This window comes from Croceitalea sp. P059 (assembly GCF_031846365.1).
GTDB lineage: Bacteria > Bacteroidota > Bacteroidia > Flavobacteriales > Flavobacteriaceae > Croceitalea > Croceitalea vernalis.
Genome location: NZ_JAVRHW010000001.1, coordinates 634,385 through 692,055 on the forward strand (window position 1 = coordinate 634,385; position 57,671 = coordinate 692,055).

A 57,671-nucleotide genomic window follows, 5' to 3' on the forward strand; every position below is an offset into this window, starting at 1 on the left:
GATAGTTTAAGAACAGAACGAAATTTTGCTAACTATCAATTAGGTCTGATTTATAAAGAAAAGTTTAAAGAGAACCTTTTAGCAGCAGGTAAATTAGAAAGTGTTTTGGCTTCTAACCCTGAAGAAAGATTAGTATTACCTTCTAAGTATAATTTATATAAAATTTATGAAGAATCGGGTAGTCCATTAGCTTTAGAAATGAAGCAAAACATTATCAATAATCATGCTAATACCCGTTATGCTGAAATTTTATTAAACCCTCAAGCAGTATTGGCTAATGAAGCTAATAGTCCTGATAAAAAATACGCCGACCTCTATAAGCTTTATCAAGACCAACAGTTTTTAAAAGTGATTACACTATCTGAAGAAAACATCAATAAATATACCGGCGACCCTATAGTGCCAAAATTTGAAATGCTCAAAGCGAATGCTATAGGCAGATTACAAGGCTTTGAACCTTTTAAAGAGGCACTGAATTATGTTGCACTGACTTATCCTAACAATCCGGAAGGAAAAAAAGCGGAGCAAATGGTTGCTGAGCAATTACCAAAACTAGCTTCAAAAGAATTTTCACCTGAAACCGGTTCTGAGGGAGCTGGAAATTGGAAGGTTGTTTTTCCTTTCAAAAACCGAGACAACGAAAAAGCTTTAAAGCTCTTAAAACGTATGCAAGAGGTTGTTAAAGATTTAAAATACAAGAATTTGGTTTCAAAAGATATTTACACATTGGAAGACCAATTTGTTGTCGTCCATGGGTTCAAATCAAAAGATTTTGCTTTAGGCTATGCTGAACTTATAAAAAACAACAAAGACTACAGAATTAAGGATGAGAATTTTGTAGTTTTATCATCCAACTATAAAACGATTCTTGTACATAAGAACATTGAAGATTATAAAACGCAAATTTTAACCCCAAAAACCTCGAACTAATGTTTTCAGATAAACAAAAACCTATGGATGGTTTTGGCGGCCAGCCAAACCGAATTGAAAAGAACACAGTAATAAAAGGTGATATTACCTCCCAAGCTGATTTCAGGATTGATGGAAAGCTTGAGGGTAATGTAAAGACCTCAGGAAAAGTAGTTATTGGAAAAGATGGCTTAATTAAAGGAAAAGTTGAATGCGTAAATGCTGATATTGAAGGTAACTTTAATGGAGAACTTTATGTATCTGAACTATTAGCTCTTAAAAGTTCAGCTAAAATAGAGGGGACTGTGAATGTATCTAAGTTGGCAGTAGAGCCAGGGGCAACATTTAACGCTTCTTGTACAATGGGTAAAGGCACTCCTTCTTCTGGCGCAACACATAAATTACAGTCGAATAAGGTTAATGAGCCAGCAAAAGTCTCCTAAAAAAAATAATTTTAAGAACGCTGCCTTGCTTTCAGGCATTGCATTCGAAATGGGAGCAATCATTTTTCTTGCTGTAAAAGGAGGAAACTGGTTAGATGAGAATTATGAGATGGAAAAGCCCATTTTTACTTTGATTTTAACACTTTTTGGTGTCGCTATAGCCATATATGTGGTGCTCCAACACCTAAAAAGAATTGAACAGTGATTACTAGAATTCCCACTATTTTCCAGTTCATTACTCTTATTTGCTTTTTTTTAGCGTCTTCGTTTTTTGTCCATATTTTATTACTTGATTTCAATGGTTTTCTGAGATTTGATAATCTCATTATAAGATCTTATTTGGTAAATGGGTTATTGGCATCATTAATTTTTATCATATTATTTCTTTTAAAAGAAAAACTTAAAAACCAAATAGGATTTCTGTTTATTGCAGGAAGTCTTTTAAAATTTGCCGTCTTTTTTATTTTTTTCTACCCAATTTACAGACAAGACGGGGTTATAGAAAAGGTGGAGTTTTATGCTTTTTTCGTTCCGTACTTAATCGCCTTGTTTATAGAGACATTCTACATCTTTAAAATGCTTAAAAAGTTAGATTAAATTGAAGGTGTTTGCTTCAACCGAAATCACCTTTAAAATAAAGATCAATTTGCTTTTTTCTTTATTGTAGAAAGACTTACATTTGCACGGATTTTTAAGACATCAATATCTGTTTGATATGCCAAGAAAATTTTCATTAAAAAAATTAACTTTTTTACTTTTTTTAGTTTCAGCTATTTCTTTTGCCCAAAATCACGAACTAGGCGAGTCCACCAGCCATGTGACTTCGAAAGAAGAAATAAAGAAGGAAATTAAAGCTGATATTGAACATCACATTCAAGACTCCCATTCATTCACGCTTTTTTCTGACAAGGAAAATCACAAGCATTATGGCTTTCCATTACCGGTAATTTTATGGGATAATGGTTTACAAGTATTTTCATCTTCAAAGTTTCATCATGGTGAAACAATAGCAGAGAGTAATGGTAATTACTATAAATTATATCATAGTAAAATCTATAAAACTGATGCAAAAGGTACTGTTGAATACGATGAAGACCATCATGTTACTAATTCTAAGCCTTTAGATTTTAGTATAACTAAAAACGTTTTCATGATTTTTATTGTGGGAATATTGATGTTTTTACTTTTTGGAGGTTTGGCAAAATCATTTGGTAAAGGACCAATAGCAACGGGTGCAGGTAGATTTTTTGAGCCAATAGTACTTTACATAAGAGATGATATTGCTAGACCCAATATTGGTGAAACTAAGTATAAGAAATTCATGCCTTATTTATTAACGGTCTTTTTCTTTGTTTGGTTTTTAAATTTATTTGGATTGACTCCACTTGGGATTAATGTGACAGGTAACATAGCCATTACTTTTGCACTAGCACTTTTTACTTTTATAATTACACAATTTTCAGGAAACAAGAATTACTGGAAACACATTTTCTGGATGCCAGGAGTTCCTGTTCCAATGAAGTTTATTTTAGCTCCTATAGAATTATTGGGAGTTTTTATTAAGCCATTTGCACTAATGATTCGTTTGTATGCAAATATTATGGCCGGTCACGTTGTACTAATGAGCATTATTGCTTTGGTATTTATTTTTAAAAATTGGTTCGGCGGTGGCTTATCATTGTTTTTAGCCTTTTTCCTATCAATCATAGAGCTTTTGGTGGCAGCACTTCAAGCTTACATATTTACATTATTATCAGCCTTATATTTTGGTTTCGCTGTTGAGGAACACGATCATGATGAGGCACATTAAAAAGAATGTTTAATTTTTAATTTATATATATTATGGAAATTCCAACTATAGTAGGAGCAGGTTTAATCGTTATTGGTGTTGGTATCGGTATTGGTAGAATTGGTGGTTCTGCAATGGAGGCTATTGCACGTCAACCAGAAGCTACTGGTAAAATCCAAACAGCGATGTTGATTGCAGCAGCACTTATTGAAGGTATTGGATTTGCTGCGTTATTCGTAGGATAATAATACTGAACAACAGCTATGACGGTTGGTCATAGTTGTTGTTACTATAAATTGAAATAAGTAAGATATTATGGATAAGTTAGTTAACGATTTTTCTTTCGGACTTTTCTTCTGGCAAATACTATTGTTCGGATTGCTTTTACTTTTGTTAAGAAGGTATGCATGGAAACCAATTCTTAAGGCAGTTAATGATCGTGAAGACGGCATTAAAGATGCCTTAGCGGCTGCTGAAGATGCCAAAAAAGAAATGCAAAATGTTACTGCAGATAGTGAAAAGCTTTTGAAGGAGGCTAGAGCTGAACGAGAAGCGATGTTGAAAGAAGCACGTGAAATAAAAGAAAAGGTTATTTCTGAGGCTAAAGAACAAGCATTAGCTGAGGGAGATAAAATGCTTAAGCAAGCTCAAGCGGCAATTGAAAGTGAAAAGAAAGCAGCGGTGGCTGACATTAAAGCACAAGTTGCCAACCTTTCGGTTGATATAGCTGAAAAAGTAATCAAAGAAGAACTATCTGACAAAAAGAAGCAACTCAAGTTAGTTGAAGATATGTTAGGTGATATCAAATTGAACTAAGCAATGAACGAAGCTAGAGCAGCCATACGATATGCAAAAGCAACTTTAGATTTTGCTGCTGAAAAGAAAGCAGCTGACAAAGTTGAAAAAGACATGCGTACTATTGCAACTGTAATTTCTGAAAATTCAGAGTTACAGAGTGTATTGTCTAGTCCTGTTGTAAAAAGTGAGGTAAAAAAGAATTCACTGAATGCTATATTCAAAGGAAGTCATGAAATTACTTTGGGACTAATTGATACCCTTACAAGTAATAAACGTATTGAAATGCTTCAAGAGGCCGCTTACAAATACATTATTCTTTTTGAGAAAATGAAGGGCGAAGATGTGGCTTTTGTAACATCAGCAGTTCCTTTGACGGCGGATATAGAGAAAAAAATACTGGCACAGATTACTAAAATGACGGGTAATAAAGTGACCATTGAAAATAAAGTTGATGAAAGTATTGTTGGAGGTTTCATTCTAAGAGTGGGCGATTTGCAATATGATGCCAGTGTGGCAAACAAACTGAACGGATTAAAACGAGAATTTACAAATAGTCTATAAAAATGGCAGGAGTAAAAGCAGCTGAGGTTTCAGCAATATTAAAGCAACAATTATCAGGTTTTGAAGCAACTGCTTCATTGGATGAGGTAGGTACTGTACTACAAGTAGGTGATGGTATTGCCAGAGTGTATGGTTTAGCGAACGCTCAATACGGTGAATTAGTAGAATTTGACGGCGGTATTGAAGGTATTGTATTAAACTTAGAAGAAGATAATGTTGGTGTGGTACTATTAGGCCCATCTAGAGAGATTGCAGAAGGTGATACTGTAAAACGTACACAGCGTATTGCGTCTATCAATGTTGGAGAAGGCATTGTTGGTCGTGTGGTAAATACCTTAGGGACACCAATCGATGGAAAAGGACCAATATCTGGAGATACATTCGAAATGCCACTAGAGCGTAAAGCGCCAGGGGTTATTTATCGTCAACCAGTAAACGAACCATTACAAACTGGTATCAAGGCTATTGATGCGATGATTCCTGTTGGTAGAGGTCAACGTGAATTAGTAATTGGTGACCGTCAAACTGGTAAAACCACAGTTTGTATCGATACCATTCTAAATCAAAAAGAATTTTATGATGCTGGTGAACCAGTATATTGTATATATGTTGCGATTGGTCAAAAGGCATCTACAGTTGCTGCTATTGCAAAAACCTTAGAAGATAAGGGCGCATTGGCTTATACAACTATTGTTGCGGCTAACGCATCAGACCCTGCACCAATGCAGGTATATGCTCCTTTTGCTGGAGCGGCTGTAGGGGAATATTTTAGAGATACAGGTAGACCAGCATTAATTATTTATGATGATTTATCTAAGCAGGCAGTTGCTTACCGTGAGGTTTCTCTTTTATTAAGAAGACCACCGGGGCGTGAAGCATATCCTGGTGATGTTTTCTATTTGCACTCAAGATTATTAGAACGTTCGGCTAAAGTAATTGCCGATGATGGTATTGCAAAAAATATGAATGATTTGCCAGATTCATTGAAACCAATCGTAAAAGGTGGAGGTTCATTAACTGCATTACCAATTATAGAAACACAAGCAGGTGATGTTTCTGCCTATATTCCAACAAACGTAATTTCCATTACGGATGGACAAATCTTCTTAGAGCAAGATTTATTTAACCAAGGGGTGCGTCCTGCAATTAATGTTGGTATTTCAGTATCTCGTGTTGGGGGTTCTGCTCAAATAAAATCAATGAAAAAAGTTGCAGGTACATTAAAATTGGATCAAGCGCAGTTCCGTGAATTGGAAGCCTTTGCAAAGTTTGGTTCTGATTTAGATGCAGCTACTTTAAATGTTATTGAAAAAGGACGTCGTAACGTTGAGATTTTAAAGCAAGCTCAAAACGATCCATTTACTGTTGAAGATCAAGTAGCAATTATTTTTGCTGGGTCGAAAAACTTGTTAAGAGATGTTCCTGTAGATAAGGTAAAAGAATTTGAAAGAGATTTCATTGAATTCTTGAACGCTAAGCACAGAGGTATTTTAGACACTTTAAAGGCTGGTAAATTAACAGACGAGGTAACGGAAACGTTAACGTCAGTTTGTAAAGACCTTTCAGGAAAATATAGAGCATAAGTTTCATCCTTTTTAAATTGATTAATGGCTAATCTTAAGGAAATACGAAATAGAATAGCATCAGTTTCTTCAACTATGCAGATTACAAGTGCCATGAAAATGGTATCTGCTGCAAAATTGAAAAAAGCGCAAGATGCTATTACTGCAATGCGACCATATTCAGATAAACTAACAGAGCTTTTACAAAGTTTAAGTGCGAGTCTAGATGGTGATGCAGGGAGTAAGTATGCTGATAATCGCGAAGTCAATAAGGTTTTAGTTGTTGCTATTACTTCGAATAGAGGTTTGTGTGGTGCTTTTAATACCAATATTTTGAAGCAATGTGCTGTTTTAAAAGAGACCTATAGCGAAAAGCAAATTGATTTTGTTGCTATTGGAAAAAAAGCAAACGATGCCTTAGGTAAGAAGGACACCGTTCTTACTAATCATAGCAACGTTTATGATGATTTAACTTTTGACAATGTTGCTGAGATTGCTGAGAGCTTAATGCAACGTTTTGTTGAAGGTGATTATGATAAGATTGAATTAGTTTATAACAAGTTCAAAAACGCCGCCACTCAAATTGTAATGTCCGAGCAGTTTCTTCCGATTGTACCAATGGAAGGTGATACTTCAGGAGCTTCTGATTATATCTTTGAGCCTTCAAAGCCAGAGATAGTAGCGCAATTGATTCCTAAATCTTTGAAGACACAGTTATATAAAGCAATAAGAGACTCTTTCGCAAGTGAGCATGGAGCCCGTATGACGGCGATGCATAAGGCAACTGATAATGCGACAGAGTTGAGAGATCAATTGAAGTTGACCTACAATAAGGCAAGACAAGCTGCTATTACAAATGAAATTTTAGAAATTGTTGGTGGCGCAGAGGCATTGAACAATTAGACGTAGCCTGAGCGAAGTCAATTTTTCAAGTTCAGAGGCATTGAACAATTAGACGTAGCCTGAGCGAAGTCAATTTTTCAAGTTCAGAGGCATTGAACAATTAACGTTATTGCGAGCAAAGAGAAACTATGCCTCTATTGCTAGACTAAAAAATAAATATAGCCCCGCTTTTACGCGGGGCTTTGTTTTTTATACGATTTTTGCGCAGCAATGAAATCAAAAAAGACCGCTTTATTTTTCATTTTCATCACGGTATTAGTTGATGTAATAGGAATAGGGATTATACTGCCTATAATTCCTGACTTTATAATGGAGCTTACCGGAGAGGGAACAGCCAAAGCCGTAATTTATGGAATGTGGCTAACTACAGCTTTTGCGGGTATGCAATTTCTATTTTCACCGGTTTTGGGTGAAATTTCAGACCAATATGGAAGAAAACCCATCTTATTGATTTCATTATTAGGCTTAAGTATTGATTATCTAGTTCATGCCTGGGCTCCAACAATTGTTTGGCTTTTTATAGGTCGATTCTTGGCCGGAATTACTGGAGCAAGTTTCACAGTTGCTACCGCTTATATTGCAGATATAAGCTCAGATGAAGAAAAGGCTAAAAATTTTGGTCTCATTGGAGCTGCCTTTGGTTTAGGTTTTATTATAGGCCCTGGTATTGGTGGCTATTTCGGTGAAATTGATATTAGACTACCTTTTTATATTGCTGCTGGTCTGACCTTCGCTAACTTCTTATTTGGGTGGTTTGTGGTGCCAGAATCCTTGACCAAAGAGAATAGAAGAAAGATTGAATTTAAAAAAATGATACCGGGGGTATCTTTGTTTGCGCTTCGAAATTATAAAGGGGTTCTTTTATTAATTCTTGCTTTTTTCTTGGCAAACTTAGCTGGACAGGCATTGCCTTCAGTTTGGTCATATTTTACTATTGAACAGTTTGATTGGAATCCGAAACAAATAGGTTTTTCACTAATGGTAGTTGGAGTGCTTGTGGCTATTGTACAAGGCTTTTTAGTGGGTAAAGTGGTTCAATGGTTCGGAAAACGTAAAGTAGTGACTTTTGGCTTTTTATTATGGACTATTGGTATGTTCTTGTTTTCACAGGCTTCTGAACCATGGATGTTATATGCATTTCTAATTCCGTATGCACTAGGTGGAGTAGCTGGACCCACCGTACAAGGAATAATTTCTAATCAAGTTTCTCAAAAGGAACAGGGTATTCTTCAAGGATCCATAACTGGCTTGGTAAGTGTGACTGCTATTTTAGGTCAACTAGTATTTGCACCTGTATTTTACTATTTTATAAAACCTGAGACTATTTACTATTTTCCAGGAGCTGCATATGCGCTTGCTGCAGTTTTCTTATTAATAGCTTTTGGCTGTGCTTTTGTCGCTATGAAAAGACTAGAATTAAAATAATTTTTAATTTCCATGTAACATTTTTTAAGTCTTGAATCAAAGAGTAAAATTGATTTAAAACTTATAGAGATGAAAAATTTAAGAAGTATTTTTTTAGTAGTATTGACTGCTATGTTTGTCTGGAACTTAAGTTCGCAAAACAAAGCGTTTGAAGTAAAGGTCGTTGGTCAAGGAGAGCCTCTTTTATTTTTCCCTGGTTTTACGTGCACCGATAAGGTATGGGAAGAACAAGTCGCTGAACTTTCAAAAGAATATCAATGTCACCTATTCACCTTTGCTGGATTCGGAGCCGTTACACCAATCGAATTTCCTTGGTATCCTAAAATTGAAAAAGAAGTTTTAGATTATATAAAAGAAAATAGTCTAGAGAAAGCTACGGCAATTGGCCATAGTTTAGGCGGTACACTAGCCTTGTCATTAGCGGCTAAGGAACCTTTATTTGAAAAATTGATTATTGTAGACGCGTTAACAGCAAGCGGAGCCTTAATGTTTCCGGATTATAAAAGTGAAAATTTGGTTTACGAAAGTCCATATAATAACCAAGTACTAGCAATGAATGCGGCTGATTTTAAGAGTATGGCAATACAGATGGCTTTAGGGATGACATCAAATCAAGACAAGAGAAATCAAATCATTGAATGGATGGAAATGGCAGATAGAGAAACTTATGTTTATGGATATATAGATTATTTAAAAGTTGATTTAAGAGAAAAAGTTTCTGCAATTCAAATACCTGTAACCATTTTGGCAGCAACTCAACCTTTTGGTGAACAAATAGCAAGAAAAACATACGAAGAGCAGTATAAGAACCTGACAAATTATGAACTCATTTTTGCAGAGGGAGCATCTCATTTTATCATGTATGATAAACCTGATTGGTTTTTAAATACATTAAAATCAAAAATTTAATCAGAATAATTGTGTCTGAAACGGAGTTCAAGCAAATTTATAATGACAACTATGCCAGAATACTGCGCCTATGTATGGGGTATGTTTCAGGAGATACGGATCTGGCTAAGGACCTAACCCAAGAAGTGTTTATTAAAGTTTGGAACAACATAAAGACCTTTAGAAAAGAAAGTAATATTTCAACTTGGATTTATAGAATAGCAATTAATACTTGTTTAATTAGTCTAAGGAATAAAAAGTCCAAACGATTTTCAGATACATTGCTCACTGAAGATATTCTCCAAAAAGAAGAGGCAACTCAAATAAAAGAAAAGCAATATCAAGACATGTATCGTTGCATTAATAAGTTGAGTGCAACAAACAAAGGAATAATTCTTATGGAACTTGAAGGACTAGCGCAAAAAGAGATAGCCGCTATTATGGGTTTAAAACACGAAGCTGTTAGAACTAGAATTCATCGAATTAAAAATCAACTCACAAAATGTGTAAATCATGAATGATTTCGAAAGAATAAAAAGCAATTGGAAAGAGCAGGCTGATCAGGTTCCAACTGAAGCAAATTTCTCTGAATTAAAAAATGGAATTAAGAATCTAGCCAAGAAGCAAAGAATTGGAAATCTAGTTTTGTTAAGCACAATTGGCGTTCTTGTGTTTTTCTTTATCTATATCAAAGCGATAGAATATAGACATGTTGCTATTGCCTTAGGAGTTATGATAGCAGCACTATTTTTGCGAGTATTAGTTGAAATTTTTAGTATGAACCATCTAAGAAATTTATCAATTGCAATTGACACTCAAAATTTTAAAGCAAAGCTTGAAAACTATTATAAGAGTAGAATGTATATACATGGAATTTTGACTCCAGTTTTATTAGCCATTTATAGCTATGCATTTTGGACCTTGTTACCTGATTTTAAAATGTCCTTATCAAAGGGCTTTTATAACTATATAGTGTGGTCTTCATTAGTTTTGTTAGTTTTCTTTTGCTTTTTTTTATTTTTTCAAATCCGAAAAGAACTAAGAGCACTAAAAGAACTAGAATAATTGCAAACGACGATCTTTTTTAAGAGCTTTTTCTTTTCAATGGAGAATCAATACTATTCTCTAAATGAATATTAATATATTTTTGATTGAGTTCATCAGAGTCTCCATAATGATTTCTTAAATCATCTAACTTTAGTTTTAAAGACTTTACAACTTCGGAATAAGCCGGGTCGTTATAAACATTGTTTATTTCATAAGGGTCATTTTTACGATCATACAGTTCCCATTCATTAACATCATAATAAAAATGAGCTAATTTAAATGCTGTAGTTACAATGCCATAATGCCTTTTAACTTGATGTACGGCTGGATATTCGTAATAATGATAATATACCGCATCTCTTGTCCATTCAGCTTCATTAGAAGTTAATAAAGGCATTAGGCTTTCTCCTTGCATGTCATCAGGTGATGGAATTTGTGCTGCTTCTAAAAGTGTTTGGGCAAAATCAAGGTTTTGCACCATTTCTTCACTACTGATTCCTGCTTTTATTTCATTAGGCCATCGTACAAGTAATGGCGTTTTAAAAGATTCATTGTAAATAAAACGTTTATCAAACCAGCCATGTTCACCTAAATAAAATCCTTGGTCAGAAGTATAGATAACAAGAGTATTCTTAGTTAATTTATGACTGTCTAAATAGTCTAGAACACGACCTACATTATCATCAACTGATGATATACAGGCTAAATAATCTTGCATGTAGCGCTGGTATTTCCAACGCATTTTTTCTTCATTGGTCATTTTGGGCCAATTTTCTTCAAAATCAGCATTTATTTTATCTAATATAGGCTCATACAGGGCTTTTTGTGCTGCAGTAGCACGATTACTATAAGGATTATCAAAACCGCCCTTGTATTCTGGAACGGCAGGCTGTGGCTTCATTTTCTCCGTTAGTTCAGGTCTAATTTTGCTATCATGATTGTACATCATATCAGTTAGCAAATTCATTTGAGCAGTTTTTGCGGCTGTACCCCTATTTTCATAGGAATCGAAAAGTGTTTCCGGTTCAGGAAAGGTTTTGCTTAAAAACGCTTCGAATTTATCGGGTCTTGGCCACCAGGGGCGATGAGGGGCTTTATGTAAATACATTAACATAAAAGGTTTTAAGGTGTCACGCTTTTTATCTAACCAATCTAAAGTAACATCCGTAATGACATCGGTTACATAACCTTCTTTTCTAATAGTATCTCCGGTTTTGACAATAAAATCGGGGTTGATATAATTTCCTTGTCCTGGTAGAATCATAAAATCATCTACCCCTTTTGGGTTGTTTCCAAAATGAAGTTTACCAAACATTGCGGTGTTGTAACCTGCTTTTTGAAATAATTCAGGGAAAGTGACTTGGGTAGTATCAAAAGGTCTTTGATTATCAGTTTTACCATTGATATGAGTATGCTTGCCTGTCAGTATGGTCGCTCTTGAAGGAGCACAGATAGAATTCGTCACACAAGCATTGTTAAATGTTATTCCTTCTCTCGCAATTCTATCAATATGAGGAGTCTTAATCAGATTACTACCATAAGCACCTATTGCTTGATAAGCGTGATCATCTGACATTATGAAAATGATATTTGGCCGTTCTTTTGGTAGACTTTCTTTTTCTTGTTGACAAGAAAGAATTAAGGAGAGAATTAGAACGAATGATTTATAGAAAATAAAATTTTTGATTTGCATTTTCGCTGTTGGTTTTTTCATTCCAATAAGATAATAAGAATCAAACAAATGAAGTAAATCTTTTTATTTGGCACTAATTTTGGTTTCATATCTTTATAACAATCAAAATACACACAAATGAAAGTATTTACTTATAGCATATTAGCACTGGTTTTTTCTTTATCAGCATGTTCTTCGCAAAAGAAATTGGTTGAGAATCCTCCTTTTGAATTAGGACAAGCAACTTGTCAAACTTGGCAAGGCGGTCGAGCTGAAACAGGTTCTGGAATTAATTTAGAAATACCTTTATTAAGCGATAATATGGATGAAATGAAAATGCAACAAGCTTATTTTAGAGGTATGATAGCTGACGTGTCTTTAGTTTCTTCTGAAGGAAAGTGGATGGCGAAAGCAAGCTTTAAAAATGAAAGCTCTGAAAAAATGGATATGGTCATGCATGCTGATTCAAAACAAGAAGTGGGCAATCAACCCCCAACTAAAAAAGAAAAATTTCCTTTTGAACTGGGAACGGACCAATGTGTCGTTAGTTATATGGATGGTGAGAAAATAAAGTATTATAAGATTGAAGGCATCAAAGAACAGAAACCTTTAATTTATAAGTAAGTGACGTTCTGTCTTTTTAAGGATGGTAGATATTGCCTACTTTTATAAAACATATGGCCCCGAAGTATATCTTCGGGGTTTCTTTTAAAAGCAAATTTACTATTGAACCCGCTTAAGAAGCTTTTTAAACAAACAGCAATTTACGGCTTGGCGACGGTCTTGCCTAGGATGTTCTCTTTTTTGCTGGTACCACTATATACCTCAGTAATGCCTCCTGGCATGTACGGAGAGGTGCAATTAATATTTATGTGGTTTGTGGTTTTCAATGTTTTTTTAGCCTATGGAATGGAGACAGCTTTTTTTCGTTTTTATAGGGAAACAGATCAACGAGATAAGGTAGTAACTACTTCTTTAGTCTCATTATTGGTGAGCTCAACATTGTTCTTTTTTGTAGGGTATTTATTTAAGGAAAATCTTGGTAGAGTTTTGAACTTTGATAGCTCTTACGTAATGTATGTCTTACTCATACTTTTTCTTGACACCTTGGTTATTGTGCCCTTTGCATGGTTACGAGCAAATGAGAAACCTTTACGATATGCTATCATTAAAATCATTAATGTAGCGGTTAACTTAGGGCTAAACCTTTTCTTTATTTTATTATTACCGAAAATATTCAGTGAGAATCCAGATTCATTTTTGGGAAAGCTATTTATACCTGAAAATGAAATAAACTATATATTGATTTCGAATGTTGCTGCTAGTGCATTAACGTTTATTTTGATGGCTAAAATATATTTTAGAAGGTCTTATTCTTTTGATACTGAACTTTGGAAAAAGATGATTGTTTACGCTGTCCCTGTGATGATAGCAGGTATCGCTTTTAGTATTAATGAGGTTTTTAATCGTTTTTTGTTGACGGAATTATTACCAGAGGATATTGCTAAATCAGAAATGGGAAAGTATGCGGCTTGTATAAAGCTCGCACTATTTATGACTCTTTTTGCAACAGCATTTCGATTAGGGATTGAACCTTTTTTCTTCAGTCATTCAAAAACCAAAAATCCTCAAAAGGCATATGCTCAAATAACAAATTATTTTGTCATTTTAGGAAGCGCGATTTTGCTCACTGTGGTTGTTTTTGCAGATATTTTGAAGCTAATAATGGTGCGTAATGAAGCTTACTGGGATGCGATGTCCGCCGTACCTATAATACTATTAGCTAGCTTTTGTTTAGGCGTTTATCATAATCTTTCTGTTTGGTACAAGATAACAGATAGAACAAAATACGGCGCTTACATCTCATCAATTGGTGCTATTTTGACTTTAGTTATCAATTTTGCTTTAATTCCGAAAATTGGGTATATGGCTTCTGCTTGGGGAACGTTAATAGCCTATGGCACCATGATGTCCTTGTCTTATTATTTCGGAAGAAAGCATTATCCAATTCCATATAACATGCGTAAAATCTGTTTTTATGCCGGAATATCTGTTCTTTTTTCTGTTTTATCATTCTATGTATTTGAACGAAACTTAATAGCTGGAAGCATACTGCTTTTAGTATTTTTGGGACTTATTTATAAACTAGAAGGGGACAAACTAAAATCTATATTCTTAAAACGTGCAAATTAACATCATTAACAAATCGGAACATCCATTACCTCACTATGAAACAATAGCTTCAGCGGGAATGGATTTAAGAGCCAATATTTCAGAATCCATAACGTTAAAACCTTTAGAAAGAACCATTGTAAAAACAGGATTATTTATTGAATTACCTATTGGTTTTGAAGCTCAAGTAAGACCACGTAGTGGTTTGGCGGCTAAAAAAGGAATAACTGTTTTGAATGCTCCTGGTACTGTGGATGCCGATTATCGAGGTGAGATAGGGGTTATTTTGGTAAACTTATCAAATGAAGATTTTACCATTGAAAATGGGGAACGTGTAGCGCAAATGGTTATAGCAAAACACGAACGTGCCGAATGGAATATAGTAAATGAACTTTCAGAGACTACACGAGGAGCTGGCGGATTTGGTAGCACGGGTGTAAAGTGAAATTATAACTAAATGTTTTACTTATTGAGATAACTAAAGATTTCAAAAAATAACTGTCTTTCTTTAACGTTTACAATATCATAAAACTAATAATTACTAAACTTCTTTCATGAAAATAATTGTCCCAATGGCCGGCAGAGGCTCAAGATTACGTCCGCATAGTTTAACTGTACCAAAACCATTGATTCCTGTTGCAGGGAAACCTATCGTGCATCGCTTGGTGAGTGACATTGCAAAGGTACTTGGCGAACCTATAGAAGAAGTTGCTTTTATCCTAGGAGATCCAGCATTTTTTGGTGAAGAAGTTGTCGCTAGTTTAAAAGATTTAGCTGAAGGTTTAGGTGCGAAAGCTTCAATTTACAGACAAGATGAGCCTTTGGGCACTGGACATGCTATTATGAGCGCTAAACCCTCTTTAAGTGGCCCAGCGGTAATTGCTTATGCCGATACTTTAATTCGAGCTGAATTTAATCTAGATAAAGATGCAGATAGTGTTATTTGGGTAAAACAAGTTGCCGAACCAGAAGCTTTTGGCGTTGTTAAATTAAATGAAGCTAACGAGATTGTTGAATTGGTAGAAAAACCCGAAGAATTTGTTTCTGATTTAGCCGTAATAGGAATCTATTACTTTAAAGATGTTGGTGCATTAAAAAAAGAACTGCAGTACGTTTTGGATAATAATGTAATTAATGGCGGAGAATACCAAATTAATGATGGTATTAAGCGAATGATGTTAGAAGGCAAGAAATTTGTAACTGGTCAGGTTGATGAATGGATGGACTGCGGGAATAAAAAAGTAACAGTAGAGACTAATCAGCGCATGTTAGGCTTTTTAGAGAAAGATGGTGAAAGTATGATTTCGACTTCAGTTAAAAAGGAGAATGCGAATATCATTGAACCTTGTTTTATCGGTGAAAATGTAGTCTTAAAAAACACTACGGTTGGTCCTTTTGTTTCGATAGGTGCAGATACAGTAATTGAAGACTCAACAGTTAAAAATAGTATAATTCAAAGCCATACCAGTATCAAAAACGCTAATTTGGACAATGCTATGATAGGTAATCATGTAAAGTACGATGGTAATTTTGAGACGATTAGTATTGGGGATTATTCGGTTTTGGAATGATTATTGATTTTAATTTTTTTAATCAATTCGTTTCATGGTAAGTTTCAGAGTTATTTTGTATTTAATTTTTCTTATTGGTTTTAACAATTATGGCCAGATACACAAAAACCTTAACGTGAAAGCTCTTTATAATGATTGGTATTTTTCCAAAAAAGAATCAAACGGCGCTCAAAAGGTTTATCGTATTTTAAATAATTTTAATGAATCAGAATATTCTAGCAGCGAACCGTCTTTTGCATTTAAAGAAGGCTCTACTATTTTTAGGCTAAAGTTTGATGATGGCAATGTTTATAAAAGGTGTGGAAACGATAATCGAAAAAATAGAATTCCAAGCTGGAGTAAAGGAATTTGGTCATTTAATTATGAGACTACTATGCCAATATTGACTTTGTCATATTATAAGGCCGAAAAAGGTAAAAAATACACCTTGATGGAGGAGAAGTCTTTTTACATCACGCACTTGGATTATGAGAAAATGATAATTCGTAGGCTATAAATATAAGTATATGGCTAAGAAAGTTATACTGGTCAGTCTTTTTGTTCTTTTGGGTATTCCAAGAGAGGTTTATAGTCAAGAATGTCTTCAATTAAAAATGATTTACGGTGATTGGTACATTTCTTCAAAATCTTCAAATGATAGTATCTTAATATTTCACTCAAAACGGTCTGATTACGGTAAAGATAATGATACAAACGAGCAGGTAACGTTTGTAAAAAACGAAAAAGGAGTCTTATCTCAAATAAAGTATGGCAACTTTGCACATTGTGTCTCACCGAGATTAATTTCTTTTCTAGGTTCTGAAAAATGGATTCTTAACAAAGACAAAAAAGGGATTCAGCAGATTTTTTATGATGGTAAATACGAATGGTTGTATGTGAGGCACTATAATATTGTAGATTTAAATAAAAAGAAAATGGAACTCCGTTTGAAAAAAGAAGCTTTTAATGAGTATTGGGTTGAATAGAAGGGAAATATTATTGAGTTTGTTTTTGGTCTTTTTTACCATGATAAGTTATTCCTTTGCCCAAGAAACCCCAAAAGTTATTCAAGAAGAAGAAAGTGCTGAGGTATTTCTTGAGGAATATACCGATGAGTTTCAAGAAGCTTTTTTTGAGGCCATAAAACAAAAGGGTATTCAAAATTATGATAGGGCAGCCAATCTTTTTTTAGAATGTAAGCGCCTCGACCCAGAATTGAATGTTATCAATCACGAACTTGCCAAAACCCATTTATTAGATAAAAATTATGTGGAGGCAGAGCGCTATGCAATCGAATCCATAATTACTGATGAAACCAATTATTGGTATTTAGATACTTTGATTGCGATACTTGAAAAACAATCTAACACTATCGAATCCATAAAAAATACCATTCCGTATGAAAATGAAGGTCTTCAAAAGAATTTAGCCTTGATCTATTACAAGCGCCGGAAGTATAATGATGCCCTCTCGGTTTTGAAGGGACTTTCCAAATCAGACATTAAGGAAGAATTGACCCTTAAAATTCAAGATACCCTGTCCAAGGCTAAGCCCCAAAGCACGACCAAAACTATCCAGCCCGTGGTCGTCAACAATGACCCCGTTAAAAGTTTAAAACTGAATTTAGAGCAACAAATTCAACTTGGGCAGTTTCAAATAGTGGAAAGCCGCGCCAAAGAAGCGGTTGAATTGTATCCCTTACAACCTTATTTTTATTATGCTTACGGATTGGCTTTACATAAAAACAATAAAGACAGTCAAGCGATTGATGTTTTAAAATCTTCTTTGGATTATCTTTTTGATAATCAAAAACTAGCTAATAGAGTTTACCAAACTATGTCTGATGCCTATACTAAGACTAATAATTTTTCTAAGGCAAATGAGTACCTTCGTAAGATAAAACCAGGATTTTAATATGATTTTAAGCCCCAATATTAAGAACTGTATTGCTGTTTTGTCGCTAACAATACTTTTTGCTTCTTGCAAATCAACTAAGTCCATAGCGGCTGGGGAATTGGATAATTCGCTTTCTGCCAAAAAAATAATTCAAAATCATTACCAAAACGAACTTGATTTTGAAACATTAAGCGGAAAAGTAAAAATAGATTACTCTGACGGAGAGAGTAGTCAGGGTTTTAGTGTAAGTCTGCGTATGAAGAAGGATGAGGTTATTTGGATAAGTGCCCCATTAGGAATGGTCAAGGCGCATATAACGCCTGAAAAGGTTTCTTTTTATAACCGCTTACAAAATGAATATTTTGACGGTGATTATGCATATTTGAGTAATATTCTTGGGACTGAAGTTGATTTTCAAATAGTGCAGAATTTATTAATTGGTAATGCTGTTCTTGATTTAAGAGATGATAAATATGCGATATCAATCGCCGATGGAAAGTATAATTTAAAACCAAGAAAACAGCAAGAGTTATATAAAATATTATTCTTTTTAGAACCAACTAATTTTAAAATTTCACAACAACAAATTTCACAACCATCTGAGAATAGGTTTCTAAAAATGGAGTATTCGTATGCAGAAGTGACCAACAAGGTGGTGCCTAATACTGTTGATATTGAAGCTATTAGTGATGACAGCACGAATACTATTGAACTGGAATATAAAGGTTTTGAATTTGACCGAAAACTGAACTTCCCTTATAAAATACCGAAAGGTTATAAACAAATTGTTTTGAATTAATATGGCATTGGCTCACAAAAACCATATCATTTTTTTCTTTTTGGCATTTTGTGTGAGCCTTAATTGTTTTTCTCAATCAAGCGAGCAAAAGGCCTTGGAGGCTAAAAGGGCACGCTTGCAAAAAGAGATTAAGGAAATGAACAGATTGCTTTTTGCAGAAAAAAAGGAAAAGGGCAATGTGTTAGAGCAAATGGATGATTTAGATAGAAAAATAAATATCAAACAGGAGCTTATCCGAGTAACCAACCAGCAGTCTAATTTATTAAACAGACAAATCAATGCCAATGTTCGTAGTATTGGTAAATTAAGAGAAGATTTAGAATTACTCAAAAGTGAGTACGCTGAGTTAATACGGAAATCTTATCAAAACAAATCTCAAGAGAATAGACTGATGTTCCTTTTATCTTCCCAAAACTTTTTTCAAGCATTTAAAAGACTCCAATATATGGAGCAGTATACTAAGTTTAGAAAAAAGCAAGGTGAAGACATTATTGATAAGACAAAAAAACTAGCTAACTTAAATAGTGATCTTGTTGAGCAACGAAAAGTCAAAGACCGATTATTGTCTGAAAATAGAAAAGTCAAAAAAGACCTCTATAAGGAAATTACTTCGCAGAAAGACCTCTTAAAAAGCATACGACAAAATGAGAGTAAGTATACCAGCGCTATTGATAATAAAAAGAAAGAAGCACGGAGAATTAATCGTGAAATAGATGCATTGATTAGAGCAGCTATAGCAAGCTCTAATAAAGGGTCAGGAAGCGCAAGCTCTGCTAAGTTTGCTTTAACCCCAGAGGCAAAATTAATAGCGACTAATTTTTCTTCCAATAAAGGGAAACTAATTTGGCCGGTAGAAAAAGGAATTAAAAGTCAGGGCTTTGGAAAGTATAAGGATAAGATTTACCCGGGAATTACTCGTGAGAATAATGGAGTGACAATCGCTACAGATAAAGGCGCACAAGCAAGAGCTATTTTTGAAGGAGAGGTCATTACTATTCAGACCAACAAAATGGGTGTTAAGGGAGTTTATTTGCGCCATGGTAACTACATAAGCATGTATTACAATCTTGCTAAAGTTTATGTGCAAAAAGGTGACATAGTTAGTGCAAAAGAGCCTTTAGGTGAAATATATACCAATCGGTTTAATAATGCTACAAGCCTAAAATTCTACCTTTATCAAGATACCCAAAAGCTTAATCCAGAAAATTGGATTTTTCAATTATAGGTTTTGTTAACCTAAATTTTACATCATTTAGAGCAACCATTAATTAAGACTAGTACCTTAATAAATATGAAAAAAATACTTGTTTGCGCTCTTGCGCTTTTACTTGTTGCTTTTGATTGCGAAGATGAAATTGAGTTTCAAGACAATCAACGTTTGTTATTAAAAGCTAGACTTGTTAATTCTGATGGTAATTTATTTCAGAATACACCAGTAGAGGTTTTTGCTAGTAGAGAGTATGGTTATCAATTAGAAGGTCAATTAAATTATAATTTCGGTGAATTAATCGGGAGAGGATCGAGTGATAATAATGGCGATGTTGCAATCACTGCATTAAAGCCACTTAATGCTTCGAATATTTACACTCTTTTTAATTTTGAGGGCTCTCAGGCATTTCAAACAGAATACGCTCCACTGATAATCAATTTCATAAATCGAGAAAAAACAGATAATAACACTTATGACTTGGGCGAGGTAGTTATTGACAAGGCTTTGGAATTTGAACTCAAGGCATCTAGAACTATGAATCTTACTGATACTCTAAGATATAGTTGGCAGTACAACAGAGGAGTAAAGATTATAGGTAATAATCCAGTATCCGATTATTATTTTATAGATGACGGAAGAGATAGCGGATTTAATGAACTATTACCGACAGAATTCACCAAAGAAAACACTTTTAAGGTCATAGAAAGTGACACCATACTTATTGATTATCAATTAATTAATAATGGTATAACAGCTTCTGAACAACTACAAATTATTGTCAATGAACAATCAGGCTCTTTTGAATTTGAATTTTAGAAAGCTTAATATTTTCTTCTTTTCTCTTTTGTCTTTCGCTTTGTTTGCCCAGGAAGCACAGGTAAGTAAAGATAAAGCGGATTATTATTATGATATCCTTGGGCAAGGTAAGGTAGGTTTTTTAAGCCCTTTGGCTTATGGAAGTAATTTCATTGCTGATGGATATGATACCTGGAACGGAGTAAATATTGAGGCACAGATTAAGCTCAATCATAAGTTATTGATAGGATTACAATTGCAGGCTTTTAAAGGAAGAGTAATTGACCAAGAATTAGTAGGGCCCATTGATGCTAGTGGTATGACACATTTTTTTGTTACCACTGGGTATTCTCTGTTAGATAAAAAAAAGGACATTCAGTTGGAAGCCTCCATTGGTTTAGGTAGTGTTACTTTAAGAAATGAAAGAGATTTTCGACGTTTTAATGATAGCGGTTTCGCCTTAATGGCAAACTTAAATTTCTCTTATCGTTTGAATTATTGGTTAGGTTTTTACGTAGGGCTTCAGAATAATTGGGATTTTTGGTCTATTAAGCGCCCTTCTGAGCTCGACGATGTGTTTGGCAATACCTCAATTTTTGCGCCATCTTTCGGGTTAAAATTTTATGTGCTTTAACCCATAAAAAGAGCCCTAAGCTCAGTGGCATCAGTTGGTTTCATTTTGCCTGCGAGCACTAAACTCAATTGTTTTCGTCTAAGTGCTGCTTCAAAACGTTCTTTTTCCAAGGTTGTCTCAGGTGCTAAAGCTGGCACTTCGGTTGGAACTCCTGTTTCATCGACAGCTACAAAAGTGTAAATAGCTTCATTAGCCTTTGTTTTTTCTCCAGTGAAGCGATCTTCCATCCAAACATCAATATAAATCTCCATAGAGGTTCTAAAAGCCCTTGAGACGGCTGCTTCAACCGTTACTACACTGCCTAAAGGCACGGCTCGATTAAAAGCTACATGATTTACCGAGGCAGTCACCGTCACACGTCGGCTGTGTCTGCGAGCAGCAATGCTTGCCGCACGATCCATACGAGCTAACAGTTCACCACCAAAGAGATTGTTCAAAGGGTTGGTTTCACTTGGCAAAACCATATCAGTCATGACAGTTCTCGATTCACTAGGATTTTTTGCACGCATCATTGAAATTTTGCGCAAAGATAAGGGTCAAATATCGATATTAATCGATAATTCTATTCTTTTGAAATTATGAAGTTGATTTAAAGAAGTGTCCTTTTTAAGGGCAAGGTGCTTTTATTAATCAGAAAGAATCCAAACGTCAGGTGAAGTACTGCGCTTAATTTTGCGATATAATTTTAATGCTTCTTTATTATTACTAAAACTAGCATAAGATACTTGATGTAAGCCATATCTATTAGCACCAATATATCTTGCATTGTACCCCAATTGTTTTAATTGAGTTACTTTTTTATCAGCATTTCCTTTTATTCTAAAGGCACCAGCCACAACATGGTGCAATGGCCCCTCTTCAATATCTTTTTTAGTCACTGCTAAATTCAACGAAGGCAATTCCATTGGAGAATTGTCAAAGAAAGTAGCTTCTTGAATATGTCTTTCTACTTGTTCTTTAGCTTCGCTATCCACTAATTGTTGTTGGAGATTATTTTGATTATAAAATTGATAGCTAGAAACACCTAAAGACAACAACAAGAGTGCAATAGCAGCATATTTCATTAGTGGTCTAAACGAACCTTCTTTTCTTTGTTCAGGGGTAATTATAAAAGGAATACGCTCTTCAATTGCTTCAACTTCTTCTTTCAATTTTTCACGAAGAATTGGTTTAGATGCGAAAGAGGATAATCCAAACGAAGAGGTCAAATAATTAATTTTGTTCTCCGGCTTAAATTGTATTTTACCTTCAAGATTTAATTTTAGTTTGCCAACACCAAAAAGGTCTATGACTTCACCTTGTAATAGTTTTTGTTTCCATTCTTTTGAGGTTTCATTGACCTCTTCAAGAATATCTTCATAAGAAAGTTTTTTGGCCTTAGAAATGTGTGAAACAAGAAGTCCGTCGTTTTTAGCTAATTGCTCATTAAAAGAAATGACCTTTGTAGGAGGATATAAGGTATTTGTGCTAGCATCAACCCTTGCAGAGGAAGAATGAGCAAGAAAAGCACCAAATTCAGGCATTACAACACAGTTGTAACGATACAGTAATTCTTTGATGTAATGTTCTACGCGCATTGAGGCAAATATTACAAAAAAAGAACAACCACAAAATAGTCGAGATAACTTTTTATTAACATTCTAATTTGTGTATTTTGTGAAAAACTCAAGTTGAAGTATTGATGTCTGAAAATGAACTTATTGCCTTACTAAGACTACAGAGAATTCCTAATATAGGTGATGTTATTGCTAAAAAATTACTGGATCGATTTGATTCTGCGGCAGCAATTTTTCAAGAAAAAAAAGAAAGCCTTTTAAAAATTGATGGCATCGGCAGTTATACATTAAAACATCTTTTTGATAGTGAATACCTCGAAACAGCCGAGCAGGAATATAGATTTATAGAGGATAATAGCATTAAGTGTATCTATTTTTTGGACCATGATTATCCCAAGAGATTAAAGCATTGTATTGACGCTCCTATTTTACTTTTTCAATCTGGAGATATTGATTTAAAAGATAAAAAAATAGTTAGTGTAGTAGGCACCCGAAATATTACGAGCTACGGTCAGGCCTTTTGTGAAAAGTTTATTGAAGATATTGCTCCTTTAGACCCCGTTATAATTAGTGGTTTTGCCTACGGAGTTGATATTAATGTCCAAAGAGCAGCACTGGAAAAGGGTCTTCAAACCATAGGGTGTTTAGCGCATGGTTTAAACCAAATATATCCTAAAACACATAAAAAGTATAGAGCCCCTATTGAGAAAAATGGAGGTTTCTTGACTGAATTTTGGAGTTCTAGTAATCCAGAACGGGAAAATTTTTTAAAGCGAAACCGAATTATTGCAGGTATCAGCGAGGCAACAATTGTAGTGGAATCTGCCGAAAAAGGAGGTAGTTTGGTTACGGCTGATATTGCGCATAGTTATAATCGGGATGTTTTTGCTGTTCCTGGTCGTTCAACGGACAGGTATAGTTTAGGCTGTAATAATTTAATCAAACAACAAAAGGCCCAAATGCTCACGTCAGCAGCGGATTTGATTTATTTGTTAGGATGGGAGATTGAGAAGGAGAAAAAAACTCCAGTTCAAAAACAACTTTTCATCGAACTTGATGAAACAGAAAAGTCTATCTACCAATACTTGCAGTTAAACGGGAAACAGTTACTGGATACCGTAGCTTTAGCATGTGGTTTGCCAATTTTCAAAGTTTCTGCTACTCTTTTGAATATGGAGATGAAAGGTATTATTCGCCCGTTACCTGGTAAATTATTCGAAGCAATCTAATTTTAGAAATTTTATGGATACCACTCACCGATTGTTTTCAGACAGAAAGGGTTTTCTGGTTGGAAGTGTTTTTTAACAGCAGAAATAGGTTCTTTAACTATCGATTTGCATTTTTATGATGCGTCAAGCCTTAACGAGAGGTCAAATTTGAAGCCTTAAAAAGGACAAAGAAGTCGACAAGCGGTCAATTTTCATTGTATTCTAAATTATTACAATGAAAAAGAAGGTTTTTAGTACCCAACTTTTTCTCTAACCCGATCAAGAACATTATTAGCCACCTTACAAGCTTTGTTAGCGCCTAAGGCTAGGGCATCGTCAATCTCATTAAGATTGTTCATATAATATTCAAACTTTTCTCGAGGTTCTTCAAATTTCTGAATAATTGTTTCATAGAGCGCTTGTTTTGCATGCCCATAACCATAATTACCTGCCAAATAATTAGCACTCATTTCCTCAATTTCCTCTTGAGTTGCTAAAAGCTTGTATAAGGCAAAAACATTATCATCAGTTGGATCTTTAGGATTTTCCATTGGTATACTATCCGTCACAATACCCATCAACTGTTTTCTTAGTTTTTTATCTGTTTGAAATAAATTGATAGTATTTCCTTTGCTTTTACTCATTTTTTCGCCATCCGTACCCGGAACGTACATCGTGCTCTCTTGTAGCTTTGTGTCAGGCAACACAAAGGTTTCACCAAATTGGGCATGAAATCTTGAAGCAACATCACGTGTCATTTCTAAATGTTGAGATTGGTCTTTGCCTACAGGAACAATATTGGCATCATATAGTAAGATATCAGCAGCCATAAGCATGGGGTATGTGAAAAGTCCGGCATTAACATCTTCTAACCGGTCAGCTTTATCCTTGAACGAATGGGCAAGAGTCAGTCGTTGGTATGGAAAAAAACAGCTCAAATACCATGACAATTCTGTTACTTGAGGCACATCACTTTGGCGATAAAAAACAGTCTTTTCAACATCAAGACCAAAAGCTAACCAAGTTGCTGCAGTAGCGTAAGTGTTATTTCTGAGTTCTTCACCATTTTTTATCTGAGTAAGTGAATGCATATCCGCAATGAATAAAAACGACTCATTCTCAGGATTTTGCGCCATTTCTATAGCCGGAATTATAGCTCCTAAAATATTGCCCAAATGCGGTATACCCGTACTTTGTATACCCGTAAGTATTCTTGCCATGCTCTAATTTTGAATCGTAAATGTAAACAATCCGTAAAGGATTAAAAAGAAGTGATTAGGAGTTATTTTTTAAAAAGTCCAGCGATAAATAAAATTACTAAAGCTCCTATAAGTCCCGTAACCAAATCTCCTATAACTTCTGAATTAATTGACAGTGCAAGTGTCTTAAAAACCCAGTTACCAACTACTCCGCCAACAATGCCTAATATAATATTGACGAGGTTTCCAAAACCACCACCTTTAATTATTTTGCCAGCAAGCCATCCAGCTAAAGCAGCAATGATTAAAGGATATAAAATGTTCATTTTGAGATTTATTTAAGCTGGATTTTAAATATAGAAATTTTTTGTTCTCGAAGAATAAGTCTTAAAAAGAGAAATTTTCAAGTCAATTCAAAAAGATTGGCCAAGTTCATAATCAAATATTCTACTTTTGAAATCGTGTTAAGGCTTTTAAAAAACATTGGGTACACTTTTTACCGCGTCTGGTTTTATATACTTGTTGCATTGCCAATAGTTGTCTTCTTTCCCTTTTTACTGATTACAACGATTTCTGAAAAGACCTATCCCCAATTTTTTTGGCTGGCCAGAAACTTATGGGCAAAAACCATTTTGTACGGTATGGGTTGTCCTCCTAGAATTGAAAGGCAACAAGAATTAATTAAAAACGAAAGCTATATGTTGGTTGCTAATCATACAAGTATGCTCGACATTATGTTGATGCTTTATGTTAGTAAAAATCCTTTTGTTTTTGTTGGAAAAAAAGAGTTGGCTAAAATACCTCTGTTTGGATTTTTTTATAAGCGCGTTTGTATTTTGGTGGATAGAAATGATCCAAAAAGCAGAACGGCAGTATATCGTAGTGTTCAGAAAAGATTGAATAACGAATTAAGTATCTGTATTTTTCCGGAAGGAGGTGTGCCTGACGAAGAAGTACTTTTAGATAAGTTTAAAGATGGGGCTTTTAGAATGGCCATTGCACATAATATACCGATTGTTCCGATGACCTTTTATGATTGTAAGACCCGATTTTCTTGGACATTTTTTAGTGGAGGTCCCGGTAAACTAAGAGTTAGAATACATGAGTTTTTTGAAACTGGAATTCTTGGAAGTGAAGATACATCAACCTTACGCGAAGAGGTGAGAGAAACTATTTTGAATTCCTTAAAAATAAAAGAGCCCTCCAATATTAATTGAAAGGCTCTTTAAATTGTCACAAGAGTGACAACTAACCAACTTCTTTAGAATTTAAAACTTACACCACTATAAACACCAATGGTATAAGGTCTAAATAGACCCGCGGTGTCTGAAAATGTGTTCAATTGGTATTTAAAAACAGGTTCTAAATTCAACTGTACTTTTGGAGAAAATTCATAATTAAAACCTAATCCAATATTGGTGCTGAAATTGACGTCATTCAAATTATTTGCCTGCCCCATTTCGGTAACTAACCCTTCTGATTCTAAAGAAACAGAATTGTCAACTAAGAATAGAGAACTCACCCCGCCAATTACGTTAATGCCTAATTTTTTATCTACAAGGGCATAGTTTAATTCAAAAGGGACTTCTAGGTATCCCATTTGTTGCACCATTCGACCTTCTAATGCAGGGCTAGTAGCATTAAATTCTGATGAAGTAACATCACTAGCAGCAGCATCACTTCTGGGCTTGCTCTCCACAACTAAATTTCGAGAGGCTTGAGAATAACTTATATTATCAATAAGGTCATTAGTTGAAGCTTGCAATGACGAAGAAAAGACCACATCATTGGTATCATAGCCAAAATCAACTTTATGCACCCCTGTTCTTATACTCAACCTTTTACTTACCCCATAAGATACTTGTAAACCATAACTTAAGTTAACATTACCAGATTTAGTATTAGAAGCAAAATTTGAGTGAATGGGAGAACCTTGTCCTTGTGCATCAAAATAAACAGGTGCAACTGACGGCCCCATAGCCCATCTACTTTCTGATTTTTCAGTTATTTCTTTTTCCTCATCTTGGTTTTGTTCAGCTATGGCATCAAAAATGGATATTTTGATTTCATCTTCTACTTCTTCTTTTTGCGTCACATTACTTTCAACAACTTGTTCTTGTGATTTGAAAAGGTCAGTATTCGTGGTATTTTCTATAACAGGTTTCTTGTTTGTGATCTCGGCAACTGCATTTCTTTTGCTTTCAACAGTTTCATTGATTTGTTGGGTTGAAAATTTTGGTTTATCCTCAGCTTTATTTTTAGAATTATCAATCTTATTGTTGTTGACGACAGCCTGATTTTGGTTTTCATAGCTATTGGAATTTAAAAACTTAACATTTCCTGAAGATTTAATCGCTGATGCTTTTTCTTTCTCCTCAATATAGGCTTCATTTTCTTCAGTATTAATACTGGTTACTTCAGTAGTATTGTCATTTTTGATGTTAGCTGGTAATTCATTATTTTCAAAAACGTCTTTACCATCTATTGTTTGATCATCCCGAATATCAGTTATTATCGTTTCTTCAATTGATTTGTCGGCGCTAAAGGGATTTATCACATAAAATAAAACAGCTAAAAGCGCTGCAATGCCACCGAGTTTCCACCATATTGGTACAACTCTTCTCTTATCTTTTTTCTCTAAAGATGCTTCAATGCTTTTCCAAACACCTTCATCAGGCACTTCCTTGAAGTCTTTTAATTTATCTCTAAAGAGATTGTCTAAATTATTTTTTTCCATCCTTAAAAACTTTAAGCAATGTTTATATTTTCTTTTTCTAGCTTTTCTTTTAAAATCATTCTAGCCCGAGCTAGATTTGATTTTGACGTTCCTGTCGAGGTACCTAACAGTTCACTAATCTCTTTATGTGAATAACCATCCATCACATATAAATTAAAAGTCAGGCGATATTTATTTGGCAACTCCTGTATATAAGCTAATAGTCTTGATAAACTTATATTCGTTTCTTGCACCTCAACATCAATAATTTCGCCATAGTTCTCTGTAACTACATCTAAATGTTTCTGTTTTCTATATTTCTGTAAAACCGTATTAACAGTTATACGTTTTATCCAACCTTCAAAAGAACCTTTATGATTAAACTGACCAATTTTATCATAAATGGTCATAAAACTATCATGAAGATTATCTTCAGCTTCAGTTTTATTTCGCGAATACTTTAAGCATATACCAAAGAGCACATTAGAATATTTTCTATAGAGCTCTTCTTGGGCTTTTCGCCGTCCTTTTTTACAATTGTCTATGAGTTCTTCAAGACTCAAAATAGTTGGTTAGGTTTAAATTAGTTTACGCCTTCTGGTCTAACAGGTACTATATATTCTAAGTATTCAGGATTGCCATTTGCATCATTACCAGAATAAAATCTTAGGGTATAAGTGCCTATATTAAGGGCTGTAAATTCAAAAGAAGCTGTTATATCGTCATCCATTAAAACACAGTCCTCTTGCTCCAAAAAAGAGCCAATAGCTACTATACTTCTAGTATTCAATTCTCCTTCAAATACATCAAAACCTTCAAAATAGGTACAAGTATCCGGCCTTTCATAGGTTACTTGAATATTGTGAGAGGCATTTTGTTGAAAACTCTCAGGCAATTCAACGGATACTATTTTGAGATTGACGAACTGAAAATTTTCTTCTGATGATATATCACAACCATAGAATGAAAAAATAACTACTACGCATAGAAGTACTATTACCTTCTTTATCATAACCAATTATACTTAAATATATAGATGTGACTATAACGCTAAGGTTGCGTATTTAGGGTATTTAATCAAATAAAATGTAAAGAATTTACTCTTTGACAGCTTTTAAAGCCTCCTTAATTTTTTCTTCGAGTTCTTCAGATAGTTCAGGATTGTCTTCTAAGAGGTTTTTTACAGCATCTCTACCTTGTCCTAATTTAGTGTCTCCGTAACTAAACCAAGAGCCACTTTTCTTGACAATTTCAAAAGCTACACCTAAATCAAGAATTTCTCCAACTTTAGAGATTCCTTCTCCATACATGATGTCAAATTCCGCAGTTTTAAAAGGAGGCGCCACTTTATTTTTGACCACTTTTACGCGAGTTTTATTTCCTAAAACCGCACCATCAGTACTTTTTATTTGCGTAGATCTTCTAATGTCTAAACGTACAGAAGCATAAAATTTTAGCGCATTTCCACCGGTGGTAGTTTCTGGGTTACCAAACATCACCCCAATTTTTTCACGGAGTTGATTAATGAATATTACGGTACAGTTGGTTTTGCTAATTGAGCCTGTTAATTTTCTCAAAGCTTGAGACATTAAACGTGCATGAAGACCCATTTTCGAATCGCCCATTTCACCTTCAATCTCACTTTTAGGTGTAAGTGCGGCTACGGAATCGATAATCACTATATCAATAGCGCCAGAACGAATTAAATTATCAGCAATTTCTAGTGCTTGTTCTCCATTATCAGGTTGTGAAATGATTAAATTATCAATATCTACACCTAATTTTTTAGCATAAAAACGGTCAAAAGCATGTTCCGCATCAATAAAGGCAGCAATACCACCATTTTTTTGAGCTTCAGCAATTGCGTGCAAGGTTAAGGTAGTTTTACCTGATGATTCAGGGCCATATATTTCAACAACTCGACCTCTCGGGTATCCACTAACGCCTAACGCTATATCTAACCCTAAAGATCCAGAAGAAATTACTTCAACATCTTCAATTACACTATCACCCATTTTCATGACAGCTCCTTTTCCGTAGGTTTTATCTAGTTTGTCTAAGGTAAGTTTTAGTGCTTTTAATTTGGCCTCGTTATTGTTACTCATAATCTGAAAAAAATTAGACAACTAAAATACCACTTCTTTTGATTTTAAAGTACCAACGCAACCAATTAAAAATACATACATCTTAATATTGCTAATTCAAATGTACATATGACTTTAAGTTTAAAGTCACAAGACCGCTGATACGACTTTTAAATATGAAAAAGAAAAGTAGTGGTCAAAAGGCATCCTCCCCAAGGATGCCTTTTTTATTTAATCATTATTTTTGTCTTAATCATTTATTTTCAACTTAAAACTATTGGTATAGCATGCAACTGTACAATACATTAAGTGCGAAAGAAAGGGAAGAACTTATTGAAAAGGCAAGTAAAGACCGGCTAACGATTTCTTTCTATACTTATGCGCACATAAAAAACACGGAAATTTTTAGAAATCATCTTTTCATTCATTGGAATGAAATGGAAGTATTGGGCAGAATATATGTTGCTCATGAGGGTATCAATGCTCAGTTATCTGTTCCTGCCGAGAATTTCGAGGTCTTTAAAAATCACTTAGATAGTATTACATTTTTAGAAAATGTAAGATTGAATATCGCTATTGAGCAAAACAATAAATCATTCTTAAAACTTAAAGTAAAGATTCGGCATAAAATTGTTGCCGATGGCCTTAATGATGACACTTTTGATGTGACCAATAAAGGAATTCATGTTGGTGCTGAAAAATTTAATGAGCTCATTGAAGATCCAGATACTGTATTGGTTGATATGAGAAATCACTATGAAAGTGAAATAGGACATTTTAAAAATGCTATTACTCCGGATGTTGACACCTTTAGAGATTCACTTGACATAATCGAAGAAGATTTGGCTGATCATAAAGAAGATAAAAAACTGGTAATGTATTGCACGGGTGGAATTCGTTGTGAAAAAGCAAGTGCCTATTACAAGCACAAAGGCTTTAAACAAGTCTATCAACTTGAAGGAGGTATCATTGAGTATACACGACAGGTGAATTCTAAGAATTTAGAGAATAAATTCTTGGGAAAAAACTTTGTTTTTGACCACCGAAGGGGAGAACGTATTTCAGAAGACGTTATTGCTAATTGTCATCAATGCGGAAACCCTTGTGATACTCATGTAAATTGCGCCAATGAAGCTTGTCATCTTTTATTTATTCAATGTGAGGCTTGCGCTACAAAAATGAATAATTGTTGTTCGTACAATTGCAAAGAAATTCATGAATTGCCTTTTGAAGAGCAAAAGAAACTCAGAAAAGGTAAGCACGCGAGCAATAAAATTTTCAAAAAGGGTCGTTCAGAGGTGCTAAAGTTTAAAAAGTCGCAATAAGTGACAACTTAAATTATGCTATCTTTACTTTTGAGTTAAATATGAACCCTTTTTAAAGAAATTCTTAAAAATTTCTTTAAGTCAAGATATAAAATATGGGATGTAGCAGTTGTTCAACTGGTAAAGATGGACAGCCGCGTGGATGTAAGAACAATGGTACTTGCGGAACCGATGGTTGTAACAAACTTACAGTTTTCGATTGGCTTTCTAATATGTCGTTGCCAAATGGTCAAAAACCCTTTGATTGCGTAGAAGTCCGGTTTAAAAATAGTCGAAAAGAATTCTTCAGAAATACAGAAAATCTCTCTTTGTCCATAGGCGATGTTGTAGCTACGCAAGCAAAATCTGGACATGATGTTGGCATTGTAACCCTGACAGGTGAATTGGTGAAGGTGCAAATGAAGAAGAAAAAAACTTCTTATGAAGACAAAGACCTTCCAAAAATTTACCGAAAAGCATCACAAAGAGATGTTGATATTTGGCAAAAATGTAGAGACAAAGAACAAGAAATTCAAAAACGTTCGAGAGAAATTGCAATTGCCTTAAAACTTGAAATGAAACTTAGTGATGTAGAGTTTCAAGGAGATGGTTCTAAAGCAACTTTTTACTATACGGCGGAAGATCGTGTAGATTTTAGACAGTTGATAAAAGACATGGCCAAAGCCTTCAGTATTCGTATTGAAATGAGGCAAATTGGGTATAGACAAGAAGCGCAAAGATTAGGTGGCATTGGATCTTGCGGTCGTGAATTATGTTGCTCAACATGGCTTACAGATTTTAGATCAGTTAGCACTGCTTCTGCTAGATACCAGCAGCTAGCACTTAATCCTCAAAAATTAGCCGGGCAATGCGGTAAATTAAAATGCTGTCTTAACTATGAGTTAGACATGTATCTGGATGCGCTTAAAAATTTCCCGCCACAAGACGCTAAACTACAAACAGAAAAAGGAGTGGCTTTTTGTCAGAAATCTGATATTTTTAAAGAAATGTTATGGTTTTCATATAAGAACGACCCTGCTAATTGGCATGCCCTGCATAAAGATCAAGTATTAGAGATACTTGAATTAAATAAGTTAAATAAAAAGGTAGCAAGCCTTGAAGGTTATGTTGTTGAAACTATTTCTGAAGAAAAATTAGTTTTTGAAAACGTAGTAGGTCAAGATAGTTTGAACCGTTTTGACAAGCCGAAAAACAAGAAGCGGAATAACAAGAGAAAGAACAATAAAAGGAGGTCAAAAAATCGTAATACAACGGCAAAAAATGGCTAAGAAGTTTTTTATAATACTGTTGGTAGTTTTTGTGTGCGCTTGTACATCAAATTTGGAGCATTCTGAATACCGAAGTTTAAATAATGGTATTTGGACAATGAAGGACACCCTCCGTTTTAGTTTTGCCAATGTGGACTCGTTAACAAGGCGTAACATCTTCATTAATGTTCGTAATGATAATTCATATGAGTTTAGCAATCTTTTCTTAATAACTGCAATGGAATCTCCTAAGGGTGAAATAGTTATTGACACCCTAGAATTTGAAATGGCTTTACCTGATGGTTCTTGGTTAGGTAAAGGCACTGGAAGCATTAAAGAAAATAAATTGTGGTTTAGAGAAAACGTCGTTTTTCCTGATTCTGGCGTATATAATTTTAAAATATCACATGCGATGCGAAAGAATGGTAGCGTTGGTGGTATTCAAGAATTAAAAGGTATTACAGACATTGGTCTACAAATTGAAAAAACACAATCCCCCTAATGGCACAGGCTAAGAAAAAACAGAAAAACAATTTTAAAAGGTTTATCAAGTGGTTTTGGATTTTATTTGGGTCCGGAATTCTTGCTGTGGTATTGATATTTTTACTCGCTTCATGGGGCGTTTTTGGAGAAATGCCTGATTATCAATATCTAGAAAATCCAAGAACAAATTTGGCAACTGAGTTTATTTCTTCAGATGGAGAAACTTTAGGCAAATTGTATTTAGATGATAACCGAACGCCGGTAGATTTCTCGCAATTACCCGAGAATTTAATCAATGCACTTGTCGCCACAGAAGACGTTCGCTATTTCAAACATGCAGGTATTGATGCAAGAGGCTTTTTACGTGCTTTGGCATATTTAGGAAAAAAAGGTGGAGCCAGTACTATTTCGCAGCAATTGGCTAGACAGTTATTTGTAGGTAGAAAGGCTATTGGTTGGAAAAGATATTTTCAAAAAATACGTGAATGGGTTTTGGCGATTCAGTTAGAGAGAAGTTATACCAAAGAAGAAATCATAGCTATGTATTTCAATATTTATGATTTTGGTAACAATGCTGATGGAATACGATCAGCATCGCGGATATATTTTGGAAAAGAACCAATGGAATTAAGAACGGAAGAATCAGCAATGTTGGTAGGGATGTTCAAAAATTCTTCATTTTATAATCCTAGGTCTCACAGAAACCCAATAGGTACAAGAAATAGAAGGAATGTGGTTTTAGCTCAGATGGCTAAATATGATTATTTAGATGAACAGGTAAAGGACTCTCTTCAAGAACTACCTCTAAACCTTAATTATAATCCAGAGTCACACCGAGAGGGCCTTGCTACTTATTTTAGAATGTACATGCAACGTTGGTTAAATAGATGGGTAAAAGAAAACCCTAAGCCCGACGGAGAATCATATAACATCTATAAAGATGGGTTAAAAATATTCACAACGCTTGATTCTAGAATGCAAAAGAATGCTGAGGATGCAGTAGAAGCTCATATGGCTAAACTACAAGCGGAATTTTTTGTGCAGAATACTCCAGAACGTAATCCGACTACACCATTTCTAGATTTAGAAACTTTTGAGATAGACAACATTATCGAAAGAGCGATTAGAACATCGGATCGTTGGAGAGTTTTAAAAGGTCAAGGTAAATCTGAAAATGAAATCAGGGCTTCATTTAAGAAAAAAACTGAAATGACGGTGTTTGATTGGAACAGTGATTCTTACGAGAAAGACACTATCATGACACCACTTGATTCTATTAGATATTATAAGACTTTCTTAAGAACCGCTATGATGTCTATGGAGCCACAAACTGGTCATGTCAAGGCATGGGTTGGAGGCGTTGACTATAAACATTTTCAATATGACAATGTAATTCAGGGAACACGCCAAGCGGGGTCTACTTTTAAGCCATTTGTATATGCAGCCGCAATTGACCAATTACGTTATTCGCCCTGTGATTCCTTACCTGATTCTCAATATTGTATTGAGCCTCTAAAACATGGCAACATGGAAAAATGGTGCCCTAAAAATTCCAATGGAAAGTATTCCGGAAAAAATAGAACGTTGAAAAATGCATTGGCAAATTCAGTTAATACGGTGACAGCACAGTTAATAGATCAAGTTGGGCCTGGTTCGGTAGCTACTATCGCAAAAAATATGGGGATTACTAGAGAGATTCTTCCTGTTCCAGCTATTGCTTTAGGTGTACCAGAGGTCAATGTTTATGAAATGGTTGGGGCCTATGGCACATTTGCTAATCAAGGGGTTTATGTTAAGCCAGTAATGGTTACCCGAATTGAAGATAAAAACGGAACAGTGTTGTATGAATATGTTCCTGAAACAAAAGATGTGTTGAGCAAAGATGTTGCCTATACCATGGTAAATTTGATGGAAGGAGTTACTGAATATGGTTCAGGGGCAAGGTTAAGGCATACTTTTGGTAAGAATCAAACAAGGTATAAAGAAATTATCACAGGATACCCTTATGAGTTTAAAAACCCAATAGCAGGAAAAACCGGAACTACACAAAATCAAAGTGATGGTTGGTTTATGGGAATGGTACCAAATCTTGTTACTGGGGTTTGGGTTGGTGGAGAAGAAAGAGCAACGCATTTTAAATCTGGTGCTTATGGTGAAGGAGCATCCATGGCTTTACCAATTTGGGCTTTATATATGAAGGCTAATTACGAGAATGAAACCCTAGGAATTTCAAAAGAAGAGTTTGCAAAACCTGAAGAATTATCTATTAATGTCGATTGCGCAAAGATTGCTGAAGAGATGAAAAAAGAGTTGGACATTGAAGATGATTTAGATGATTTAGATTTTTAAAAGATATTCTCATGATAAAAAAAACGGTTTCTAATGTTTCTTCTGCTTTAAAAGGTGTTGATAATGGGATGACCTTTATGTTAGGAGGATTTGGACTATGCGGTATTCCGGAAAATGCCATTGCTGAATTGGTAGCATTGGAAATAAAAGATATTACCTGCATATCAAACAATGCAGGAGTTGATGATTTTGGTTTAGGGCTGCTTTTACAAAAGCGACAAATCAAAAAGATGATTTCTTCCTATGTCGGAGAGAACGACGAGTTTGAACGTCAGATGTTAAGCGGTGAGCTTGATGTAGAATTAACTCCACAAGGCACCTTAGCTGAAAAATGTAGAGCCGCTCAAGCCGGTTTCCCAGCTTTTTATACACCAGCGGGTTTTGGAACTGAAGTTGCTGAAGGTAAAGAAACTAGAAAGTTTGATGGAAAAATGCATGTTTTGGAACCAGCGTTTAAAGCTGATTTTGCCTTTGTAAAGGCATGGAAAGGTGATGAAGCTGGTAATTTAATATTTAAGGGAACAGCACGCAACTTTAATGCGTGTATGTGCGGTGCTGCAACCGTTACCGTTGCTGAGGTTGAAGAACTGCTACCAGCAGGAAGTTTAGATCCTAATGAAATTCACATTCCAGGTATTTTTGTGCAACGAATTTTTCAAGGAGAAAAATATGAAAAACGTATTGAGCAATTAACCGTTAGAACTAAAGAAGATGCTAGATAAAAACGGAATTGCAAAACGGATTGCTCAAGAAGTGCAAGATGGCTATTATGTAAATTTAGGAATAGGAATTCCAACCTTGGTAGCCAACTTTGTTAGAAATGATATTAGTGTTGAGTTTCAAAGTGAAAATGGAGTGCTTGGCATGGGCCCTTTTCCTTTTGAAGGGGAAGAAGATGCTGATATTATTAATGCCGGAAAACAAACGATAACAACACTCCCAGGAGCTTCTTTTTTTGATTCAGCTTTGAGCTTTGCAATGATTCGTGGAAAGCATGTTGATTTAACTATTTTAGGAGCAATGGAAGTTGCAGAAAATGGTGATATAGCCAATTGGAAAATTCCAGGAAAAATGGTTAAAGGCATGGGAGGCGCAATGGACTTAGTAGCATCTGCCGAGAATATAATTGTTGCTATGATGCACACTAATAGAGCTGGTCAAAGTAAACTTTTAAAACGTTGTTCACTACCTTTAACAGGGGTGGGTTGTGTAAAAAAAATAGTAACAAATCTTGCCGTTTTAGAAGTAACAAAAGATGGTTTTCTACTTTTAGAAAGAGCACCAGGTGTCACCGTAGAAGAGATAAAAATGGCAACGGAAGGTAACCTAAGGATTCCTAATTATGTTCCGGAAATGAAAATCTAGCTTGTCGAATTAGCAAGTAAATTTACTCATTTAACTCATTCACAACATCTTACAACTCATTCACAACAAATTTTTTTTTAGCTATCTGGTTTGGTTTTAATTTGAAATAATTAAGAAAGTACCCCAAATTAACCCTACAAAAACCGGAATCAATGATTTCTAAATTTCACCACGAATCTGTTGAAGAAGAAATACAGATTTACCGCAATGATTTTTATAGCGGCGTTATGAGATTGGTTAGAAAACTTTTTATGTTATAAACCAAACACCTCAACAAAAACACTAAAGACCTGATGTAAATCAAGGTCTTTTTTTATTTTTAGCACTTTCAATTTTCACATGAACGTAACATTTGAACTTTGTGGGTTAAATGATTTAGAAAGATTAATCAAGATTTCTAGAATCACTTTTTCAAATGCCTTTAAAGCAGATAATAATCCTAAAGACTTTAAAATTTATTTAAATAAAGCTTTCTCAAAAGAGGCATTGCTTAAGGAGTTAAAAGATGAAAATTCTGCTTTCTATTTTGTTTTTCTTAAAAATGACCTCGCAGGGTATTTTAAAGTAAATGAGTTCGGAGCTCAAAGTGATATAAAAGACAATGATGGCTTTGAATTAGAGCGTATTTATATCTTAAAATCTTATCAAAGAAAACAAATAGGCCTGAAAGTGCTCAGCAAAGTCTATGCTTTAGCAAAACAAAAAAGCAAAACATATATATGGCTTGGGGTCTGGGAAAAAAATCAAAAGGCTATCTTGTGGTATAAGAGAAACAATTTCAAAAAATTTGGAACGCATCCCTTTTTTATTGGAGCTGACGAACAAACAGATTGGTTAATGCAAAAAGAATTATAAGATGAAAATGACTATTGTGCTTAGCGTATTGAGTTTACTTTTCCTAAAAGTATGTATAGGACAAGACTATTATTTTCCTAAAAAGAATGATGTTTGGGAAACAAGCAACCAATCAAGCCAGTCTTTTAATGAAAATAGATTAGAAGAAGCAGTTTCATTTGCGAAAGACAATGAATATTCTGGATCTAGAGATTTAAGAATCGCGATTTTGAAAGGCTTTGAAAGAGAACCCTTTCATGAAATTTTGGGTCCTACTAAAAAACGTGGTGGCCCGGCAGGTATGATATTGAAGAATGGATATTTAGTGACCTCGTGGGGTGATACTAAAAGAGTTGATATGACCTTTAGCGTTACCAAAAGCTTTTTAAGTACAATGGCTGGTTTAGCTGAAGACAAAGGATTAATCAATAGTACAACTGATAAAGTAATCGATTATATCTGGGATGGAACTTTTGATGGAGCGCATAATTCAAAAATTACTTGGGAGCATTTATTACAACAAAATTCAGCTTGGTCAGGTGAGCTTTGGGGTGGAAAAGATTGGGCAGATAGACCACCTTCTGAGGGAGGTATTGATGATTGGAAGTTTGAAAAACCCAAAGAACCAGGCACTATAATGGAATATAATGATGTACGAGTAAATGTACTGGCGTATTCATTAACACATGTTTGGCGCAAACCAATGCCAATGGTATTAAAAGAGAATATTATGGATAAAATTGACGCTTCAACGACTTGGAGATGGCATGGGTATCACCATGCCTGGACAGAAGTTGATGGCCTGAAAATGAAGTCTGTTACCGGCGGTGGTCATTCTGGAGCAGGCATTTTTATTTCTGCCGAAGATATGGCTCGCTTTGGCATGTTGTTCTTAAATGATGGAAAATGGAGAGACCAACGGTTAATTAGCGAAGGGTGGATTCAAAAGGCTATCACTCCTTCAAAGCCAAATAACAATTACGGCTATATGTGGTGGTTAAATAAACAAGGAAGTAGACATTGGGAGGGTCTTTCTGAAAACATTTACTATGCTGCTGGTTTTGGGGGTAATTTTATAGTTATTGATAAAGAGAATGATCTGGTTGTTGTAACTCGCTGGCTTGAACCAAAAAAGATAGCTGAGTTTATGCGATTGGTAAATAGGTCTTTAAATTAAAGCGTATTTAAAATTTCTGCTGCTTTATCTAGGGTTTCTTCAGTTTTAGCAAAACAAAAACGTAGTTGCTGGTTATCTTGTTTGTTTAAATTGAAGACAGAAATAGGAATACTAGCAATCTTATATTCTCTTATTAAGCGTTCTGCATAAGCGATATCGTTCTCGGCTGTTATTTTCGAATAATCTAAAACCTGGAAATAAGTTCCCGCACTTGGGGTTTTAATGAATCTTGAATCTTCAATTGCACTTAAGAAGTAATCTCTTTTTTGTTGGTAAAACTGATTGAGGCCTAAATAATTTTCAGGAGTTCTTAAATACTCAGCAACTGCTCGTTGCATCGGATGGTTTACGCAAAAAACAACATATTGATGCACTTTTTGAAATTCAGCCATTAGTTCTTTTGGTGCAGCACAGTAACCCATTTTCCATCCTGTTACATGAAAAGTTTTACCAAAAGAAGCACAGATGATACTTCTTGTGGCTAAGTCTTTGTATTTAGCTACACTTTCATGTTGGTTACCATCAAAGACCAAGTGTTCGTAAACTTCGTCGCTTACTACAATAATATCGGTACCTTCTAAAATAAGCTGAAGTTGAGTCATATCTTCTTTAGAAAGGATAGTTCCTGTGGGGTTGTGTGGCGTATTGATGATGACCATCTTGGTTTTATGAGAAATTGTCGATTTAAAAACGTCCCATTGTATTTTAAAATTGGCACTCTCTAATTGTATGGGTACAACTATGCCACCACAAAGTTCAATAGCTGGTTCATAACAGTCGTAAGCTGGTTTAAAAACTACCACTTCATCATTTGGTTTAATGAAGGCTGAAATCGCCGTAAAAATGCCCTGTGTGGCACTAGCTGTTATAGTAATTTCATTTTCGGGATGGTAATAACGACCATATAGGCTTTCTATCTTGTCAGCAATTACTTCGCGAAGAGAATAAATGCCTTGCATAGGTGCATACTGATTATGACCGGAGGAGATTGCTTGTTGGGCAAGATCTAATAGTGCTGCATCAGCACCAAAATTGGGAAATCCTTGTGAAAGGTTTACTGCATTATGCTTATGAGCAAGTTTTCCAATTGTAGTGAAAATTGTTGTTCCAACATTTGGCAATTTTGAATCCATCATGAATTGTAAATGCTTTAGAATTCAATTTAAGGAAACTTCAAGGTTTATTAGAAATAAACCGCTAAAGAAATAAAAAACCCAAACATTGAATAACAAGTTTGGGTTTTTAAGCTTTATTTTTGTGCGCCGTATTATTTCACGCTAGCTGCAAGATACTCTCGATTCATACGAGCAATATTTTCCAAAGAAATGCCTTTAGGGCATTCAACTTCACAAGCTCCAGTATTGGTACAATTTCCAAAGCCTTCTAAATCCATTTGTTTTACCATGTTCAAAACACGATCAGTAGCTTCAACTTGACCTTGAGGTAATAAGGCAAACTGTGAAACCTTAGCTGAAGTAAATAGCATAGCACTTGCATTTTTACAAGCAGCAACGCATGCACCACAACCAATGCAAGTGGCCGCATTAAAAGAAGCATCTGCTGCATCTTTTTCAATAGGAATTGCGTTAGCATCAACTGGGCGACCAGATGTGTTTACCGAGATATACCCCCCTGCTTGTTGTATTCTATCAAAAGCTGTTCTATCAACAATTAAATCTTTGATTACAGGAAAAGCTTTAGCTCTCCATGGCTCTATAACAATAGTATCACCATCGTTAAAACTTCTCATATGCAATTGACACACAGTAATCATAGAATCTGGACCATGCGGTCTACCATTTATCATCAGAGAACAAGTACCGCAAATACCTTCTCTACAATCATGATCAAACTCAACTGGCTCTTCACCTTTAGTTATTAAATCTTCATTTAAGACATCAAGCATTTCTAAAAAAGACATGTCATTTTCTATACCTTCTAGGGTATAGGAAACCATATTTCCTTTAGTAGATGCGTTCTTTTGTCTCCATATTTTTAAAAAAATCTTCATAGCAATATTTTTATTTATAAGAACGTGTCTTTACTTCAATATTTTCATAAACCAATTTCTCCTTATGTAATTTGGCTTTTCTTGGGTCACCTTTATACTCCCATGCAGAAACATAAGTGTAGTTCTTATCATCACGTAAGGCTTCACCCTCCGGTGTTTGATACTCTTCTCTAAAATGCCCACCACAAGATTCATTTCGGTCAAAAGCATCCATAGCAAACAATTCACCTAATTCAAGAAAGTCAGCAACTCGACCGGCCTTTTCTAATTCTTGGTTTTTAGCATTAGCATCACCAGGTACTTTTACATTTTCCCAGAAATCTTTGCGCAGTTCAGCAATTTCATTCATTGCTTCTTGCAATTCTTTTTCATTACGAGCCATGCCACATTTATTCCACATAATTTTACCCAATTTCTTATGGTAATAATCAACAGAGTGCTCGCCTTTAGCAGACATTAGTTTTTCTATTCTATCTCTTACATTTTTCTCTGCATCCTGAAATTCCGAAGAATCTGTAGAAATTGGACCAGTTCTAATATCATCCGACAAGTAGTCGCCAATAGTATATGGTAAAACAAAATAACCATCAGCTAGTCCTTGCATCAAAGCTGAAGCTCCTAAACGGTTTGCTCCATGATCACTAAAATTAGCTTCACCAGCAGCATAACAACCAGGGATGCTAGTCATTAAATTATAATCAACCCAAAGACCTCCCATGGTATAATGTACCGCTGGGTAAATCATCATTGGAGTTTTGTAAGGGTTTTGATCAACGATTTTTTCATACATCTGAAAAAGGTTTCCGTATTTGGCTTCAACGACTTCTTCGCCAAGTTTTCTAACCGTTGTATCATCAGGATTTTTCATACCTGATGTTAAAGCTTTTTCACGACCATAACGCATAATTGCAGCATCAAAATCTAGATAGACTGCTTCACCTGTTTTATTAACACCGAAACCAGCGTCACAACGTTCTTTTGCAGCACGAGATGCTACATCTCTTGGAACAAGATTACCAAACGCAGGATATCTACGTTCTAAATAGTAATCCCTATCTTCTTCTGCTAGTTCAGTTGGTTTTAGCTTACCTGCTCTTATAGCTTCAGCATCTTCTTTTTTGGCAGGTACCCAAATACGTCCATCATTACGCAATGATTCAGACATCAATGTTAATTTAGATTGATGGTCACCTGATACTGGAATACAAGTAGGGTGAATTTGAGTAAAACATGGATTCGCAAAGAAAGCACCTCGTTTATGGGCTTTCCAAGCAGCCATTACATTAGCTCCCATACAATAAGTAGAAAGGAAAAATAAGTTTCCATAACCTCCAGTAGCAAGAACTACTGCATGTGCTGAATGTCTTTCTATTTCACCTGTAACTAAATTACGAGCAATGATTCCCCTCGCTTTACCATCGACCAAAACCAAATCTAACATCTCGTGACGAGTGTAAGATTTTATTTTACCTCTTTGAATTTGGCGATTCATTGCAGCATAAGCTCCTAAAAGTAGTTGCTGTCCTGTTTGACCTTTAGCATAAAAAGTTCTAGATACTAATACGCCACCAAAAGAACGGTTATCTAAAAGACCACCATATTCACGTGCAAAAGGAACTCCTTGTGCTACGCACTGGTCAATTATGCTTGTTGAAACTTCGGCTAAACGATGAACATTTGCCTCTCGAGAACGGTAGTCACCACCTTTTACAGTATCATAAAAAAGACGATATACACTATCACCATCACCTTGATAATTTTTAGCAGCATTTACACCACCTTGTGCGGCGATAGAGTGAGCGCGTCTTGGAGAATCTTGATAACAAAATGTTTTTACATTGTAACCTAGCTCAGCCATGGTCGCTGCTGCTGAACCACCGGCAAGCCCCGTTCCAACCACAATAACATCAATATTACGTTTGTTAGCAGGGTTAACTAAGTTAATCTCGTTTTTATATTTGGTCCATTTATCAGCCAAAGGACCTGATGGAACTTTTGAATCCAATACTCCCATAAATTAGTGTGTTATTGGGTTAAGGTGGTGGTACAGCGCAATAAATGCAAATGCCAACGGCACAACCACTGCAAATAATTTTGTAAAATTTTTGATCGCTGGAGTGTACTTATTCTTGACTCCCATACTTTGAAATGATGATTGAAATCCATGCCATAAGTGTAATCCAAGTAGGCCGAATGAAACAACATAAATTACTGTGCGCCAAATAGGAGCAAATTTTTCTACAGTTTCGGCATAGTAACGAGTCGGGTCCTGCGGATTAGCTTCAATGTACTTATAAGTCATTTCATGTACCCAGAAATCATAAAAATGAAGCCCTAAAAAAGCCAGAATAACTAACCCAGAATAAATCATATTTCTGGAAACCCAAGAGGCATTAGCTCCTCCTTGGTATTTCGCGTAGCTGATTCCTCTAGCTGCACGATTTTGAAATTCTAAAACAAAGCCCATCACAAAGTGAACAATTACACCAATAATCAAAATCGGCTGCATTGCATACTGCACTATTGGATTATAACCCATAAAATGTGAAGCCTCATTAAAAAAATCTGGTGAAATAACGGATGCTAAGTTGATGGATACATGTAATACTAAGAAAATCACTAAAAAAAGACCTGAAAGCGCCATCACTACTTTACGGGCCAGCGAAGATTTTATCAATCCACTCATTCGTAGTTGGTTTTAGATACAAATTTAGGGCACAACCTAGTTTTTAACAAGTTTTCAACTAAGCAATAATCCTTATTTAGAAAGATTATAAGGAATCTTCGAAAACGTTTGATAAACTTTGTTAAAATATATGGAAGTAAACCTAAAACCTTCAACAAAAGTTGAATTAACAAAGTATTAATTTTTTCAAGTTTAAGTGTGGGTTTTAATTTTTGCACGATATTCATACTCTAAATAAGAAGTGTATAGCTATTTCTATGAATATTGCCTTACTATCCGTTAGTTTAAATGTACATTCCACAAGAAGAATTGCTATTGAAGCAGAAAAGGCCGGGCACTATGTTGAATTGATTGACCATACCAAGTGCTCTGTAAAACTTGGTGATGGTAAACCAAAAATATTTTTAGGAGAAGAAGATGTTACCAGTGAATTTGATGCGATAATACCGCGAATAGGAACTAAAGTAACTAGGCATGGTTCGGCGATTGTAAAGCAGTTTGAAATGAATGGTGTTTTTAGTACTGCTCGTTCATTGGGTATTACTAGGGCCAGAAACAAAGTAAGAACCTTACAAATAATGGCTCGTAAAGGAATACCGATACCAGAAACTTTATTTTCAATCAATCCAGACAATATAGAAGACCAAATACGTCTTTTAGGTGGACCACCGGTTATTATTAAAATACAAGAAGGCACCCAAGGCTTGGGTGTTATTTTAGCAGAAAGCAAAAAGTCTGCTAAATCAATTATAGATACTTTTTATAAAATGGATACCAGTATTCTTTTACAGCAATACGTAGAAGAAGCTAATGGAGAAGATATCAGAATTATTGTGATTGGAAATAAAGTAATTGCAAGTATGAAGCGTGTAAGCGAACGTGACGAATTTCGTTCCAATGTTCATAGAGGTGGACAAACTGAGGCCATAGAAATTTCTGCAAAAGAAAGACAAATTGCTTTAGATGCTACTAAGTATCTAGGTTTAGGAGTTGCCGGTGTAGATCTCATGAGATCAAAGAAAGGACCAGTTCTATTAGAGGTCAATGCATCACCTGGATTGAAAGGAATAGAAGCCGCAACGGGAATAAATGTAGCCAAACATATCATTGAATTTGTTGAAAAAAATGCACTTAGAAAAAGAAGAAAATAAAACTATTGTAATCAATAAGGTAGAAATAAAACCAGGTCAAAGTAAAATGGTTTTAATTACTATTTCTCGATTACCCACAGGTACTTTAATAGAAATACCTGTACATGTTTTCAATGCGAAAAAGCCGGGCCCTACAGTTTTATTACAAGCAGGATTACACGGTGATGAAATTAATGGGATAGAAACGCTTCGTAGAATGTTAGAGCATAATGATTTTAATATTGAAAAAGGATGCGCCGTTGTAGTGCCAATACTTAATATTTTTGGCTTTATACATTTTTCAAGAGATGTACCAGATGGTAAAGATGTCAACAGAAGTTTTCCTGGAAAAAAATTGGGTTCTTTAGCAAGTAGAATGGCTTATCATTATACTAAAGAAGTTTTGCCTCAAATAGATTTTGGAATTGATCTGCACACGGGTGGTGGGCAACGTCATAATTTTCCGCAAGTCCGCTATACGGCAATGGATGAATCAAGTAAGCATTTTGCCAAAATATTTAATGCTCCTTTTTATTTTCCTTCTAAATTAATTTCCGGGTCATTTAGAAAAGCTGCTTATAATCTGGAAAAACCAATTTTGGTTTATGAAGCTGGAGAAAGTATGCGCTTTGACAAACACGCAATTAAAACAGCCATAAAAGGAATTAAAAACGTGCTTAGAAATGTTGGGATGTTGCCGAAATCAGATGAAGCTGACCAATCCAATTCTATTCATTTTGAATCTACTAAATGGATTAGGGCTTCAAGAGCAGGGATGTTTATTCCAAAAATCGAAAATGGCTCAGAAGTGAATCAAGGTCAAGTGTTAGGGTATATTACAGATACTGTTGCTAAAAAAAGCAAGGATGTTGTTTCACCTGTTTCTGGCCACGTTTTTTGTATCAATTATCAAGCTGTAGTGAATCAAGGAGATGCCTTGTTTCATATAGGTGCTTAGTTGCTCAACTCTTGTTTCTTTTCAATTTTAGACAAACTCCACGTTATGGCCTCTTCTAAATCGGTAAACTGTTTAATTGAATTTTTAAAGAACATTCGTTCCATTACTAAACTTGCAAAACTACCTTTGGTTTGACCAACAACAGAATAAAAACTAAGCTGATTTCTATTGGCATAAAATTTTGACCAATCTGTTGGAACAATGTGGTAATTGTTAATTCGGTTTGAAATGTAAGCAATGGGCATGTCTTCCCCGAAAATTTCTTGAGCAGCCTTTATAGCTTTCTTGGCCATATTCCATTCAAAAGTAACTCCTTCGTTCATTTCAGAAATGACGATACCATCAAAAAAATAAAATGTACCAAACTGATACTCCCTTATTTCCTTTATGTTTTTGAAAAAGGGGATGCGTTTGACCCTTTTCATAACCTTAAGATTTTAGTTTCGTTGGATTTCCAATATATAAAAAATTATAGAATAATCATTAAAGAAATTTCTGTCATAAAAAATGAAGTATTTGTAAACTTAACTTTCCATATTCCTTAATTGAATGCCTAGAGCCTTGGTTGAAAGTTGAACTTCAATTAGCGATAAAATCAAAGAAACCATTAAAAAGACAAGACTTATTCCAAATATAATATTGGCCCAAATGGATAATTCAACATAGACTAAGAACATTGTTATTGCCGCTAATAAAAAACTGATAATAGCGGTGGCTTGCATGTTTTTGATAATTTCTAAACGTTTGCGGAGCATATCAATTTGCTTTTTTATTGGCGCAGCCTCAGTTGCTTCAAATTGTTTGTACAGTTGTCGAATGAGGTTGGCAATTGCCAAATATCTGGCATTATAGGCCAACATTGTTAACGAAATTGCTGGAAAAAGTAGCGCTGGAATACTTAAAGTAAGTTGCATTGGTTTTGTTTAGTTAAATGACCTTTTTAAGGTTATGAAGCTAAGAAAAACTATAAGAGGTATAATTGCGAAAACGATATTTTTATTGCTAAATAATTGTCAATCAAATAAATATTACGTTTATTTATTGCCAAGTAACCATTAAAATAACAAACATGGAAGAGTATTTACCGTTAATTATTCAATTAGTTTCAGGTGCTGTAGGAGGAAATGTAGCTGGGAAATTATTACCAAAATTAAATTTAGGAACCTTAGGAAATTCTATCTCTGGTATTCTTGGAGGAGGACTTGGAGGAACGCTACTTGGAATGCTGGGATTAGCAACTGACGGCGGAATGGATGTTACCGGGATTATCGGAAGCATTGCCGGTGGTGGTGTTGGTGGTGGTGTAATTATGGCCATTATTGGTGCTATCAAAGGTGCTATGTCAAAATAGCTAATTAACCAACTTTAAACCGGGGGCTTTTTTAAGCCCCTTTTTTTATGATTTTATCTTTTTACCAGATTGTAATTGTAATTCACTCTTTTTAAGCTGTTCATTTAGTTTTTTAACTTCAACTTTTATAAAAGTTTGGAACTTCATTTCGGCACTCTTAAGTCGACTATTTAATACTTCATAAACTTCTCTTTGTTGATTGGTGGGTTTAAAGTCAACACCAAAACCACCTATATCACTTGCCAAGGCACTAATTCGACCATATAACTTCATTGGTGAACGAAAAGCATCTTCTCTTGCACCAGTTAAATTAATATCATAAAGTGCATTGACGATGCCTTCGGCATTAGATAGTAACTCATTGGCAGTTTCTTTATCATTTTTATCTTTTAATTGTGGTAGTATCTCTTGCAACTCTGCTCTAATATCTTCAATGTCATTAATCATGGTCACAGCAAGGTTCATTGCATCTCTTAATTCTAAAGAAAAAGCGACTTGTTCTTTTATACTTTCAACGGTACCCTCAGTATTAGGGTCTTTTAAAACGGTTAAGTCTCTAACAAATTCTTGTGCTCCAATCACTAGTTTCACTTTATAATTATCTGGAACTACTCTTGGGCCAAATTGCCCTCGCCATAAGTCTAAATCCCACGTTACCAAGGGCCTCCAACCTTCTCCATTCAATTGTACCCAAGGTCTTCCTGGGGGTGTGGTTTTTATTCTAGGTTTATAGGTGGGTTCATAACGTAAATCCCAAACTGTGCGGTGAACCCCTTCAGAAGAATTACCTTTTAAAGTTCTTACAACGTCATCATTTGAATTTAAAATTTGAATCTCAACATTTTGTTCTGTACTATCTTTTAAGAAGTAGTTAATGTATGCTCCATACGCGGGATTTCTGCCCGAATTTAAACTAGGGCCATCTGTTTTAATAGCCTGTTGGTTTTGAAAACGATATGCTTCCCGCAGACTAAATAAATGAACCTCTTTCCCATTTGATTCATCAAATTCACGCAAGGAAGAAATATCATCTAAAATATAATAGCCTCGGCCGTAAGTTCCAATAACTAAATCATCAAAACGTTCTTGCACTTCTAACCAATAAATAGGTGCTGGCGGCAGGTTATTTCGAAGTCTCATCCAGTTTTCACCGTCATCATAACTTAGGTATAAACCATTATCAATACCTAAATACAACATGCCTTCTCTTTTAGGATCTTCTTTAATCACATGAGCAAAACTATGTACTGATTTTGGAATGTTCTCACTAATTTTTTTCCAAGATTGGCCATAATCCTCTGTTTTGTAGACATAGGGGTCAAAATCTCCCATTTGATGTAAATCAATTGTGATATAAACGGTGCCTTTATTATATCGAGAAGGTTCAATATTGGCAATGGTCCCCCATTTTGGAAGGTCAGGAATATTCGTAGTAACATTTGTCCAGTTTTCGCCGCTGTCTTTAGTTACTTGAACTTGACCATCATTGCTACCAGTCCAAATTAAGCCAGGTTCTAAGGTAGATTCTTCAATACTAAAGAGTGTAGCCCCATCAAAGGTCATTAAGTTATCTACAGCAACTCCTCCAGAACTTTGTTGGTGGGTTTTGTCGTTTAGAGTTAAATCAGGACTAATAACTTGCCAACTTTGACCATCGTCATCGCTTTTGTGCACAAATTGACTGCCTACATAAACCCGATGTTTGGTATGCGGAGAAAAGGATAGTGGAAAATTCCAATGCCAGCGGTATTTCAATTTACCAGGTTCCCAACCATAACCTGCTTCTGGCCAAACACGTACATCACGAGCATGACCAGTTCTAACATCGTAACGTTGTAAACCGCCATCGTAGCAGCCTGACCACACAATATTGTTGTCTAATGGATCTGGTTGTGCAAATCCGCTTTCACAACCACCAACGCCTTTCCAAAGCCCTAAGGGAATATATCCTTGGCGACTATTACTTGGCCCTTTATAAGAATATCCATCTTGGCGATTACCATATACATTGTATGGAATTTGATCATCAATTGATACATGGTACATCTGAGCTATTGGCAATACAATTCGTTGATAAGATTTTCCTCGATTTGAACTAATACTTGCGCCACCATCGTGAGCCACCATAATCCGATTGGCATTTGTTGGGTCTACCCAGATGTCATGATTATCACCCCCAGCTCGGTACCCAGATTTTAGAGTTTTGCCTCCATCTTTAGAAACACTGAATTTTACTGATGCAAAATAAAGTTCATTAGGGTCATCCGTCGAGATGGCCATTCGAGTGTAATATGGTGCCCGTTCATTGATATCATGGTTTTGGGTTTGTAAGGTCCAACTCTCTCCAAAATCTTCAGATCGATACAAGGCAGGACTATCTATTTCAAATAAAGCATAGGCAATATTGGGTTGTGAATAAGAAATGGCAACTGCTGTCTTACCAACATGATTTTTATTCCCTCCTGGCAATCCGTTTTCTGAAAGAGCTTTCCAAGTTGAGCCTCCATCCATAGAGCGGTAAATTCCGCCCCCTGCACCCCCACTTCGTAGCCCCCAAGTATTAATGTGAATAGACCACATGGCAACCATAATTTGGTCTGGATTATTAGGATTTAGAGCCATATCTGCGGCACCAGTATTTTCATCTATAAACAAAACACGTTCCCAGCTTTTACCGCCATCGACTGTTTTGTAAACCCCTCTATCTTGCTGCGGACCGTAAGTATGACCCAAGGCAGCAGCATAAACAATATCAGGATTTGTAGGGTGAACCAAAATACGACCAATGCGACCGGTTAGTTTCAAACCCATATTTTTCCAAGTTTTACCAGCATCTTCAGATTTATAGATGCCATCACCCATAGCGTGGGCAGGTCTTATCACAAAAGTTTCGCCGGTACCTACCCAGACAATATCAGGATTGCTTGGGGTAATGGCCAATGAGCCGATAGAGGAAACGTCTTGGTCATCAAAAATGGGTTTCCAGTTGATACCGCCATCGGTGGTTTTCCAAAGGCCTCCAGAAGCCGCACCTATGTAAGTAACCATAGGATCACTTTGCACTCCAGCAATGGCTATGGTTCGGTTTCCTTCAGGACCAATAAATCTAAAATCAAATTCTTTAAAGGCTGATAAATCTTTTTGTGAAAAAACTAAAGAAGAGAACGTTGCAAAAAATAAGAGTAGTTTGAATTTCATAAGGATATGCGTTGGTTGAAAAACAGTTCTTAAATTTACGAATCTGATGTTAAATAAATAGTTCAAAATTATCCTTCATGAAATACCATCAAATTAGCAATCAACTTTTCATTAAGAATCGCAAAAAGTTTATGGCTCAAATGAAGCCAAAAAGCATAGCGGCGTTTAACTCCAATGATATTTATCCCATAAGTGCTGATAGTACTATGCCTTTTGAACAACATCGAGATATTTTTTATTTAAGTGGTGCAGATCAAGAAGAAACTATTTTGGTTTTGTTTCCTGATGCCATGGATTCAAGGCATAGAGAGATTTTATTTGTTAGAGAAACGAATGAACATATTGCGGTTTGGGAAGGTGAAAAACTAACCAAAGAAAAAGCAACTGAAGTATCAGGAATCAAAACCATTTATTGGCTTTCTGATTTTAAGAAGGTGTTTTTTGATTTGATGACAGAAGCGGATACCATTTATTTTAATACTAATGAGCATTATCGTCAAGCAGTAGAAACTCAAACTCGAGAGGATAGATTTATTTTGGAATGCAAGAAAGAATTTCCAGCGCATCAGTATGCGAAGAGCAATCCAATTCTACAACAAATACGGGGTATTAAAGAAACTGAAGAACTGGATTTGATGCAAACTGCTTGTAACATAACAGAAAAAGGATTCAGAAGGTTGTTGGGCTTTGTAAAACCTGATGTTTGGGAATATGAAATTGAAGCTGAGTTGTTACATGAGTTTGTTAAAAATCGTTCAAAAGGTTTTGCTTATCAGCCTATTATTGCTTCAGGTAATAATGCCAATGTTTTGCATTATGTTGAAAACAATCAACAATGTAAAAATGGCGATTTAATTTTGATGGATGTCGCGGCCGAATATGCCAATTATTCTAGTGACTTAACTAGAACAATACCTGTAAATGGTAAATTCACGCAACGTCAAAAAGATGTTTATAACGCTGTTTTAAGAGTGAAGAATGACGCCACGAAACTATTGGTATCTGGCACAATTTGGGCAGAATATCATAAAGAGTGTGGTAAACTTATGACCTCTGAGTTATTGGGGTTAGGGCTTTTAGATAAAGCCGATGTTCAAAATGAAAATCCTGATTGGCCGGCCTATAAAAAGTACTTTATGCACGGTACAAGTCATCATATTGGATTAAATACTCACGATTATGGCGAACTCAAAACACCAATGAAAGCTAATATGGTTTTTACTGTAGAACCGGGAATTTACATACCTAATGAAAAAATGGGCATACGTTTAGAAGATGATGTAGTCATTCAAGAAAAAGGAGCACCTTTTAACTTGATGGCGAATATTCCAATTGAGGTTGATGAGCTAGAAGAACTAATGAATAGTTAAAGTCTATTTAAGGTATTTTTCAAGGATATTTCCCAAAACAAATACTACTAAGGCAGGCAACACCCAGCCCATTTGATATTCACTCAATGGAATCCAATTGATGAGACCAGCAATGCTTTCATCATAACCGATACTACCTAAAAAGTCCGGAACACTAAACAGAATTGTTGCTATTACCACAACGCGAAAAACCAATTCAGTAGCATACTTATTCGGCACCACATTAAGTAAAATTAAAACAATAGTAATTGGGTATATAAACATCAGAGCTGGTAAGGCAACAGCTATAATGTAACCTACGTTAAACTGCCCCATAATAATACCAAGCAAACATCCAACAATTGCTGTGATTAGGTAGGCATGTTTCGATTTTTTGAATTGCCCTTGTACAAAATCAGCTGTTCCAGTAACAATACCTACGGCGGTTGTAAAACAAGCCAAACTCACTAGTATGCTTAGAAAAACATTTGCAGTATTTCCTAAAGTTTTAAGGCTAATACCACTTAGTAAAGCTGTTCGCGTAATGTCAGCTTCAAATTCATTATGCATTAAAGCTCCGGTTAAAAGAAGTCCAGTGTAAATACAGAATAAGCCGAGTCCTGAAAATAGGCCTGCTTTAAAAATGAGACCTTTTTTAGCGTCATAGGGTATTTTATTATCCTTTAAATTGATAGAAATAATGATAACACCTCCAACGACAACTGCTCCAATCGCATCAAAGGTTTGATAGCCTTCTAAAATTCCGCTTGTAAATGGGCTTTCAATTTGGGTTTTCCCAAAATTGAAGTCAAATCCCAAAAAAGCTTGTGCTATGATACATATTAAAATAGTAATGATTGCCGGTGTAAGTAATTTACCAACGATGTCTAAAATTTTTGTACGGTTAATAACAAAGACAAAAACAAGAATAAAATAAAGAATACTGGTTAATAAAGATGAGGAACCAAAGAAAGGGGCTATACCCATTTCATGAGTAACCGATGCTGTTCTCGGCGAAGGTAGACTTATCGAAATTGCATAAACCAAATAGCAATATACTAAACTAAAAGTAGGAGAGACTTTTTTGGCAAAATCAAACATCGTACCTTGAAGTTTAGCATGTGCAAGAATTCCGAAAATAGGAATTAGCACTGCGGATAGGCAGAAGCCTAATATTACAAGCCACCAAGTATCACCAGCTTTAAACCCGAGTTGTGGTGGTAGTATTAAATTGCCAGCACCAAAAAAAAGAGAAAAAAGTGCGAATGAGACTATAAGAACATTCCTTTTAGTAATCATAGTTTAAATAATATTTGGAAAGATAGGTCAAATTTGTATATTGAAAACCGTAACAGTTCAACGGTTATTTTAAACATTTGGTCGATTTTATGTATTTCATCGAAAAAACAAAAAATAACCTTTGTTTGGCAAAATAAACTAGATTTCTGAATCGTTGCCATTTAGGTGAACCAAACCAAAATTTAAAACGTACAATACTGAAAATATAATTACTAACTATTGCATTTATCGACCCCAAATCGAAACTGTGCATAACCAGAGGTAAAGCTTATGAATAAAACCATTACCCCCGATGGCAACAAAATTACTGGAATCTTCTGCAACTTTTTTGGCCACCATTTTGTGGTTTCAAAAAAAGTGACTGAACACATAAAGGAATATCGTTGCTTACATTGTCAAAAACAAGTTACTACTGACGAGCGAGGTAAATTGTCTACGCTTACACCAGAAATGCAAGAAATTAATAATACGCTAGAAGATATGTATCAAAAGCGTAATCGCAAATCTGTGAGAAAAACGGAGCGTAAACACGTTGCCTAAAAAGAATTCCAACCCTGTGCTTTAAGAGGTATTTTGGTGTTAGCTCTGGTAACTAAATGTGCCCCTTCAGAAGCTGAGGTCATATGACCCAAAACTGTCAGATTTGGATTGCCCTTTATTTTTGGAAAGTCGTTTTGGTCAATAGTAAACAGTAATTCATAATCCTCTCCTCCACTCAAAGCAATCATTGTACTATCCATTTTAAATTCTTCCGCTGTTGCTATAACTGTTGGGTCTAATGGAATTTTATCCTCATAAAGGTTACAGCCAACATTGCTTTGTTCGCACAAATGCAAAATTTCAGAAGAAAGACCATCACTAATATCAATCATTGCTGTTGGATGAACTTCTAATTTTCCCAAAAGTTCTACGACATCTTTTCGAGCTTCTGGTTTCAATTGTCGTTCTACGATATAAGAGTAAGGTTCTAAATCAGGTTGACTTTGTGGATTAACTTTAAACACTTCCTTCTCACGTTCTAATACTTGCAAGCCTAAGTATGCTCCACCAATATCACCACTAACGACTAATAAGTCATTTTCTTTTGTCCCTGAACGATAAACAATCTCTTTTTCGTTCGCAACGCCAATAGCAGTAATGCTTATGAGCATTCCTTTAGTTGATGAAGTAGTATCGCCGCCAATTAAATCAACCCCATATAATTTGCAAGCAGCTTTTGCACCACTATAAAATTCTTCAAGGGCTTCTAATGGAAACCGGTTAGATACCGCAATTGAAATTGTTATTTGGGTTGCCAATGCATTCATCGCATAAATATCAGAAAGGTTGACAATGACTGATTTGTACCCAAGATGTTTTAAAGGCATATAACTCAAATCAAAATGGACACCTTCCACTAATAAATCTGTCGAAACAATGGCCTTCTTATCTTTGAAATCAAGAACAGCGGCATCATCGCCAATACCCTTTATAGTTGAACTATTAATGATTTCAAAATTCTTAGTCAAGTGCTTAATTAATCCAAACTCACCTAAAGCTTCTAATGCTGTTCGCTCTTGGTTTTTATCTTCTATCATGCAGCAAAAATAACCACAAACTCTTAAACAACACTTAAAATTGTATCTTTACTAGTGACCCTAAAATTGCTATATATGTTAAGTCGCCTATTTCTTGTATTTGCCTTTTTTATATTTCTTGCCTGCGGTAGTGATAATAGCCCGAACGTAATTGTTATTGATGATGACCCAGTTGGTATGACGGATGATGACCCTGTTGACCCGACCGATGACAACCCCATAACTTCAAATTTTGTCGCATGTGATAACGGAATGGCAGGCGACTTTCCTTGTAATGGATTTGATTTATTAGGTTCCATTTCTTTATCCCAGTTTTCTGCTCAAAGCGCAAATGATATTTGGGGATGGACGGATAGCACAACAGGTAATGAGTATGCTTTGGTTGGTCTTAATAACGGAACTGCTTTTGTTGATATTACAGATACAGAAAATCTAGTTTATTTAGGAAAATTACCATCTTCAGGTGGATCTAGTATTTGGCGCGATGTAAAAATATATGAAGATTATGCTTTTATTGTTTCAGAAGCTTCTGGTCATGGAATGCAGGTTTTTGATTTGACCAAACTAAGTGGTGTTACAAATCCTCCACAGAATTTCACCCAAGATGCAAGATATACAGGTTTTGGTAATGCTCACAATATTGTGATTAATGAAGACATGGGTTTTGCTTATCCGGTTGGTACTGCTCGTAATGACGCGTTTAATGGAGGAGTTCATTTTGTTGATATTTCAAACCCAACTTCTCCAACAGGTATTGGAGGTTATGGTGCTAATGGATACACCCATGATGCCCAGGTAATTACTTATATCGGACCTGACACTGACTATACGGGTCAAGAAATATTTATAGGTGCTAATGAAAATCAAATAGCAGTCGTTGATATTACAGATAAAAATAATCCCTCTGAGATTTCAACTTTAACTTATGGAAATTTAGGTTATACACATCAAGGTTGGTTTACAGAGGATCAACGTTTTTATCTATTGGGTGATGAGTTAGATGAAACTGGTTTTGGGTTCAATTCAAGAACCTTGGTTTTTGATATGTTAGATTTAGATAACCCTGTTTTACATACAACATATTTAGGTCCAACGGCTGCAATAGACCATAATGGTTATGTAGTAGGCAATGAATTTTATTTGGCAAATTACACTGCAGGAGTGCGTGTTCTTGATATCTCAGATATAGAAAATCGAAATATTTCAGAGATTGGCTTTTTCGATACTTTTCCTGCTAATGATACAGCAAGTTTTAATGGAGTCTGGAGTGTTTATCCTTATTTTGAAAGTGGTAAAATACTAGTCAATGATTCCAATACTGGATTTTATATTATTAAAAAGTCAGAATAGAAAATGAAAAAATTCCTAGTCTTTATAGGAGCGCTTTTATTTTTTTCTTGCAGCTCTGATGACATGGCAAATACTGATAATACTGGCGATTTAAATGCAAGTGGTTTTGTGGGTAACACTGCATGGATTCAAAATTTTGGAGGTTCAGGTGATGATTCCCCACGCTCCGTTGTCCCTACTACTGATGGAGGTTTTGTCGTTTTTGGTTTTACTAATAGTACCGATGGAGATTTAGTGAACAAAGCTTTAAATGTAAATGATTATTGGTTGTTAAAGTTTGATGCTGAAGGTGGTTTGGAATGGCAAAAAACCTATGGAGGCAGTAAAGATGACCGTGGTCAACAAGCGATTCAGACGTCCGATGGAGGTTATGCTTTAACCGGATATGCTATGAGTGATGATGGAGATGGAAGTAATAACGAAGGGTTTCATGATAACTGGGTTTTAAAACTAGATGCATTTGGTAATATTCTTTGGGAAAAGAGTTTTGGATTTTCTGGACATGATCATTCATATGATATTATTGAAACTGTTGATGGGGGATTTTTCTTTTCTGGATTTTTAGATGTTACCTCGTCTAACGGCGAAGGCAGCACAGAGAAATCTAGTCTTGCAGCTCATGGTGTAGGTGAATTTTGGGGAACCCGATTAGATGCCGACGGTAACTTGCTTTGGCGAAAATATTTTGGAGGGACCAACAACGACCGGTCCTTTGGTGTGATGAATGCTAATGACGGAGGTTTTATTTTATCTGGTGCTTCAGAAAGTGATGATTTTGATATCTCTAATTCAAAAGGAAGTTATGATTATTGGGTGGTGAAAGTTGATAAAAATGGAAATATGGAATGGGAACGTTCTTTTGGTGGAACAGGTATAGATCAATCTCATGACATTACCAAAACCATGGATGGGGCCTATGCTATAATCGGCAATACTTTTAGTACCGATATTCAAATCTCAAAGAACAATGGTGAATCAGACATTTGGTTAGTAAAGTTTGATGAAAACGGAGAATTACTATGGGAACAAAACTATGGAGGACCTGCCTTTGATGCCGCCCATAGTATTAGTCTTGCAAAAGATGGTGGGTTTATCATTTCAGGAAACTCAAAAAGTTTTGGTAACGACCTTACTTCTAATTTTGGAGAAAATGATTTGTGGATTATAAAAACAACTGCAAGTGGTGAACTACAATGGCAAAAAACAATTGGAGGTACTGGTTTAGATTTTGGTTATGATGCCTTTGAAACTGACGAAGGCGCCCTAATCTTTATAGGCGAAACTGCAAGTACGGACTTCCCAGATATTAATCATCTTGGCGGTATTGATTTGGTAGTTCTTAAACTTGAATGAGCCATTTTTTTTCAGGTTTCATCCAAGAATAGTTCTGTTTAAACTTTCCATAGAGAAAGCTTATCAAAATATACGTTATAATAATGTTAGGAAATAGGTAATAATACGTTCTAACAACTATATTTGTAAGCTATTTAGAATTAATCTTAGTAATCATGATAAAAGTATCTGAGACTGCTAAACAAAAGGTAGTAAGCCTGATGACGGAATCTGGTTTTGATGCTAATACAGACTATGTTCGTGTTGGTGTTAAAAGTGGTGGTTGTAGTGGATTATCGTATGAATTAGATTTTGATAAAAGTATTGGCGATACCGACAAGATGTTTGAGGACAATGCAGTACGAATTATAGTAGATAAAAAAAGCTTTTTATATCTAGTAGGTACTACTTTAGAATATTCAGGGGGACTAAATGGTAAAGGCTTTGTGTTTAACAATCCTAATGCTCAAAGAACATGTGGGTGTGGAGAGAGTTTTTCGCTTTAAAATACACCGCTAGATTAAATTAGAACAATATTGAAATTTCCCGGTTGGGAATCAAAGTAGGCTTATGGCATATACTGAAGAAGAATTAAAGAAAGAGTTAGAAACTAAGGAGTATGAATACGGCTTTTATACTGACATAGCATCTGATACTTTTCCGAAAGGGCTTAATGCTGATATCGTAAGAGCAATTTCTAAAAAGAAAAATGAACCTGAATGGATGACGGAATGGCGCTTAGAAGCTTTCCGTATTTGGGAGGCAATGGAAGAACCTGAATGGGCAAATGTCCACTATGCAAAACCAGATTTTCAGGCTATAAGTTATTATTCA

General features: G+C 35.3%; 61 protein-coding genes (2 of these 61 running past the window's edge). 43 read left to right on the forward strand and 18 right to left on the reverse strand.

What is annotated here, in order from left to right; all coding sequences use genetic code 11:
• The 13 genes from RM542_RS02760 to RM542_RS02820 all read left to right on the forward strand — a co-directional run.
• Nucleotides 1-930: the 3' end of a tetratricopeptide repeat protein gene (locus RM542_RS02760; RefSeq protein ID WP_409220516.1), read on the forward strand. It extends 1,587 nt beyond the left edge of the window; the window shows 930 of its 2,517 coding nt (coding positions 1,588-2,517); its start codon lies off the left edge, out of view; its stop codon occupies nt 928-930.
• Nucleotides 930-1,352: a polymer-forming cytoskeletal protein gene (locus RM542_RS02765; RefSeq protein ID WP_311384182.1), complete on the forward strand. Its 423-nt coding sequence runs from the start codon at nt 930-932 to the stop codon at nt 1,350-1,352. Before RM542_RS02760 ends, RM542_RS02765 begins: the two co-directional genes overlap by 1 nt.
• Nucleotides 1,330-1,557 (forward strand): AtpZ/AtpI family protein, encoded by a 228-nt coding sequence (locus RM542_RS02770; RefSeq protein WP_311384183.1) that lies wholly within the window; start codon nt 1,330-1,332, stop codon nt 1,555-1,557. The genes RM542_RS02765 and RM542_RS02770 overlap by 23 nt, the downstream gene beginning before the upstream one ends.
• A 510-nt stretch (nt 1,558-2,067) precedes the next feature.
• Complete coding sequence (gene atpB / locus RM542_RS02775; protein ID WP_311384184.1) at nt 2,068-3,162, forward strand: F0F1 ATP synthase subunit A; 1,095 nt, start codon at nt 2,068-2,070, stop codon at nt 3,160-3,162.
• A 32-nt stretch (nt 3,163-3,194) separates the two neighbouring features.
• Nucleotides 3,195-3,386, forward strand: coding sequence for an ATP synthase F0 subunit C (gene atpE / locus RM542_RS02780; RefSeq protein WP_138854164.1), 192 nt, complete (start codon nt 3,195-3,197; stop codon nt 3,384-3,386).
• A gap of 70 nt (nt 3,387-3,456) precedes the next feature.
• Entirely contained in the window at nt 3,457-3,957 is a 501-nt protein-coding gene (locus RM542_RS02785) for a F0F1 ATP synthase subunit B (RefSeq protein WP_311384185.1), read from the forward strand.
• 3 nt (nt 3,958-3,960) lie between these two features.
• Nucleotides 3,961-4,500 carry an ATP synthase F1 subunit delta gene (gene atpH, locus RM542_RS02790; RefSeq protein ID WP_311384186.1) on the forward strand — a complete coding sequence of 180 codons (540 nt, stop codon included), beginning with the start codon at nt 3,961-3,963 and terminating at the stop codon, nt 4,498-4,500.
• Nucleotides 4,501-4,502: 2 nt separating this feature from the next.
• Nucleotides 4,503-6,083 (forward strand): F0F1 ATP synthase subunit alpha, encoded by a 1,581-nt coding sequence (gene atpA / locus RM542_RS02795; protein WP_311384187.1) that lies wholly within the window; start codon nt 4,503-4,505, stop codon nt 6,081-6,083.
• A gap of 24 nt (nt 6,084-6,107) precedes the next feature.
• Complete coding sequence (gene atpG / locus RM542_RS02800) at nt 6,108-6,965, forward strand: ATP synthase F1 subunit gamma (protein ID WP_311384188.1); 858 nt, start codon at nt 6,108-6,110, stop codon at nt 6,963-6,965.
• Between the two features lie 210 nt (nt 6,966-7,175).
• Nucleotides 7,176-8,390, forward strand: coding sequence for a TCR/Tet family MFS transporter (locus RM542_RS02805; RefSeq protein WP_311384189.1), 1,215 nt, complete (start codon nt 7,176-7,178; stop codon nt 8,388-8,390).
• Nucleotides 8,391-8,459: 69 nt separating this feature from the next.
• A complete protein-coding gene (locus RM542_RS02810; protein WP_311384190.1) occupies nt 8,460-9,299 on the forward strand; it encodes an alpha/beta hydrolase in 840 nt (279 codons plus the stop codon).
• 11 nt (nt 9,300-9,310) lie between these two features.
• Nucleotides 9,311-9,799, forward strand: coding sequence for an RNA polymerase sigma factor (locus tag RM542_RS02815; protein ID WP_311384191.1), 489 nt, complete (start codon nt 9,311-9,313; stop codon nt 9,797-9,799).
• Nucleotides 9,792-10,343 (forward strand): hypothetical protein, encoded by a 552-nt coding sequence (locus tag RM542_RS02820; RefSeq protein WP_311384192.1) that lies wholly within the window; start codon nt 9,792-9,794, stop codon nt 10,341-10,343. Before RM542_RS02815 ends, RM542_RS02820 begins: the two co-directional genes overlap by 8 nt.
• A gap of 19 nt (nt 10,344-10,362) precedes the next feature.
• Here the strand turns inward: RM542_RS02820 and RM542_RS02825 are convergent, their stop codons facing one another.
• A complete protein-coding gene (locus RM542_RS02825; protein WP_311384193.1) occupies nt 10,363-12,039 on the reverse strand; it encodes a sulfatase in 1,677 nt (558 codons plus the stop codon).
• A 96-nt stretch (nt 12,040-12,135) separates the two neighbouring features.
• On the opposite strand from RM542_RS02825, the gene RM542_RS02830 reads away from it, so the two are divergent.
• The 11 genes from RM542_RS02830 to RM542_RS02880 all read left to right on the forward strand — a co-directional run bounded on the left by RM542_RS02830 (nt 12,136) and on the right by RM542_RS02880 (nt 21,053).
• On the forward strand, nt 12,136-12,621 hold the full coding sequence (locus RM542_RS02830; protein ID WP_311384194.1) for a hypothetical protein: 486 nt from the start codon (nt 12,136-12,138) through the stop codon (nt 12,619-12,621).
• A gap of 102 nt (nt 12,622-12,723) precedes the next feature.
• On the forward strand, nt 12,724-14,190 hold the full coding sequence (locus RM542_RS02835) for an oligosaccharide flippase family protein (RefSeq protein ID WP_311384195.1): 1,467 nt from the start codon (nt 12,724-12,726) through the stop codon (nt 14,188-14,190).
• Nucleotides 14,180-14,614 carry a dUTP diphosphatase gene (dut, locus tag RM542_RS02840; protein ID WP_311384196.1) on the forward strand — a complete coding sequence of 145 codons (435 nt, stop codon included), beginning with the start codon at nt 14,180-14,182 and terminating at the stop codon, nt 14,612-14,614. Before RM542_RS02835 ends, dut begins: the two co-directional genes overlap by 11 nt.
• A gap of 109 nt (nt 14,615-14,723) precedes the next feature.
• Nucleotides 14,724-15,740, forward strand: a complete 1,017-nt coding sequence (locus RM542_RS02845) for a sugar phosphate nucleotidyltransferase (protein WP_311384197.1) — start codon at nt 14,724-14,726, stop codon at nt 15,738-15,740.
• A gap of 115 nt (nt 15,741-15,855) precedes the next feature.
• The gene (locus tag RM542_RS02850) at nt 15,856-16,236 is read left to right on the forward strand and encodes a hypothetical protein (RefSeq protein ID WP_311384198.1); all 381 of its coding nucleotides are present in this window, start codon (nt 15,856-15,858) and stop codon (nt 16,234-16,236) included.
• Between the two features lie 10 nt (nt 16,237-16,246).
• Nucleotides 16,247-16,705 (forward strand): hypothetical protein, encoded by a 459-nt coding sequence (locus RM542_RS02855; protein WP_311384199.1) that lies wholly within the window; start codon nt 16,247-16,249, stop codon nt 16,703-16,705.
• A complete protein-coding gene (locus RM542_RS02860; RefSeq protein ID WP_311384200.1) occupies nt 16,686-17,633 on the forward strand; it encodes a hypothetical protein in 948 nt (315 codons plus the stop codon). The genes RM542_RS02855 and RM542_RS02860 overlap by 20 nt, the downstream gene beginning before the upstream one ends.
• Nucleotide 17,634: 1 nt before the next feature.
• Complete coding sequence (locus tag RM542_RS02865) at nt 17,635-18,414, forward strand: DUF4292 domain-containing protein (protein WP_311384201.1); 780 nt, start codon at nt 17,635-17,637, stop codon at nt 18,412-18,414.
• A gap of 115 nt (nt 18,415-18,529) precedes the next feature.
• The gene (locus RM542_RS02870; protein ID WP_311384202.1) at nt 18,530-19,639 is read left to right on the forward strand and encodes a peptidoglycan DD-metalloendopeptidase family protein; all 1,110 of its coding nucleotides are present in this window, start codon (nt 18,530-18,532) and stop codon (nt 19,637-19,639) included.
• A gap of 66 nt (nt 19,640-19,705) precedes the next feature.
• The gene (locus RM542_RS02875) at nt 19,706-20,440 is read left to right on the forward strand and encodes a hypothetical protein (protein ID WP_311384203.1); all 735 of its coding nucleotides are present in this window, start codon (nt 19,706-19,708) and stop codon (nt 20,438-20,440) included.
• Entirely contained in the window at nt 20,406-21,053 is a 648-nt protein-coding gene (locus RM542_RS02880) for a hypothetical protein (RefSeq protein WP_311384204.1), read from the forward strand. Before RM542_RS02875 ends, RM542_RS02880 begins: the two co-directional genes overlap by 35 nt.
• On the opposite strand, the gene RM542_RS02885 is transcribed toward RM542_RS02880, so the two are convergent.
• Nucleotides 21,050-21,562 (reverse strand): acyl-CoA thioesterase, encoded by a 513-nt coding sequence (locus RM542_RS02885; RefSeq protein WP_311384205.1) that lies wholly within the window; start codon nt 21,560-21,562, stop codon nt 21,050-21,052. The genes RM542_RS02880 and RM542_RS02885 overlap by 4 nt on opposite strands.
• A 117-nt stretch (nt 21,563-21,679) precedes the next feature.
• Nucleotides 21,680-22,630: an SPOR domain-containing protein gene (locus RM542_RS02890; RefSeq protein WP_311384206.1), complete on the reverse strand. Its 951-nt coding sequence runs from the start codon at nt 22,628-22,630 to the stop codon at nt 21,680-21,682.
• Nucleotides 22,631-22,734: 104 nt separating this feature from the next.
• Here RM542_RS02890 and dprA point away from each other — a divergent pair, with 104 nt between their 5' ends.
• Nucleotides 22,735-23,838: a DNA-processing protein DprA gene (gene dprA / locus RM542_RS02895; protein WP_311384207.1), complete on the forward strand. Its 1,104-nt coding sequence runs from the start codon at nt 22,735-22,737 to the stop codon at nt 23,836-23,838.
• Nucleotides 23,839-24,068: 230 nt separating this feature from the next.
• On the opposite strand, the gene trpS is transcribed toward dprA, so the two are convergent.
• Complete coding sequence (trpS, locus tag RM542_RS02900) at nt 24,069-25,037, reverse strand: tryptophan--tRNA ligase (RefSeq protein ID WP_311384208.1); 969 nt, start codon at nt 25,035-25,037, stop codon at nt 24,069-24,071.
• 62 nt (nt 25,038-25,099) lie between these two features.
• The gene (locus RM542_RS02905) at nt 25,100-25,342 is read right to left on the reverse strand and encodes a GlsB/YeaQ/YmgE family stress response membrane protein (protein ID WP_311384209.1); all 243 of its coding nucleotides are present in this window, start codon (nt 25,340-25,342) and stop codon (nt 25,100-25,102) included.
• Between the two features lie 135 nt (nt 25,343-25,477).
• Here RM542_RS02905 and RM542_RS02910 point away from each other — a divergent pair, with 135 nt between their 5' ends.
• A complete protein-coding gene (locus RM542_RS02910; RefSeq protein WP_311384888.1) occupies nt 25,478-26,233 on the forward strand; it encodes a lysophospholipid acyltransferase family protein in 756 nt (251 codons plus the stop codon).
• 44 nt (nt 26,234-26,277) lie between these two features.
• Here the strand turns inward: RM542_RS02910 and RM542_RS02915 are convergent, their stop codons facing one another.
• The 4 genes from RM542_RS02915 to recA all read right to left on the reverse strand — a co-directional run bounded on the left by RM542_RS02915 (nt 26,278) and on the right by recA (nt 29,837).
• A complete protein-coding gene (locus RM542_RS02915) occupies nt 26,278-27,753 on the reverse strand; it encodes an outer membrane beta-barrel protein (RefSeq protein ID WP_311384210.1) in 1,476 nt (491 codons plus the stop codon).
• 11 nt (nt 27,754-27,764) lie between these two features.
• A complete protein-coding gene (locus tag RM542_RS02920) occupies nt 27,765-28,295 on the reverse strand; it encodes a sigma-70 family RNA polymerase sigma factor (protein WP_311384211.1) in 531 nt (176 codons plus the stop codon).
• Nucleotides 28,296-28,315: 20 nt separating this feature from the next.
• Entirely contained in the window at nt 28,316-28,744 is a 429-nt protein-coding gene (locus tag RM542_RS02925) for a hypothetical protein (RefSeq protein ID WP_311384212.1), read from the reverse strand.
• An 85-nt stretch (nt 28,745-28,829) separates the two neighbouring features.
• Nucleotides 28,830-29,837: a recombinase RecA gene (gene recA, locus RM542_RS02930; protein ID WP_311384213.1), complete on the reverse strand. Its 1,008-nt coding sequence runs from the start codon at nt 29,835-29,837 to the stop codon at nt 28,830-28,832.
• Between the two features lie 266 nt (nt 29,838-30,103).
• On the opposite strand from recA, the gene RM542_RS02935 reads away from it, so the two are divergent.
• From RM542_RS02935 to RM542_RS02970, 8 genes are all read left to right on the forward strand, one after another.
• Nucleotides 30,104-31,141, forward strand: a complete 1,038-nt coding sequence (locus RM542_RS02935) for a rhodanese-related sulfurtransferase (protein WP_311384214.1) — start codon at nt 30,104-30,106, stop codon at nt 31,139-31,141.
• 95 nt (nt 31,142-31,236) lie between these two features.
• Entirely contained in the window at nt 31,237-32,409 is a 1,173-nt protein-coding gene (locus RM542_RS02940) for a regulatory iron-sulfur-containing complex subunit RicT (protein ID WP_311384215.1), read from the forward strand.
• Nucleotides 32,402-32,890, forward strand: coding sequence for a gliding motility lipoprotein GldH (locus RM542_RS02945; RefSeq protein ID WP_311384216.1), 489 nt, complete (start codon nt 32,402-32,404; stop codon nt 32,888-32,890). The genes RM542_RS02940 and RM542_RS02945 overlap by 8 nt, the downstream gene beginning before the upstream one ends.
• On the forward strand, nt 32,890-35,220 hold the full coding sequence (locus RM542_RS02950; RefSeq protein WP_311384217.1) for a transglycosylase domain-containing protein: 2,331 nt from the start codon (nt 32,890-32,892) through the stop codon (nt 35,218-35,220). The genes RM542_RS02945 and RM542_RS02950 overlap by 1 nt, the downstream gene beginning before the upstream one ends.
• An 11-nt stretch (nt 35,221-35,231) precedes the next feature.
• A complete protein-coding gene (locus tag RM542_RS02955; RefSeq protein ID WP_311384218.1) occupies nt 35,232-35,942 on the forward strand; it encodes a CoA transferase subunit A in 711 nt (236 codons plus the stop codon).
• Complete coding sequence (locus RM542_RS02960; protein WP_311384219.1) at nt 35,932-36,585, forward strand: CoA transferase subunit B; 654 nt, start codon at nt 35,932-35,934, stop codon at nt 36,583-36,585. Before RM542_RS02955 ends, RM542_RS02960 begins: the two co-directional genes overlap by 11 nt.
• Before the next feature lie 339 nt (nt 36,586-36,924).
• Nucleotides 36,925-37,440, forward strand: a complete 516-nt coding sequence (locus tag RM542_RS02965; protein ID WP_311384220.1) for a GNAT family N-acetyltransferase — start codon at nt 36,925-36,927, stop codon at nt 37,438-37,440.
• A 1-nt stretch (nt 37,441) separates the two neighbouring features.
• Nucleotides 37,442-38,596 carry a serine hydrolase gene (locus RM542_RS02970; RefSeq protein WP_311384221.1) on the forward strand — a complete coding sequence of 385 codons (1,155 nt, stop codon included), beginning with the start codon at nt 37,442-37,444 and terminating at the stop codon, nt 38,594-38,596.
• Here RM542_RS02970 and RM542_RS02975 read toward each other — a convergent pair.
• The 4 genes from RM542_RS02975 to RM542_RS02990 all read right to left on the reverse strand — a co-directional run bounded on the left by RM542_RS02975 (nt 38,593) and on the right by RM542_RS02990 (nt 43,293).
• Nucleotides 38,593-39,732 carry a methionine aminotransferase gene (locus RM542_RS02975; RefSeq protein WP_311384222.1) on the reverse strand — a complete coding sequence of 380 codons (1,140 nt, stop codon included), beginning with the start codon at nt 39,730-39,732 and terminating at the stop codon, nt 38,593-38,595. The genes RM542_RS02970 and RM542_RS02975 overlap by 4 nt on opposite strands.
• A 131-nt stretch (nt 39,733-39,863) precedes the next feature.
• Entirely contained in the window at nt 39,864-40,607 is a 744-nt protein-coding gene (locus RM542_RS02980) for a succinate dehydrogenase/fumarate reductase iron-sulfur subunit (protein ID WP_311384223.1), read from the reverse strand.
• 10 nt (nt 40,608-40,617) lie between these two features.
• The gene (locus tag RM542_RS02985) at nt 40,618-42,621 is read right to left on the reverse strand and encodes a fumarate reductase/succinate dehydrogenase flavoprotein subunit (protein ID WP_311384224.1); all 2,004 of its coding nucleotides are present in this window, start codon (nt 42,619-42,621) and stop codon (nt 40,618-40,620) included.
• Between the two features lie 3 nt (nt 42,622-42,624).
• On the reverse strand, nt 42,625-43,293 hold the full coding sequence (locus RM542_RS02990) for a succinate dehydrogenase cytochrome b subunit (protein WP_311384225.1): 669 nt from the start codon (nt 43,291-43,293) through the stop codon (nt 42,625-42,627).
• 257 nt (nt 43,294-43,550) lie between these two features.
• Between RM542_RS02990 and RM542_RS02995 the strand changes: the two genes are divergently transcribed.
• Nucleotides 43,551-44,444 (forward strand): RimK family alpha-L-glutamate ligase, encoded by an 894-nt coding sequence (locus tag RM542_RS02995; protein WP_311384226.1) that lies wholly within the window; start codon nt 43,551-43,553, stop codon nt 44,442-44,444.
• On the forward strand, nt 44,419-45,381 hold the full coding sequence (locus RM542_RS03000) for a succinylglutamate desuccinylase/aspartoacylase family protein (RefSeq protein ID WP_311384227.1): 963 nt from the start codon (nt 44,419-44,421) through the stop codon (nt 45,379-45,381). The genes RM542_RS02995 and RM542_RS03000 overlap by 26 nt, the downstream gene beginning before the upstream one ends.
• Here the strand turns inward: RM542_RS03000 and RM542_RS03005 are convergent.
• Entirely contained in the window at nt 45,378-45,806 is a 429-nt protein-coding gene (locus RM542_RS03005; RefSeq protein WP_311384228.1) for a hypothetical protein, read from the reverse strand. The genes RM542_RS03000 and RM542_RS03005 overlap by 4 nt on opposite strands.
• 99 nt (nt 45,807-45,905) lie before the next feature.
• Complete coding sequence (locus RM542_RS03010) at nt 45,906-46,295, reverse strand: DUF2721 domain-containing protein (RefSeq protein ID WP_311384229.1); 390 nt, start codon at nt 46,293-46,295, stop codon at nt 45,906-45,908.
• A 155-nt stretch (nt 46,296-46,450) separates the two neighbouring features.
• On the opposite strand from RM542_RS03010, the gene RM542_RS03015 reads away from it, so the two are divergent.
• Nucleotides 46,451-46,732 carry a hypothetical protein gene (locus RM542_RS03015; RefSeq protein ID WP_311384230.1) on the forward strand — a complete coding sequence of 94 codons (282 nt, stop codon included), beginning with the start codon at nt 46,451-46,453 and terminating at the stop codon, nt 46,730-46,732.
• A 45-nt stretch (nt 46,733-46,777) separates the two neighbouring features.
• On the opposite strand, the gene RM542_RS03020 is transcribed toward RM542_RS03015, so the two are convergent.
• Nucleotides 46,778-49,930 carry a VPS10 domain-containing protein gene (locus tag RM542_RS03020; protein WP_311384231.1) on the reverse strand — a complete coding sequence of 1,051 codons (3,153 nt, stop codon included), beginning with the start codon at nt 49,928-49,930 and terminating at the stop codon, nt 46,778-46,780.
• Nucleotides 49,931-50,007: 77 nt separating this feature from the next.
• Here RM542_RS03020 and RM542_RS03025 point away from each other — a divergent pair, with 77 nt between their 5' ends.
• A complete protein-coding gene (locus RM542_RS03025) occupies nt 50,008-51,300 on the forward strand; it encodes an aminopeptidase P family protein (RefSeq protein WP_311384232.1) in 1,293 nt (430 codons plus the stop codon).
• A 3-nt stretch (nt 51,301-51,303) separates the two neighbouring features.
• Here the strand turns inward: RM542_RS03025 and brnQ are convergent, their stop codons facing one another.
• A complete protein-coding gene (gene brnQ / locus RM542_RS03030; RefSeq protein WP_311384233.1) occupies nt 51,304-52,578 on the reverse strand; it encodes a branched-chain amino acid transport system II carrier protein in 1,275 nt (424 codons plus the stop codon).
• A gap of 270 nt (nt 52,579-52,848) precedes the next feature.
• Between brnQ and RM542_RS03035 the strand changes: the two genes are divergently transcribed.
• A complete protein-coding gene (locus RM542_RS03035; RefSeq protein WP_311384234.1) occupies nt 52,849-53,118 on the forward strand; it encodes a hypothetical protein in 270 nt (89 codons plus the stop codon).
• Here RM542_RS03035 and thiL read toward each other — a convergent pair.
• Entirely contained in the window at nt 53,115-54,155 is a 1,041-nt protein-coding gene (gene thiL, locus RM542_RS03040; RefSeq protein ID WP_311384235.1) for a thiamine-phosphate kinase, read from the reverse strand. The genes RM542_RS03035 and thiL overlap by 4 nt on opposite strands.
• Before the next feature lie 75 nt (nt 54,156-54,230).
• Here thiL and RM542_RS03045 point away from each other — a divergent pair, with 75 nt between their 5' ends.
• The 4 genes from RM542_RS03045 to sufB all read left to right on the forward strand — a co-directional run.
• Nucleotides 54,231-55,505, forward strand: a complete 1,275-nt coding sequence (locus RM542_RS03045) for a choice-of-anchor B family protein (RefSeq protein ID WP_311384236.1) — start codon at nt 54,231-54,233, stop codon at nt 55,503-55,505.
• A 3-nt stretch (nt 55,506-55,508) separates the two neighbouring features.
• Entirely contained in the window at nt 55,509-56,858 is a 1,350-nt protein-coding gene (locus RM542_RS03050; RefSeq protein ID WP_311384237.1) for a hypothetical protein, read from the forward strand.
• A gap of 155 nt (nt 56,859-57,013) precedes the next feature.
• The gene (locus RM542_RS03055) at nt 57,014-57,343 is read left to right on the forward strand and encodes an iron-sulfur cluster assembly accessory protein (RefSeq protein WP_311384238.1); all 330 of its coding nucleotides are present in this window, start codon (nt 57,014-57,016) and stop codon (nt 57,341-57,343) included.
• A gap of 64 nt (nt 57,344-57,407) precedes the next feature.
• Nucleotides 57,408-57,671, forward strand: the 5' portion of a protein-coding gene (sufB, locus tag RM542_RS03060; RefSeq protein ID WP_311384239.1) for a Fe-S cluster assembly protein SufB. The gene runs 1,182 nt beyond the window's last position; only the first 264 of its 1,446 coding nucleotides appear in the window; its start codon is at nt 57,408-57,410; its stop codon lies beyond the right edge, outside the window.

Bases quoted from the DNA above. Each gene is read 5' to 3' on its own strand.
- RM542_RS02770 (WP_311384183.1), top strand. From the start codon at position 1,330: ATGAGCCAGCAAAAGTCTCCTAAAAAAAATAATTTTAAGAACGCTGCC.
- atpE (WP_138854164.1), top strand. From the start codon at position 3,195: ATGGAAATTCCAACTATAGTAGGAGCAGGTTTAATCGTTATTGGTGTT.
- RM542_RS03035 (WP_311384234.1), top strand. From the start codon at position 52,849: ATGAATAAAACCATTACCCCCGATGGCAACAAAATTACTGGAATCTTC.
- RM542_RS02915 (WP_311384210.1), bottom strand. From the start codon at position 27,753: ATGGAAAAAAATAATTTAGACAATCTCTTTAGAGATAAATTAAAAGAC.
- trpS (WP_311384208.1), bottom strand. From the start codon at position 25,037: ATGGCAAGAATACTTACGGGTATACAAAGTACGGGTATACCGCATTTG.
- atpB (WP_311384184.1), top strand. From the start codon at position 2,068: ATGCCAAGAAAATTTTCATTAAAAAAATTAACTTTTTTACTTTTTTTA.
- RM542_RS02765 (WP_311384182.1), top strand. From the start codon at position 930: ATGTTTTCAGATAAACAAAAACCTATGGATGGTTTTGGCGGCCAGCCA.
- atpH (WP_311384186.1), top strand. From the start codon at position 3,961: ATGAACGAAGCTAGAGCAGCCATACGATATGCAAAAGCAACTTTAGAT.
- RM542_RS03045 (WP_311384236.1), top strand. From the start codon at position 54,231: ATGTTAAGTCGCCTATTTCTTGTATTTGCCTTTTTTATATTTCTTGCC.
- RM542_RS02845 (WP_311384197.1), top strand. From the start codon at position 14,724: ATGAAAATAATTGTCCCAATGGCCGGCAGAGGCTCAAGATTACGTCCG.
- RM542_RS02865 (WP_311384201.1), top strand. From the start codon at position 17,635: ATGATTTTAAGCCCCAATATTAAGAACTGTATTGCTGTTTTGTCGCTA.
- RM542_RS03025 (WP_311384232.1), top strand. From the start codon at position 50,008: ATGAAATACCATCAAATTAGCAATCAACTTTTCATTAAGAATCGCAAA.
- RM542_RS03010 (WP_311384229.1), bottom strand. From the start codon at position 46,295: ATGCAACTTACTTTAAGTATTCCAGCGCTACTTTTTCCAGCAATTTCG.
- RM542_RS02935 (WP_311384214.1), top strand. From the start codon at position 30,104: ATGCAACTGTACAATACATTAAGTGCGAAAGAAAGGGAAGAACTTATT.
- RM542_RS02955 (WP_311384218.1), top strand. From the start codon at position 35,232: ATGATAAAAAAAACGGTTTCTAATGTTTCTTCTGCTTTAAAAGGTGTT.
- RM542_RS03000 (WP_311384227.1), top strand. From the start codon at position 44,419: ATGCACTTAGAAAAAGAAGAAAATAAAACTATTGTAATCAATAAGGTA.
- RM542_RS02965 (WP_311384220.1), top strand. From the start codon at position 36,925: ATGAACGTAACATTTGAACTTTGTGGGTTAAATGATTTAGAAAGATTA.
- RM542_RS02940 (WP_311384215.1), top strand. From the start codon at position 31,237: ATGGGATGTAGCAGTTGTTCAACTGGTAAAGATGGACAGCCGCGTGGA.
- RM542_RS02960 (WP_311384219.1), top strand. From the start codon at position 35,932: ATGCTAGATAAAAACGGAATTGCAAAACGGATTGCTCAAGAAGTGCAA.
- RM542_RS02885 (WP_311384205.1), bottom strand. From the start codon at position 21,562: ATGCGTGCAAAAAATCCTAGTGAATCGAGAACTGTCATGACTGATATG.
- RM542_RS03015 (WP_311384230.1), top strand. From the start codon at position 46,451: ATGGAAGAGTATTTACCGTTAATTATTCAATTAGTTTCAGGTGCTGTA.
- RM542_RS02890 (WP_311384206.1), bottom strand. From the start codon at position 22,630: ATGCGCGTAGAACATTACATCAAAGAATTACTGTATCGTTACAACTGT.
- brnQ (WP_311384233.1), bottom strand. From the start codon at position 52,578: ATGATTACTAAAAGGAATGTTCTTATAGTCTCATTCGCACTTTTTTCT.
- RM542_RS02860 (WP_311384200.1), top strand. From the start codon at position 16,686: ATGAGTATTGGGTTGAATAGAAGGGAAATATTATTGAGTTTGTTTTTG.
- RM542_RS02880 (WP_311384204.1), top strand. From the start codon at position 20,406: ATGAACAATCAGGCTCTTTTGAATTTGAATTTTAGAAAGCTTAATATT.
- RM542_RS02830 (WP_311384194.1), top strand. From the start codon at position 12,136: ATGAAAGTATTTACTTATAGCATATTAGCACTGGTTTTTTCTTTATCA.
- RM542_RS03055 (WP_311384238.1), top strand. From the start codon at position 57,014: ATGATAAAAGTATCTGAGACTGCTAAACAAAAGGTAGTAAGCCTGATG.
- RM542_RS02975 (WP_311384222.1), bottom strand. From the start codon at position 39,732: ATGATGGATTCAAAATTGCCAAATGTTGGAACAACAATTTTCACTACA.
- RM542_RS02820 (WP_311384192.1), top strand. From the start codon at position 9,792: ATGAATGATTTCGAAAGAATAAAAAGCAATTGGAAAGAGCAGGCTGAT.
- RM542_RS02785 (WP_311384185.1), top strand. From the start codon at position 3,457: ATGGATAAGTTAGTTAACGATTTTTCTTTCGGACTTTTCTTCTGGCAA.
- dprA (WP_311384207.1), top strand. From the start codon at position 22,735: ATGTCTGAAAATGAACTTATTGCCTTACTAAGACTACAGAGAATTCCT.
- RM542_RS02875 (WP_311384203.1), top strand. From the start codon at position 19,706: ATGAAAAAAATACTTGTTTGCGCTCTTGCGCTTTTACTTGTTGCTTTT.
- RM542_RS03005 (WP_311384228.1), bottom strand. From the start codon at position 45,806: ATGAAAAGGGTCAAACGCATCCCCTTTTTCAAAAACATAAAGGAAATA.
- RM542_RS02905 (WP_311384209.1), bottom strand. From the start codon at position 25,342: ATGAACATTTTATATCCTTTAATCATTGCTGCTTTAGCTGGATGGCTT.
- RM542_RS02980 (WP_311384223.1), bottom strand. From the start codon at position 40,607: ATGAAGATTTTTTTAAAAATATGGAGACAAAAGAACGCATCTACTAAA.
- RM542_RS02950 (WP_311384217.1), top strand. From the start codon at position 32,890: ATGGCACAGGCTAAGAAAAAACAGAAAAACAATTTTAAAAGGTTTATC.
- RM542_RS02805 (WP_311384189.1), top strand. From the start codon at position 7,176: ATGAAATCAAAAAAGACCGCTTTATTTTTCATTTTCATCACGGTATTA.
- RM542_RS02970 (WP_311384221.1), top strand. From the start codon at position 37,442: ATGAAAATGACTATTGTGCTTAGCGTATTGAGTTTACTTTTCCTAAAA.
- RM542_RS02995 (WP_311384226.1), top strand. From the start codon at position 43,551: ATGAATATTGCCTTACTATCCGTTAGTTTAAATGTACATTCCACAAGA.
- recA (WP_311384213.1), bottom strand. From the start codon at position 29,837: ATGAGTAACAATAACGAGGCCAAATTAAAAGCACTAAAACTTACCTTA.
- RM542_RS02810 (WP_311384190.1), top strand. From the start codon at position 8,460: ATGAAAAATTTAAGAAGTATTTTTTTAGTAGTATTGACTGCTATGTTT.
- RM542_RS02855 (WP_311384199.1), top strand. From the start codon at position 16,247: ATGGCTAAGAAAGTTATACTGGTCAGTCTTTTTGTTCTTTTGGGTATT.
- RM542_RS02945 (WP_311384216.1), top strand. From the start codon at position 32,402: ATGGCTAAGAAGTTTTTTATAATACTGTTGGTAGTTTTTGTGTGCGCT.
- atpG (WP_311384188.1), top strand. From the start codon at position 6,108: ATGGCTAATCTTAAGGAAATACGAAATAGAATAGCATCAGTTTCTTCA.
- RM542_RS02985 (WP_311384224.1), bottom strand. From the start codon at position 42,621: ATGGGAGTATTGGATTCAAAAGTTCCATCAGGTCCTTTGGCTGATAAA.
- RM542_RS02990 (WP_311384225.1), bottom strand. From the start codon at position 43,293: ATGAGTGGATTGATAAAATCTTCGCTGGCCCGTAAAGTAGTGATGGCG.
- RM542_RS02825 (WP_311384193.1), bottom strand. From the start codon at position 12,039: ATGAAAAAACCAACAGCGAAAATGCAAATCAAAAATTTTATTTTCTAT.
- RM542_RS03020 (WP_311384231.1), bottom strand. From the start codon at position 49,930: ATGAAATTCAAACTACTCTTATTTTTTGCAACGTTCTCTTCTTTAGTT.
- RM542_RS02925 (WP_311384212.1), bottom strand. From the start codon at position 28,744: ATGATAAAGAAGGTAATAGTACTTCTATGCGTAGTAGTTATTTTTTCA.
- RM542_RS03050 (WP_311384237.1), top strand. From the start codon at position 55,509: ATGAAAAAATTCCTAGTCTTTATAGGAGCGCTTTTATTTTTTTCTTGC.
- atpA (WP_311384187.1), top strand. From the start codon at position 4,503: ATGGCAGGAGTAAAAGCAGCTGAGGTTTCAGCAATATTAAAGCAACAA.
- thiL (WP_311384235.1), bottom strand. From the start codon at position 54,155: ATGATAGAAGATAAAAACCAAGAGCGAACAGCATTAGAAGCTTTAGGT.